The organism is Kitasatospora sp. NPDC050543 (assembly GCF_044457565.1).
Lineage (GTDB): Bacteria > Actinomycetota > Actinomycetes > Streptomycetales > Streptomycetaceae > Kitasatospora.
The window spans coordinates 1-54,535 of sequence record NZ_JBITGZ010000017.1 but is presented as its reverse complement, the minus strand read 5'-3'; the positions used below and the strand labels follow the sequence as shown (position 1 = coordinate 54,535).

General features: G+C 73.4%; 51 protein-coding genes and 2 pseudogenes (1 of these 53 cut by a window edge). 29 read left to right on the top strand and 24 right to left on the bottom strand.

The window, feature by feature from the left end; translation table 11 throughout:
- Positions 1-310: the 3' portion of an RNA-binding S4 domain-containing protein gene (locus ACIBH3_RS21445; RefSeq protein ID WP_396313619.1), read on the top strand. The gene continues 65 nt to the left of window position 1, outside the view; the window shows 310 of its 375 coding nt (coding positions 66-375); its start codon lies off the left edge, out of view; the stop codon is at positions 308-310.
- 110 nt (positions 311-420) lie between these two features.
- On the opposite strand, the gene ACIBH3_RS21440 is transcribed toward ACIBH3_RS21445, so the two are convergent.
- A complete protein-coding gene (locus ACIBH3_RS21440) occupies positions 421-1,335 on the bottom strand; it encodes an ABC transporter substrate-binding protein (protein WP_396313618.1) in 915 nt (304 codons plus the stop codon).
- A 460-nt stretch (positions 1,336-1,795) separates the two neighbouring features.
- On the opposite strand from ACIBH3_RS21440, the gene ACIBH3_RS21435 reads away from it, so the two are divergent.
- Positions 1,796-2,905, top strand: coding sequence for a sugar ABC transporter substrate-binding protein (locus ACIBH3_RS21435; protein ID WP_396313617.1), 1,110 nt, complete (start codon positions 1,796-1,798; stop codon positions 2,903-2,905).
- Between the two features lie 89 nt (positions 2,906-2,994).
- Here ACIBH3_RS21435 and ACIBH3_RS21430 read toward each other — a convergent pair.
- Positions 2,995-3,225 (bottom strand): annotated as a pseudogene (locus ACIBH3_RS21430) (MFS transporter); the annotation flags it as partial.
- Between the two features lie 390 nt (positions 3,226-3,615).
- On the opposite strand from ACIBH3_RS21430, the gene ACIBH3_RS21425 reads away from it, so the two are divergent.
- From ACIBH3_RS21425 to ACIBH3_RS21405, 5 genes are all read left to right on the top strand, one after another.
- On the top strand, positions 3,616-5,136 hold the full coding sequence (locus ACIBH3_RS21425; protein WP_396313616.1) for a M1 family metallopeptidase: 1,521 nt from the start codon (positions 3,616-3,618) through the stop codon (positions 5,134-5,136).
- 363 nt (positions 5,137-5,499) lie between these two features.
- The gene (locus tag ACIBH3_RS21420; RefSeq protein ID WP_396313615.1) at positions 5,500-5,868 is read left to right on the top strand and encodes a PadR family transcriptional regulator; all 369 of its coding nucleotides are present in this window, start codon (positions 5,500-5,502) and stop codon (positions 5,866-5,868) included.
- Positions 5,865-6,461 (top strand): HAAS signaling domain-containing protein, encoded by a 597-nt coding sequence (locus ACIBH3_RS21415; RefSeq protein ID WP_396313614.1) that lies wholly within the window; start codon positions 5,865-5,867, stop codon positions 6,459-6,461. The genes ACIBH3_RS21420 and ACIBH3_RS21415 overlap by 4 nt, the downstream gene beginning before the upstream one ends.
- A 197-nt stretch (positions 6,462-6,658) precedes the next feature.
- A complete protein-coding gene (locus ACIBH3_RS21410; protein WP_396313613.1) occupies positions 6,659-7,060 on the top strand; it encodes a hypothetical protein in 402 nt (133 codons plus the stop codon).
- A complete protein-coding gene (locus tag ACIBH3_RS21405; protein WP_396313612.1) occupies positions 7,057-7,263 on the top strand; it encodes a hypothetical protein in 207 nt (68 codons plus the stop codon). Before ACIBH3_RS21410 ends, ACIBH3_RS21405 begins: the two co-directional genes overlap by 4 nt.
- A gap of 88 nt (positions 7,264-7,351) precedes the next feature.
- On the opposite strand, the gene ACIBH3_RS21400 is transcribed toward ACIBH3_RS21405, so the two are convergent.
- Complete coding sequence (locus ACIBH3_RS21400) at positions 7,352-8,875, bottom strand: sigma-70 family RNA polymerase sigma factor (protein ID WP_396313611.1); 1,524 nt, start codon at positions 8,873-8,875, stop codon at positions 7,352-7,354.
- Positions 8,876-9,242: 367 nt separating this feature from the next.
- Positions 9,243-10,220 (bottom strand): CAP domain-containing protein, encoded by a 978-nt coding sequence (locus tag ACIBH3_RS21395; RefSeq protein ID WP_396313610.1) that lies wholly within the window; start codon positions 10,218-10,220, stop codon positions 9,243-9,245.
- 191 nt (positions 10,221-10,411) lie between these two features.
- On the opposite strand from ACIBH3_RS21395, the gene ACIBH3_RS21390 reads away from it, so the two are divergent.
- The 5 genes from ACIBH3_RS21390 to ACIBH3_RS21370 all read left to right on the top strand — a co-directional run bounded on the left by ACIBH3_RS21390 (position 10,412) and on the right by ACIBH3_RS21370 (position 14,661).
- The gene (locus tag ACIBH3_RS21390; protein ID WP_396313609.1) at positions 10,412-11,962 is read left to right on the top strand and encodes an ATP-dependent DNA ligase; all 1,551 of its coding nucleotides are present in this window, start codon (positions 10,412-10,414) and stop codon (positions 11,960-11,962) included.
- 290 nt (positions 11,963-12,252) lie between these two features.
- Complete coding sequence (locus ACIBH3_RS21385; protein ID WP_396313608.1) at positions 12,253-12,477, top strand: ferredoxin; 225 nt, start codon at positions 12,253-12,255, stop codon at positions 12,475-12,477.
- A gap of 25 nt (positions 12,478-12,502) precedes the next feature.
- On the top strand, positions 12,503-13,705 hold the full coding sequence (locus ACIBH3_RS21380) for a cytochrome P450 (RefSeq protein ID WP_396313703.1): 1,203 nt from the start codon (positions 12,503-12,505) through the stop codon (positions 13,703-13,705).
- A gap of 212 nt (positions 13,706-13,917) precedes the next feature.
- Entirely contained in the window at positions 13,918-14,079 is a 162-nt protein-coding gene (locus tag ACIBH3_RS21375; protein WP_396313607.1) for a hypothetical protein, read from the top strand.
- Between the two features lie 303 nt (positions 14,080-14,382).
- The gene (locus tag ACIBH3_RS21370) at positions 14,383-14,661 is read left to right on the top strand and encodes a hypothetical protein (protein WP_396313606.1); all 279 of its coding nucleotides are present in this window, start codon (positions 14,383-14,385) and stop codon (positions 14,659-14,661) included.
- A 63-nt stretch (positions 14,662-14,724) separates the two neighbouring features.
- Here the strand turns inward: ACIBH3_RS21370 and ACIBH3_RS21365 are convergent, their stop codons facing one another.
- The 3 genes and pseudogenes from ACIBH3_RS21365 to ACIBH3_RS21355 all read right to left on the bottom strand — a co-directional run.
- On the bottom strand, positions 14,725-15,636 hold the full coding sequence (locus tag ACIBH3_RS21365; RefSeq protein ID WP_396313605.1) for a hypothetical protein: 912 nt from the start codon (positions 15,634-15,636) through the stop codon (positions 14,725-14,727).
- 150 nt (positions 15,637-15,786) lie between these two features.
- Positions 15,787-15,939 carry a hypothetical protein gene (locus ACIBH3_RS21360; RefSeq protein WP_396313709.1) on the bottom strand — a complete coding sequence of 51 codons (153 nt, stop codon included), beginning with the start codon at positions 15,937-15,939 and terminating at the stop codon, positions 15,787-15,789.
- Between the two features lie 271 nt (positions 15,940-16,210).
- A pseudogene (locus ACIBH3_RS21355) lies at positions 16,211-17,104 on the bottom strand (RNA polymerase sigma-70 factor); the annotation flags it as partial.
- Positions 17,105-17,339: 235 nt separating this feature from the next.
- Between ACIBH3_RS21355 and ACIBH3_RS21350 the strand changes: the two are divergent.
- Both ACIBH3_RS21350 and ACIBH3_RS21345 read left to right on the top strand, forming a co-directional pair.
- Positions 17,340-17,465 (top strand): hypothetical protein, encoded by a 126-nt coding sequence (locus tag ACIBH3_RS21350; RefSeq protein WP_396313604.1) that lies wholly within the window; start codon positions 17,340-17,342, stop codon positions 17,463-17,465.
- A gap of 107 nt (positions 17,466-17,572) precedes the next feature.
- The gene (locus ACIBH3_RS21345) at positions 17,573-18,346 is read left to right on the top strand and encodes an MBL fold metallo-hydrolase (protein ID WP_396313603.1); all 774 of its coding nucleotides are present in this window, start codon (positions 17,573-17,575) and stop codon (positions 18,344-18,346) included.
- Positions 18,347-18,389: 43 nt separating this feature from the next.
- Here ACIBH3_RS21345 and ACIBH3_RS21340 read toward each other — a convergent pair whose 3' ends face one another.
- Positions 18,390-19,232, bottom strand: a complete 843-nt coding sequence (locus tag ACIBH3_RS21340; RefSeq protein WP_396313602.1) for an alpha/beta fold hydrolase — start codon at positions 19,230-19,232, stop codon at positions 18,390-18,392.
- 620 nt (positions 19,233-19,852) lie between these two features.
- Here ACIBH3_RS21340 and ACIBH3_RS21335 point away from each other — a divergent pair.
- Complete coding sequence (locus ACIBH3_RS21335) at positions 19,853-21,505, top strand: serine/threonine-protein kinase (RefSeq protein WP_396313601.1); 1,653 nt, start codon at positions 19,853-19,855, stop codon at positions 21,503-21,505.
- Between the two features lie 89 nt (positions 21,506-21,594).
- Here the strand turns inward: ACIBH3_RS21335 and ACIBH3_RS21330 are convergent, their stop codons facing one another.
- From ACIBH3_RS21330 to ACIBH3_RS21320, 3 genes are all read right to left on the bottom strand, one after another.
- The gene (locus ACIBH3_RS21330) at positions 21,595-21,879 is read right to left on the bottom strand and encodes a DUF427 domain-containing protein (RefSeq protein WP_396313600.1); all 285 of its coding nucleotides are present in this window, start codon (positions 21,877-21,879) and stop codon (positions 21,595-21,597) included.
- A gap of 113 nt (positions 21,880-21,992) precedes the next feature.
- Positions 21,993-22,229 carry a DUF6296 family protein gene (locus tag ACIBH3_RS21325; RefSeq protein WP_396313599.1) on the bottom strand — a complete coding sequence of 79 codons (237 nt, stop codon included), beginning with the start codon at positions 22,227-22,229 and terminating at the stop codon, positions 21,993-21,995.
- A 118-nt stretch (positions 22,230-22,347) separates the two neighbouring features.
- A complete protein-coding gene (locus tag ACIBH3_RS21320) occupies positions 22,348-22,581 on the bottom strand; it encodes a DUF2277 domain-containing protein (protein WP_396313598.1) in 234 nt (77 codons plus the stop codon).
- 236 nt (positions 22,582-22,817) lie between these two features.
- Between ACIBH3_RS21320 and ACIBH3_RS21315 the strand changes: the two genes are divergently transcribed.
- The gene (locus ACIBH3_RS21315) at positions 22,818-24,032 is read left to right on the top strand and encodes an MFS transporter (protein ID WP_396313597.1); all 1,215 of its coding nucleotides are present in this window, start codon (positions 22,818-22,820) and stop codon (positions 24,030-24,032) included.
- Between the two features lie 39 nt (positions 24,033-24,071).
- Here ACIBH3_RS21315 and ACIBH3_RS21310 read toward each other — a convergent pair whose 3' ends face one another.
- The gene (locus ACIBH3_RS21310) at positions 24,072-24,608 is read right to left on the bottom strand and encodes a gamma carbonic anhydrase family protein (RefSeq protein ID WP_396313596.1); all 537 of its coding nucleotides are present in this window, start codon (positions 24,606-24,608) and stop codon (positions 24,072-24,074) included.
- Between the two features lie 308 nt (positions 24,609-24,916).
- Entirely contained in the window at positions 24,917-25,585 is a 669-nt protein-coding gene (locus ACIBH3_RS21305; RefSeq protein WP_396313595.1) for a TetR/AcrR family transcriptional regulator, read from the bottom strand.
- 188 nt (positions 25,586-25,773) lie between these two features.
- Between ACIBH3_RS21305 and ACIBH3_RS21300 the strand changes: the two genes are divergently transcribed.
- The gene (locus ACIBH3_RS21300; protein ID WP_396313594.1) at positions 25,774-26,169 is read left to right on the top strand and encodes a cupin domain-containing protein; all 396 of its coding nucleotides are present in this window, start codon (positions 25,774-25,776) and stop codon (positions 26,167-26,169) included.
- A 63-nt stretch (positions 26,170-26,232) separates the two neighbouring features.
- Here ACIBH3_RS21300 and ACIBH3_RS21295 read toward each other — a convergent pair whose 3' ends face one another.
- Positions 26,233-27,582 carry a serine hydrolase domain-containing protein gene (locus ACIBH3_RS21295; RefSeq protein ID WP_396313593.1) on the bottom strand — a complete coding sequence of 450 codons (1,350 nt, stop codon included), beginning with the start codon at positions 27,580-27,582 and terminating at the stop codon, positions 26,233-26,235.
- 292 nt (positions 27,583-27,874) lie between these two features.
- Complete coding sequence (locus ACIBH3_RS21290; protein WP_396313592.1) at positions 27,875-28,441, bottom strand: DJ-1/PfpI family protein; 567 nt, start codon at positions 28,439-28,441, stop codon at positions 27,875-27,877.
- Between the two features lie 325 nt (positions 28,442-28,766).
- Between ACIBH3_RS21290 and ACIBH3_RS21285 the strand changes: the two genes are divergently transcribed.
- The 3 genes from ACIBH3_RS21285 to ACIBH3_RS21275 all read left to right on the top strand — a co-directional run bounded on the left by ACIBH3_RS21285 (position 28,767) and on the right by ACIBH3_RS21275 (position 30,091).
- Positions 28,767-28,931, top strand: a complete 165-nt coding sequence (locus ACIBH3_RS21285) for a hypothetical protein (RefSeq protein WP_396313591.1) — start codon at positions 28,767-28,769, stop codon at positions 28,929-28,931.
- A gap of 31 nt (positions 28,932-28,962) precedes the next feature.
- Positions 28,963-29,271 carry a DUF6087 family protein gene (locus tag ACIBH3_RS21280; RefSeq protein ID WP_396313590.1) on the top strand — a complete coding sequence of 103 codons (309 nt, stop codon included), beginning with the start codon at positions 28,963-28,965 and terminating at the stop codon, positions 29,269-29,271.
- Positions 29,272-29,524: 253 nt separating this feature from the next.
- Positions 29,525-30,091 (top strand): RBBP9/YdeN family alpha/beta hydrolase, encoded by a 567-nt coding sequence (locus ACIBH3_RS21275; protein WP_396313589.1) that lies wholly within the window; start codon positions 29,525-29,527, stop codon positions 30,089-30,091.
- A gap of 130 nt (positions 30,092-30,221) precedes the next feature.
- On the opposite strand, the gene ACIBH3_RS21270 is transcribed toward ACIBH3_RS21275, so the two are convergent.
- Complete coding sequence (locus ACIBH3_RS21270) at positions 30,222-31,598, bottom strand: M14 family metallopeptidase (RefSeq protein ID WP_396313588.1); 1,377 nt, start codon at positions 31,596-31,598, stop codon at positions 30,222-30,224.
- 315 nt (positions 31,599-31,913) lie between these two features.
- Between ACIBH3_RS21270 and ACIBH3_RS21265 the strand changes: the two genes are divergently transcribed.
- Entirely contained in the window at positions 31,914-33,260 is a 1,347-nt protein-coding gene (locus tag ACIBH3_RS21265) for a glycerophosphodiester phosphodiesterase (protein WP_396313587.1), read from the top strand.
- 106 nt (positions 33,261-33,366) lie between these two features.
- Here ACIBH3_RS21265 and ACIBH3_RS21260 read toward each other — a convergent pair whose 3' ends face one another.
- Positions 33,367-34,461 carry a hypothetical protein gene (locus ACIBH3_RS21260; RefSeq protein ID WP_396313586.1) on the bottom strand — a complete coding sequence of 365 codons (1,095 nt, stop codon included), beginning with the start codon at positions 34,459-34,461 and terminating at the stop codon, positions 33,367-33,369.
- Positions 34,462-34,621: 160 nt separating this feature from the next.
- Between ACIBH3_RS21260 and ACIBH3_RS21255 the strand changes: the two genes are divergently transcribed.
- Entirely contained in the window at positions 34,622-35,107 is a 486-nt protein-coding gene (locus ACIBH3_RS21255; protein WP_396313585.1) for a DoxX family protein, read from the top strand.
- A 134-nt stretch (positions 35,108-35,241) separates the two neighbouring features.
- Here ACIBH3_RS21255 and ACIBH3_RS21250 read toward each other — a convergent pair whose 3' ends face one another.
- From ACIBH3_RS21250 to ACIBH3_RS21240, 3 genes are all read right to left on the bottom strand, one after another.
- The gene (locus ACIBH3_RS21250; RefSeq protein ID WP_396313584.1) at positions 35,242-35,538 is read right to left on the bottom strand and encodes an MTH1187 family thiamine-binding protein; all 297 of its coding nucleotides are present in this window, start codon (positions 35,536-35,538) and stop codon (positions 35,242-35,244) included.
- A gap of 94 nt (positions 35,539-35,632) precedes the next feature.
- A complete protein-coding gene (locus tag ACIBH3_RS21245; RefSeq protein WP_396313583.1) occupies positions 35,633-37,171 on the bottom strand; it encodes a SulP family inorganic anion transporter in 1,539 nt (512 codons plus the stop codon).
- Positions 37,168-37,350: a hypothetical protein gene (locus tag ACIBH3_RS21240; RefSeq protein ID WP_396313582.1), complete on the bottom strand. Its 183-nt coding sequence runs from the start codon at positions 37,348-37,350 to the stop codon at positions 37,168-37,170. Before ACIBH3_RS21240 ends, ACIBH3_RS21245 begins: the two co-directional genes overlap by 4 nt.
- A 751-nt stretch (positions 37,351-38,101) precedes the next feature.
- Here ACIBH3_RS21240 and gcl point away from each other — a divergent pair.
- The gene (gcl, locus tag ACIBH3_RS21235) at positions 38,102-39,883 is read left to right on the top strand and encodes a glyoxylate carboligase (protein WP_396313581.1); all 1,782 of its coding nucleotides are present in this window, start codon (positions 38,102-38,104) and stop codon (positions 39,881-39,883) included.
- Between the two features lie 140 nt (positions 39,884-40,023).
- On the opposite strand, the gene ACIBH3_RS21230 is transcribed toward gcl, so the two are convergent.
- Entirely contained in the window at positions 40,024-40,938 is a 915-nt protein-coding gene (locus tag ACIBH3_RS21230) for a hypothetical protein (RefSeq protein ID WP_396313580.1), read from the bottom strand.
- Positions 40,939-41,042: 104 nt separating this feature from the next.
- Positions 41,043-42,935: a serine/threonine-protein kinase gene (locus ACIBH3_RS21225; RefSeq protein ID WP_396313579.1), complete on the bottom strand. Its 1,893-nt coding sequence runs from the start codon at positions 42,933-42,935 to the stop codon at positions 41,043-41,045.
- A gap of 260 nt (positions 42,936-43,195) precedes the next feature.
- On the opposite strand from ACIBH3_RS21225, the gene ACIBH3_RS21220 reads away from it, so the two are divergent.
- Positions 43,196-43,684: a glutathione peroxidase gene (locus ACIBH3_RS21220; RefSeq protein WP_396313702.1), complete on the top strand. Its 489-nt coding sequence runs from the start codon at positions 43,196-43,198 to the stop codon at positions 43,682-43,684.
- A gap of 156 nt (positions 43,685-43,840) precedes the next feature.
- Here ACIBH3_RS21220 and ACIBH3_RS21215 read toward each other — a convergent pair whose 3' ends face one another.
- A complete protein-coding gene (locus tag ACIBH3_RS21215) occupies positions 43,841-44,773 on the bottom strand; it encodes a LysR family transcriptional regulator (protein ID WP_396313578.1) in 933 nt (310 codons plus the stop codon).
- 83 nt (positions 44,774-44,856) lie between these two features.
- On the opposite strand from ACIBH3_RS21215, the gene ACIBH3_RS21210 reads away from it, so the two are divergent.
- From ACIBH3_RS21210 to ACIBH3_RS21190, 5 genes are all read left to right on the top strand, one after another.
- On the top strand, positions 44,857-45,561 hold the full coding sequence (locus tag ACIBH3_RS21210; RefSeq protein ID WP_396313577.1) for a succinate dehydrogenase cytochrome b subunit: 705 nt from the start codon (positions 44,857-44,859) through the stop codon (positions 45,559-45,561).
- Between the two features lie 128 nt (positions 45,562-45,689).
- The gene (locus ACIBH3_RS21205; RefSeq protein ID WP_396313701.1) at positions 45,690-47,600 is read left to right on the top strand and encodes a fumarate reductase/succinate dehydrogenase flavoprotein subunit; all 1,911 of its coding nucleotides are present in this window, start codon (positions 45,690-45,692) and stop codon (positions 47,598-47,600) included.
- A complete protein-coding gene (locus ACIBH3_RS21200) occupies positions 47,597-48,331 on the top strand; it encodes a succinate dehydrogenase/fumarate reductase iron-sulfur subunit (protein ID WP_396313576.1) in 735 nt (244 codons plus the stop codon). Before ACIBH3_RS21205 ends, ACIBH3_RS21200 begins: the two co-directional genes overlap by 4 nt.
- 276 nt (positions 48,332-48,607) lie before the next feature.
- Positions 48,608-50,770 carry a restriction endonuclease gene (locus tag ACIBH3_RS21195; protein ID WP_396313575.1) on the top strand — a complete coding sequence of 721 codons (2,163 nt, stop codon included), beginning with the start codon at positions 48,608-48,610 and terminating at the stop codon, positions 50,768-50,770.
- Between the two features lie 270 nt (positions 50,771-51,040).
- Complete coding sequence (locus ACIBH3_RS21190; RefSeq protein ID WP_396313574.1) at positions 51,041-53,470, top strand: germacradienol/geosmin synthase; 2,430 nt, start codon at positions 51,041-51,043, stop codon at positions 53,468-53,470.
- Between the two features lie 118 nt (positions 53,471-53,588).
- On the opposite strand, the gene ACIBH3_RS21185 is transcribed toward ACIBH3_RS21190, so the two are convergent.
- Complete coding sequence (locus tag ACIBH3_RS21185) at positions 53,589-54,236, bottom strand: HNH endonuclease family protein (RefSeq protein WP_396313573.1); 648 nt, start codon at positions 54,234-54,236, stop codon at positions 53,589-53,591.
- Positions 54,237-54,535 lie beyond the last annotated feature (299 nt).

The window sequence follows — 54,535 nt, the reverse complement described above, 5'->3', positions numbered from 1 at the left end:
CCGCGCGCTGGCCGCCGCCGCCTGCCGCGCCGGCCATGTGCGGGTCAACGGCGAACGCGTCAAGCCCGCCCAGGCGCTGCGGCCCGGTGACGAGGTCCGGGTACGCCTGAGCGAGCGCGAGCGGATCGTGGTGGTCACCCGCCTGGTGCGCAAGCGGGTCGGCGCGCCGGCCGCGGCCGAGTGCTTCCTCGACCACAGTCCGCCGCCACCGCCGCGCGAGGAGATCGTCACGGTCGCCGAGCGGGACCGCGGCGCCGGGCGCCCCACCAAGCGCGAGCGCCGCGATACCGAACGCCTGCGCGCCCGCTGAGCGCCTGCGCCCCACCGGATCCGGCCCGGCGGGGCGCAGGCACGGGCAGCGAAGGACGCCCCCCGAAACGCCGGGTCACCGGCCTCCCGGGGCGCGGAGCCGATCCGCGGTCACAGGCCGCTGTTGATCACCGCACTCTGGATCGCCCCGGCCTGGAGGTTCCACTTGGCGAGGATCTTCCCGTACTCGCCGTTGCGGATCAGCACGTCCAGGGCCTTGGCCAGCGCGTCGCGCAGACCCCCGTTGCCCTTGTCCACCGTGATCCCGTACGGCCCCACCTGGTGCTGGCTGCCGGCCACCGCGAACCTGCCCGCCCACTGCTGCGAGTGGAGGTTGTACTCGGCCACCGGGTAGTCGACGAGGTCGGCGACGGCGGTACCGGCCGCCATCTCCGCGAGCGCCTGGGCGTCGGTGTCGCGCAGGTGGATCGTCAGCGGCTTCGCCGCCCGCCCGCAGGCGACGGTCTGGCGCTGGGCCATCTCCGCCTGGATGGTGCCCCGCTGCATCGCGATGGTGTGCCCGCAGAGCCCGTCGAGCGTGGTGATGCCCAGCGGGTTGCCGGCCTGCACCAGGAGCGAGGTGCCGGTGACGTAGTAGTCGACGAAGTCCACACCGGGGTTGACCTGCTGGCCGTTGTCGTCGACGCCGCGCTGGCGCTGCTGGGTGTCGATGACGGCGGCCATCACCAGGTCGATCTGCTTGGCCTGGAGGGCCGGGATCAGCTTCTCGAAGGGCATGTCGACGAACTCGACCCGCAGGCCGAGCAGGTTCCCGAGCGCGGCGGCGAGTTCCGGGTCCAGCCCGGCCGGCTCCGCGTTCTGGCCGCGGAAGTCCACCGGCGCGTAGTTGAGGTCCGAGCCGATCTTGAGGACACCGGCGTTCTTGAACGCCTTGGGCACGCGGGCGCGCAGGTCGGCGGGGCTGCCGGGGGTGGCGGTGACGGTGCCGCTGCCGCAGCCGGTGAGGAGCAGGGCACCCGCGCCGATGGCTGCGACAGTGCGGGCAAGGGTGAGGTTGACGTGCATGGTGAGGTCAGGCTTCCTGAGGGAGGGAAGAGGAAGACGGGAGAACCTCGCCACCGGAGTTGCTGGGGTACGCAAAGGACGGACCTCGTCCCGTTGCCCTGACGGCCGCCGCGGGATGGGGGCAAGGCCGATCGGCTGAGAGGTCCGTCGCCCGGCGACGGAAACCGAATCCTTTCATCCCCCTCCGACAGCCCCGCCCCCGGCCCCGGCCGTCGGCATTCGGCGGGGCCTCCCTGCGTCACAACCCGCTTACCGTTGAAGGCTGTTGGGCTCAAAGCATTGAACACTTGTCGATAGCTCCCCCACCCGTAGCACCAATGACGCCACACGGATTCAATTCCATAACGACTTGGGCACCATTTCCGCTCCACCGCTTTATTTCTTGACGTCAAGTCGATGGGCCAGATTGACTCCCTCCCGGCCGTAACGCCGCGGCCGAGGTCAGGAGGCACCACCCACCATGAACGTCGTGACGCGTCGCACCACCACGGGCACGGCCGCAGTGCCGCTGGCACTCGCACTGACGCTGTCCCTGGGCCTGACGGCCTGCGGCCAGGACGACAGCGGCAAGGCCGCCGCCAGCGGCAACCAGACGATCGGGCTGCTGCTGCCCGAGAACGCGTCGTCGACCCGGTACGAGGCCTTCGACAAGCCGATGATCGAGAGCTCGGTGGCCGGCCTGTGCACCAAGTGCACCGTGGACTACGCCAACGCGGACGGCGACGAGGCCAAGCAGAAGCGGCAGTTCGACGCGCTGCTCGCCAAGGGCGTCAAGGTGATCGTGCTCGACCCGGTCAACTCCAAGATCACCGCACCGTGGATCGAGGACGCCAGCCGCCAGGGCACCAAGGTGATCGCGTACGACCGGCTGGCCGCCGGCAACGTCGCCGCCTACGTGTCCTTCGACAACGAGCGCACCGGTCAGCTACAGGGCCAGGCCCTGCTCGACGCGCTCGGCCCCAAGGCCGCCGGCGCCCAGATCGTCATGATCAACGGCTCGGAGACGGACCCCAACGCGGTCTCCTTCAAGGCCGGCGCGCACAACACGCTGGACGGCAAGGTCAAGTCGATCGGCTACGAGAAGTGGGGCGAGTGGAAGCCCGCCATCGCCGCGCAGCAGACCAACGAGGCGATCCGCAACCTCGGCAAGGACAACATCCAGGCGGTCTACGCCGCCAACGACGGCATGGCCGCCTCCGTGATCGACACCCTCAAGGCCGCCGGTCTGAAGAACATCCCCGTCGGCGGCCAGGACGCCTCCATCGACGCCGTGCGGCGGGTGCTCTCCGGCGAGCAGGCGTACACCATCTACAAGCCGTACAAGCCGGAGGCGGACGCCGCCGCCAATATCGCGGTCTACGTGCTGAAGGGACTCGACGTCACCTCGGTCGCCAGCGCGGTGACCAACAGCAACGGTATGCGGATCCCGTCCATCCTGCTCACCCCGATCGTGGTGACCAAGGCGAAGGTCGCCGTCACCGTGATCGGCGGCGGCCTCTACAAGGCGGCCGAGATCTGCAACGAGCAGTACGCCGAGGCCTGCAACACGGCCGGGATCACCGTCAAGTAGCCCCGGCCGGGATCACAGCCGAGCAGCCCCCGCCATGCCGTACGCCGCCCGGCTCGCACGAGCCGGGCGGCGTCAGCCCGAGATGGTGGCGAGCAGACCCGGAACACCGGGTCGCGGGACAGCCGCATCGGCCGCATCGGCTCGGCCGCCCGCGTCTCCACCGGGCAGAACAGCCCGAGCGCCAGCACGCCGGTGGCGAACAGCCCGATGATCACCGGTGAGGTCCAGGCGTACTCGTTGCCGCCCCAGCCGGTCGCCAGGATCAGCGCGCTCGCCCCAACCCCGACCAGCGCGATGCCGAGGTAGTCGACCACCGGCCGGGAGACCGGCCCACCGCCGCGTGCGCACTGCTCCGGTGCGGTGAGGCGGCGGACGTACGGTGTGGGCGTACGACGTGGGCGTACGACGTGGCGCCGGACTGCGGGCATGGGGACGGCCGCCGGACCTGGCCAGGTTCTCCGACGGCCGTGGCCCCGACCGTCAGGGGTCGAGGCACTTCCGAGGCTATGGCGGCCGCACGCAGGGCGCGAGCCGATTGGCCCGTTCGGCTGACCCGCCCCCGCGCCGAACCGCCCGCCCCGCCCGGCCGAGCGGCTTCCCCGGGCCGCTCCCGGCGCGCACGGCCGTACCCGTCACACCGTCACCATCCACTACGTTCAGGCCGGTTACGCCCACCGCCCCTCCCGGCCCGTTCGAAAGCACTGGTGGTCATGTCGCGCATCCCCCGTCTCGTTCCCGCGGCGGCCCTCGTCCTGGCGACCCTCTGGTGCTCCGCGAGCCCCGCCGGAGCGCTCCCGCCGCCGGGTGTTCCCGCCGGCCCGGGCGACCCGGTGTACCCCACCCTCGGCAACGGCGGGTACGACGCCCTGCGCTACGACCTCGACTTCGCGTACCAGGGCGACAGCCGCACCGTGCGGGCGACCACCCGGATGACCGCGCGCAGCCTGCGACGGCTCGGCGGCTTCGAGCTCGACGCCCTCGGACTGGACGTCCGGGAGGTGCGGGTCGACGGGAAGCCGGCCGCCTTCCGCACCCACGACGAGAAGCTGCTGGTCACCCCGCGCCGGGCGATCGCGCGCGGCGCCGTGATGACGGTGACGGTGCGCTACACCGTCGACCCGCGGGCCGCGCGGACGCACAGCGCCTGGGTGCCCACCGCGGACGGCTTCGCCATCGCCGGCCAGCCCGACGGCGCGCACACCGTCTTCCCCTGCAACGACCACCCGAGCGACACGGCGCGGTTCACCATCCACGTCACCGCGCCGGACGCCGTCCTCGGGGTCGCCAACGGCTCGCTGGGCGCCACCGAGCGGCGCGGCGGGCAGACCACCCGCCGCTACGACTCCCGCGAGCCGATGGCCACCGAACTCGTCCAGGTCTCGGTCGGCAGCTACACCGTGCAGGAACGCCGGGGGCCCGGCGGGCTGCCGCTGCGCGATGTCGTCCCCACCACGCGGGCCGCCGCCCTGGCGCCCGCGCTGGCGCTCATCCCCGGGCAGCTGGAGTGGATCGAGCAGCGGCTCGGCGACTTCCCCTTCGAGATGTACGGGCTGATGCCGGCCGACACCGACGACCCGGCGGCCTTCGACTTCACCGGCCTGGAGACCCAGACCCTGACCCTCTACAAGCCGAGCTTCCTGCTCCAGCCCGAGCCCATGATCGGCTCGCACATGATGCACGAGCTGGTCCACTCCTGGTTCGGCGACAGCGTCACCCCGAGCAGCTGGGCGGACCTCTGGCTCAACGAGGGCCACGCCGACCTGTACGGGCTGATCTACCGCTACGAGCGCGGCTGGCCGGACTCGCTCGGGTACACCTCGCTGGAGGCCCGGATGAAGGACACCTACGCCAGGGGCGACCAGTGGCGCCACGACTGCGGCCCGGTGGCCGCCCCGAACGCCGACAACCTCTTCGACAGCCAGCGCTACCTGGGCGGCGTACTCACCCTGTACGCGCTGCGCGAGAAGGTCGGCGAGGCCGTCTTCGACCGGATCGAGCACGAGTACCTGCGCCGCCACCGGGGCGGCAGCGCCGGCTCCCAGGAATACGTCAGGACGGCCTCGGAGGTCTCCGGACAGGACCTCGGCCCGTTCCTCACCGACTGGCTCTACGGCGACCGGACCCCGCCCATGCCCAACCACCCGGACTGGACCGTCACCCCGCCCACCGCGTCCCCGGCGACCTCCGCCCGCGGCAGCGGCGCCACCGGCGAGGCCAGCGCCACCCTCTGATCCCGCGCCGGCGCCCGGCTCCGATCCCGACTCCGACCACCCTCCGCCCCACGGGCGCCCGCCGGATGCACCGGCGCGCCGCCCCTGCGCCGGTGCCCCCACCACCGCAGCACCGCCATCGTGGTCCGCACGGCCCGCACGCCGCCCGGCACGATCCCGCCCGGTGTGCGGGCCGTCCACCCCGCGCCCGGCGCCCACCACGGCGGTCAGACCACCCCGGCCGGGCGGCGGAACCCACGCCCGGCAGGAGGTCCGCCGGAGCGTCTCCGCCCGTCCTCCCCCGCCCGTCCTCCCCCGCCACGACGACACGACTCCGGCCCCGGCCCTGGGCGAGGTCAGCGCCGGCGTGGTAGCTTGCTTTGCATGGTAGATGGCAATGCAAGCATCCCGGGGGCGGACGGCCGAGTGGCGAGTCAGCTCCGGAAGGGGGTGCTGGAGTACTGCGTCCTGGCGCTGCTGCGGGACGGCCCCCGGTACGGGGTGGAGCTGCTGGCGGAGCTCGCGCGGGTGGAGGTCATGGCAACCAGCCAGGGCACGATCTACCCCCTGCTGTCCCGTCTGCGGCGGACCGGACTCGCCGACACCCACCTGCAGGAATCCGAGAGCGGGCCGCCGCGCAGGTACTACACGCTGACCGCCGCCGGCCGGAGCGCGCTGGAGGAGTTCACCGCGAGCTGGCCCTCCTTCCGCGACGCCGTCGACCACTTCCTCACCCCTGGAGAGACGACATGAACGACACCCTTGACCACCCCCTCGTGCGGGCCTTCCTGTCCTCCGTCGAGGAACGGGCCGCAGCGCTTCCCGACCTCCGCCGCCAGGAGCTGCTGGCGGATCTGCGCGAGCACGTCGAAGTGGCGCTGGCGGACTCCGGCAGCTTCGACGAGAGCGATGTGCGTCGGGTCCTGGACCAGCTGGGAAGCCCCGGAGAGATCACGGCAGCCGCCCTGGCCGAGGAACCCGGCGACCACCCCGTACCGGACAGCAGCGGGCACACCTCGATCACCCTCGGCCTGATCGTCGTGGCGCTGCCGGCCGCGCTCATCCCCGTGATCGGCCCGCTCCTCACCCTGCCGGCCACCATCGCGGCGCTCGTACGGCTGTGGAAGTCCCCCCAGTGGGTACGACGGGAGAAGCAGCAGGCGACGCTGCTGGTGCTCTCCCCGACCGTCACCGTCCCGGTCTTCGCCGTCGTCCTCTCCCTGGCACTCGGCCAGCTGGCGCCGACCACCGTGATGGCCGCCCTCCTGGCGGCGATGACCATCCCGGTGGCTGCGGCCGTACGGCTCGGCCGGTCAGCCGCACGACTGCGCCGACAGGTCGGGTAACGCCTGCCGCCCAGCCGCCTGAGCCACCGGGAGCACCGGGCGCGGTCCGCGACATGACCCTGGCCAACTGCTCCGAGGCGTGGCGGAAGGAGCGTGTCCGGGCGGCCGACGGCCGGCGCGCGGTGTGGAATGGGCCGGGAGAGCGGCCGACCCCGCGTGGGCGCCGGCCTGCCCCCGCCGACGGAGGGAATGGAACCGTGCACGTGGGTCTGCTCAGGGTCACCGGTGCGGCCACCGCCGTGTACGGGCTGGCCGTCACGCTGCGGCCCGGCCTGCTCGCCGGACCGTCCGGGCTGGTCGACGCGGATGGGCGGACCGCACCTGCCACGGCGGTGTCGCTGCGCCCGGTCGGCTGGCGGGACGCCGCGTCCGGACTGGCCATGGCCCTGGCACCGGACGGCCCGGCGTTGCGGACGGCCGCCGTGCTCCGGGTTGCCGCGGACCTCGGCGATGCGGCGCTGCTGGGGCGCACGCTGCCCGGGCGCGATCGCCGGGTGATGGCCGTGGCCGTCTCGGTCGGCTGGGGGGCGCTGTCGCTGGCGGGTCTGCTGCTCCCGGGGCGTGACCTCCGGCGTCCGCCCTCGTTGGTAGGGGCATGAAGAAGCGCAGCCTGCTCGCCGTCGCGTCCCTTGCCATCGGTGTCGTCGCCTCCCTCACCGCCCCCGCCGCGCACGCGGATTGGCCGGACGGCGGTCTCGGCGAGGCCGGGCCGCTGAAGGCCGACGGCGCCGTCAGCACCGCGATGGACAACGCCCAGCACGTGGTGGAGGGCGACGGCCCGGCGTCGACTCCGGCGCGCTGAGGCCTATGGGGCGGCGCGCCCGCCGGCCGGGTGGCCGCCTCCTCCCGTCGGCCGGTCGCCGGGTGCTGTCCCTCGGCTCGGACGCTGGTCAGCGCGGGACGCCCAGGTCCAGGGTCCAGGCGAGGCCGTTCTGCCCCTGCGGGGCGACGCCCACGCCGGCGTCCCGGTAGGCGCAGTCGAGCATGTTGGTCTGGTGGATGCCGTTGTCCATCCACTGCTTGAGGACGACCGCCGGGGAGCTCGGCCCCCGGTCGAGGTTCTCGCCCCACGCGCTCCAGCGGTAGCCCGCCGCGGTGATCCGGCCGTCGGGGCGGACTCCGTCCGGGTTGGTGTGGTCGTAGAAGTTGCGCGCCACCATGTCCTCGGACTGCTTCTGCGCGGCGGTGTGCAGCCGCGGGTCGATCCGCAGCGGCGCACAACCGACCTTCGCCCGTTCGGCGTTGATCAGGTCCATCAGCTGGCGTTCCGGTGTGGGGGTCTCCCGGGTCGGGGTCGCCGACGGCGTGGGGGTCGGCGTCGGGGTGGGTGTGGCGGTGGGCGACGCGGGCGCCTCCGGTGTGGGCGTGGCCGACGGCGTCGCGGTGGCCGGTTCGGTGGAGGGCGCGGCGACCGGGGTGGCCGCCACCAGCTCCGGGGCCGAGACCGGAGCCGTGCTGGGGCCGGCCGGTTCGGCGTGCGGGGCCTCGGAGTCGGGCCACAGCATCGCCAGCGTCGCTACGGCCAGCACCGCCGCCGCGCCTGCGGCCACCGCGACGCGCGGCCGTAGCAGCGAGTGCGGGGCGCCGGGCGTGCTGCCCGCCGCGTGGGCGGCCGACTGCGCGCCGGTCGGCAGCGGCGAGGCGAGCCGGGGCGGGAGCGGCAGCATCGCGAGGCCGGCCAGCAGCCCCTCGGCGGGGAAGAGGTCCCGCCCGTACCCGTCGCACCTGGCGCAGCCCCGGATGTGGCGCGCTATTCGCTTGCGCCACACCGGTTCCGGGCGTCCGTCCCAGCCCGCGGTGAGCTCCGAGAGCTCGGCACAGCTGGGGTACGCGGCCAGCGCCCGGACCACCACCCGGCCCGCCTCCAGCTGCTTCTTCATCCGCTGGACGCGCACGGCGGCATGCGGGAGCGTCAGCCCGAGGGCTTCGGCGAGTTCGGGCCTGGTGAGTTCACCGCTCGCCTCCAGCCACCAGAGTGCGAGCAGGGAGCGGTCGCTCTCGTCGAGCCAGCGGGTGGCCTCCGCGACCTCGCGGCGCTGCCCGGACAGGCCCAGGCTCAGGATGGTGAGGTCGACGAAGTCGGCGCGGGGGTCGGCGACCTCCCACGTCTCGTCCAGACCTCCGACGACGGGGCTCTGCTGCTGTCCGGCGTAGCGGCGGCGGACCTGGTTGAGAGTGATCGCGACCAGCCAGGACCGGAACGCCCCGGGGTCGCGCAGACCGTCCAGGCCCTCGATGACACGGATCATCGTCTCCTGGGCCACGTCGTCGACGTCGTGGTGACCGTCGAGCGCCCGACCGGCGACGTTGTAGACGAGCGGCAGCCAGTCGGCCACCAGTGTTTCCCTGGCCTGCCGGTCGCCCGCCTGAGCTGCGACCACCAGTGTCGTCCCACTCCTGCTGTGCACGTGCATCAACCTTCTCGTCTGCCCGGACCAGTCTTCCCCTGCTTCTTGGAGACCGTCGGGAACGGCCCAGATAACAACAACTCACACACTTTCGTCGAACCGGACTTCGCGGGGGTCCGGTTCGGCGGTGCGGTGCGGGGATGGTTCGCAGTGGGACGGTTCGGGCAGCGGACGGTTCCGGCGGCAGGTTGGTTCGGGGTACGTGGTGGTTGAGGCAGTGGGGTGGTTGAGGCAGCGGGGCGGCCAAGGCGGTGGGTTGTTCAAGGCAGCGAGACGGTTCGGCGAGCACAGCGGTTCGGTGAGCGCGGTTCGGTGAGCGGGATGGCCTGGCAGCGGGGGAAGAGCCGGGCAGCGGGAGGGGCGGGGCGACGGATCAGGACGGGGAGGCGAAGTTCTGCGTCCACCACGAGCCGCCGGTACCGAGCTTCACCCCGACGCCGAGCTGGGTGAAGGAGCAGTTGAGGATGTTGGCACGGTGGCCGGGGCTGTGCATCCAGGCGTCCATCACCGCCGCGGGGTCCTTCTGGCCCATGGCGATGTTCTCGCCCCAGCTGCTCCACCGGTACCCGGCCGCGGTGATCCGGCTGTCCGCGTGGGCGCCCTCCGGGCTCGCGTGCTCGAAGTAGTGCCGGGCGGCCATGTCGTCGCTGTGGCCCTGGGCGGCGGTCTGGAGCTTGGCGTCGACCGTGACCGCGGGGCAACCGTTCTGTGAGCGCTGCTCGTTGACCAGATCGGCGACCTGCTGGGCGTACTGCGCGGCGGTGCCGGTGGCCATGCCCCCGGGCTGCGAGGGCACGGCGGCACTGGAGCGGGGGGCCGCGGGCGTACCGGACGGCCGGGTGCTGGTGGGGGCGGAACCGGCCGACGGGGTGGACGTCGCATCCCGCGTGCCGGGCGTGCCCGCGGCGGGCGACTCGCTCGCGGCCGACGGCGAGCCCGACGCGCCGGGCGGTGTGGCCGACGGGGTCGGCTCGGCGGTGGCCGAGGACGAGGCGGAGTCGGACGGGGAGGCGGAGGCGGACGCCGGCGCGGCGGAGAGGTTCGACGACGGCGAGCCGGTGGCCGGGGCGGGCTGGTCCAGGGCGCCCATCGGCCCGTACTCGGCGCGGAGCGCGACGGGCTGCGTCGCTCCGGCGTCGTCACCCCCGGACACCGAGGCCGCGTACCAGCCGGTGGCCGCACCAACGACCGCCGTCCCGGCCATGGCGACCACCAGCACCGGGTTGACCCGGCGCCGCCTGCGCCGCCGGCGGCCCGTGCTGGAGATGCTGCCGCCGGCGCGACGGTGGGCCGCACGGCCGGTCGGTGGCGCGGTCACCGGGAGCACGGTCGTCTCGGCATCGCTGTGCATGAGGAAACCCTTCCTGTTCACGGGCCGCTGTTGTCCGGCCGCCACACAGGAGATCCGGGGCGGGCGTGGGGATAACAGAAATCCTCGGAACGAGTGCGAAGGAGTGCTGCGGAACCGGCCGAACGGGATGCCCGCGGCAGTCCGAGGGCTCATCCTGGACGGAGCCCACCGTCACCGGACAGGAGGCCACCGTGTTGCTCCAGCAGCTCGCCCTGACCTCACGCGCCGTGGCCGTCGAGCCCGGCCGCAAGGCCAAGACCACGCTGCTGGCGGAGTGTCTGCGCGCCCTGGGGCCGGAGGAGGTACCGGCCGCCGTGGCGCTGCTGTCCGGGGAGTCGCAGCGGCTGCGGATCGGGGTGGGGCCGGCCGCGCTGCGCGCGTTGCCCGCGCCGGCACCGCAGCCCGCGCTGGGTGTGCGGGAAACCGAGGAGGTGCTGGTGCGGGTCGCCGCCGTGCACGGCGCCGGCTCACAGGCCGAACGCCGCCGGCTGCTGGACGGGCTGTTCGGCCGGGCGACCGCGCCGGAGCAGGAGTTCCTGCGGGCGGTGCTGGTCGGCGAGCTGCGCCAGGGCGCGCTGGACGCGGTGATGGCCGAGGCCGTCGCACAGGCCGCCGAGGTGCCGGTGGCGGCCGTCCGGCGGGCACTGATGTTCCGTGGCTCGGCCCGTGTGGTGGCCGAGGCGGCACTGAGCGGCGGCGCGCCGGCGCTGAGCGCCTTCGGCCTGGAGGTGGGCCGCCCGGTCCGGCCGATGCTGGCCGCCTCGGCGCCGGACGTGGCCACCGCGTTGGAGCGGATCGGCGCCGGCACACCGGCGGCGCTGGAGTGGAAGCTGGACGGCATCCGGGTCCAGGTCCACCGGGACGGCGACCGGGTCGGGGTGTTCACCCGCAGCCTGGACGACATCACCGCACGGGTACCCGAGGTGGTCGAGGCCGCCCGCTCGCTGCCGCTGCGATCGGCCGTACTGGACGGGGAGGCGATCGCGCTGGGCCCGGACGGGCGCCCACGGCCGTTCCAGGTGACCGCCGCACGTACCGCCTCCCGCCAGGCCCCGGAGCGGCTGCGGGCCGAGGTACCGCTGCGGGCCTTCTTCTTCGACCTGCTGCACCGGGACGGCGAGGATCTGGTCGACCTGCCGGCCTCCCGGCGCTGGACGGCGCTGGAGCGGGCCGTACCGGCCGGCCTGCGGGTGCCCCGGACCGAGACCTGCGACCTGGCCGCGGCCCAGGAGTTCTTCCGGGCGACGCTGGCGCACGGGCACGAGGGTGTGATGGTCAAGGACCCGGCTGCCCGCTACGCCGCCGGGCGACGCGGGGCCGGCTGGATCAAGGTCAAGCCCCGGCACACCCTCGATCTGGTGGTACTCGCGGCGGAGTGGGGCAGCGGGCGCCGACGCGGCTACCTCAGCAATCTGCACCTGGGGGCGAGGGGCGGCGGCGGGAGCGGACTGGGGCCCTGGGTGATGCTCGGCAAGACCTTCAAGGGGCTGACGGACGAGCTGCTGGCCTGGCAGACCGACCAGTTGCTGGCCCGCGAGGTCGAGCGGGACGCGTACACGGTTCGAGTACGGCCGGAACTCGTCGTCGAGATCGCCTTCGACGGCCTCCAGCGCAGCCCGCGCTACCCCGCCGGGCTGACCCTGCGCTTCGCCCGGGTGCTGCGCTACCGGGAGGACAAGGGGCCCGGAGAGGCCGACACCGTCGCCACCGTACGGGAGTTGGCGGCGGCGGAGGGCCTGTGAGCAGCGCACCCGGGTGAGCGGGGCGCGCGACGGCGGGGCGCGACCAGCGCGGGCTCGGCACAGCCGGCGCAAGGCCCTGCGCCGGCCCACCCGCAGGTCCGCACGAGCCTGCACCAGCCCGCACGGGCCTTCACGGGACTTCGCGAGCCTTCACGGGCCTGCCGTACGGCTCGAATCGGCCAATCTGGCAGGGACCGGCGCATCACCCTTCGTATGCGACACAGCCCCGGGTTAGGTTGAGTCCACGGCGGGCCGATCGACCCGCCGTCGCGCCACGGAGGAGTTCCGGCATGCAGGTGACCATCGATCAGGACCGCTGTTGCAGCTCGGGCCAGTGCGTCCTGACCGCGCCCGAGGTCTTCGACCAGAGCGACGAGGACGGCCTGGTGAGGCTGCGTCAGGTCAGCCCCTCCCCCACCCGGTTCGCCGACGTCCGGCTCGCCGCCGCGCTCTGCCCCGGCGGCGCCATCTCCGTCGTGGAGCCCCCGCGCGGCACCGGCGCCGCCGCCGACTGAGCGCCGCACCCCGGAAGGAGACCTCATCTTGACGACCGTACCCACCGCCCCCGCCCTCCTCCTCCCCGCAAGCCACGGCGGCTGCCCGTTCGACCCGCCCCCGCCGTACCAGGCCGCACGCCGGGAGCACACCATCACCCGGGCGCTACTCCTGGACGGCTCGCAGTGCTGGCTGGTGACCGGACATCACGAGGTCCGGGCCATCCTCGCCGACCAGCGCTTCAGCGCCGACGCGAGCAACCCGGGCTTCCCCTTCCTCACGCCCGGACGACGCGAGGTGGCCACCGCCAACCCCAGCTTCATCCGGATGGACGACCCCGAGCACGCCCGGCTGCGGCGGATGGTCACCAAGGACTTCCTGGTGAAGCGGGTGGAGGCGCTGCGCCCCGACATCCAGCGGATCGTGGACGAGACCATCGACCGGATGACCGGACGACCCGGGCCCGCGGACCTGGTGACGGAGTTCGCCCTGCCCGTCCCGTCCCTCGTCATCTGCCTGCTGCTCGGCGTGCCGTACGAGGACCACGAGCTGTTCCAGGCCCAGAGCCGCATCCTGCTCGACAACCGGGTCACCGAGGCCGAGGTCGCGGCCGCGCAGGAGAGCCTGATCAGCTACCTGACCGAGCTCGCCGAACACAAGCGCCGGCACCCCGAGGAGGACATCCTCAGCCGGCTCGCCGCCCGGGACGACCTGACCCTGCGGGAGGGGGCGGTGATGGGTCTGCTACTGCTGGTCGCCGGGCACGAGACCACCGCCAACATGACGGCGCTCTCCACTGCGGCCCTGCTGCGCCGGCCGGAGCAGGCGGCGCTGCTGCGGGCCGATCCCCAGCTGGCGCGGGGCGCGGTGGAGGAGCTGCTGCGCTACCTGACCATCGTCCACTCGGGCCTGCCCCGGGTGGCCACCGAGGACGTCGAGATCGCGGGCACCCCGCTCCGGGCCGGGGACGGGGTGATCTGCATGCTCTCCACCGCCAACCGGGACGAGGACGTGTTCGGCCCGGCCGAGGAACTGGACCTGCGGCGCGACGCCCGGCGGCATCTGGCCTTCGGCTTCGGCGTCCACCAGTGCCTCGGCCAGCCCTTGGCGCGCGCCGAGCTGCAGATCGCCCTGGAGACCCTGTTCCGCCGACTGCCCGGGCTGCGCCTGGCCGTGCCGGAGGAGGAGCTGGTGTACCGAGCCGACACGATCGTCTACGGGATGGAGTCGCTGCCGGTCGCCTGGTGACTCCGGTGACTTCATCGAGGCGGGTGACTTCGTCGAGCCGGTGACTCCGGTGGCCGCGTCGGGCGGGACCGGCCCCCGCCCGACCGGCTTCCCGTCTGCGATGGCCGTGGCGGCGGGCCGGAGGCACGCTGGAGGGGAGACGCGACGGCGCCGGCCCGGCGACGCGCCCGGAACGGTGGCGCGCCGAGGCCGGCCGAGGAGACGGAGCCACGATGTCGGACATCAGCGCACGGTCGCAGGTGAGCGGCGAGCAGGACGAGGACGTCCGGGCGGCCGACCCTGAGGAGGGCATCACCTCGATGCAGAACCTGCACGCGCAGGACACCTCGCAGGCCGAGGGCGACACCTTCGAGGACGCGGAGACCCCGGTCTGACCCGGACCGGGCCCCACCGACCCGTCGGGCGGCGAACGCGGCGAACGGCGGCGGCAGACGGCGGCGGCGAACTGCCGGCGCCGCGGTCGCTGCTGCCCGCGTCGGGCCGCACCCGGGCACCTCACCACCCGACGTCGTACTCCGGCACCGCCTCTTCGTCCGGTGGTGTCTCCTGGGGCAGGCTTGCTCCCGGGGAGTCCAACTCCCCGGGCGGCCCCCGGCTCCCCTCGCGCTTCCCCCTACCCTCCGGACGCCCGACCGGGCGCTCCACAGCTCCACGGCCGGAACGGACGGTGACGCTTCGTGAACACCTGGGCGACCTGGACCACGCAGGGAATCATCAGCGGCCCCGGCGGTGTGACCACCGTCGAGGTCGGCCCCATCTCCGGGGATCTCACCGTGCACACCACCTGGGTGGAGGGTGAGGCCCGGCTGACCGTGCAGTACAGCGGCGCGCTCGACTGGTACACGGTCGTCGGCAGTCCGGTGCCCGCGGCCGACGAGGCGACGGCGCGCTCCGTGCACCAGGCGATGGTGCAGGCCGTCAAGAGCGGGTACGGGGCGACCGCGCCACGGGAGTGAGGCCGGGGCGAGCCGCGAGCGAGCCCCACTCCTGAACGCGGGCGCCCCTGGTGGGCGCGGGCGTCACTGCGCTCCGGGCGGCCCAGGGGTGCCCGGGGCGGGCGCGGGCGGCGCGGGGGCCGCCGCCGTCCAGTACCCGGGGTCGAGCGGCACCCGGCGACGCAGGTCGCCACGGACCTCCCGGCCCAGCTTGGCGGTGTCCCGCCGGTTGACGGTGGCGCCGATGCCCGCGCCCACCAGCAGCGGCGTCAGGGAGGGCAGGCGGCGGAGCGTACTGCGGGTCAGCCGCTTGCGGACCTGCTGGCGGACCTCGGCACCGAGCGCCATCGCCGCCAGCCCGGCGGGCTTGACCAGCAGCGTCGCGTCGACGCCCCGGCGGTTGGCCCAGGCGGTGACGTAGGCGGACGCCCGCTGCGTGGTGCTGCCCAGGGCCGGAATGCCGTACACCTCGTGCAGCTCGGCGATCAGCTTGATCTCCACGGCCGCCACCGCGAGCGTCTCGGCGGCGATCTCCACCGGCATCGCGGGCGGCACCGGAAGCATCGCCGCCGCGCCGACCCCGGCGCCGAGCGTCCCGGAGGCCCGGCACGCACCGAGGACCAGCAGGTCGGCCAGTTGCTCCGGGTCGGCCGCCGCCGGGTGCTGGGCCCGCATGGTGGCCAGGTTACGGACCGGGATCCGGGGCGCGGCCTGGATCAACCGCTCGCTGAGGGCACGCCCGCCGAGCCCCGCCCCCTTCGCCGCCAGCCGGCCGCCCTGTGCGAGCAGCCCGGCCAGCGTGCCGACCAGGACGGCGCCGCGCCGACGGCCCGTCTCCTCCACCCGGGCCCGCTCCTGGGCCCGGTCCTTGGCCACGGGGAGCGTGTCCGCCGTGTCCGACTCCAGTCCCTCGACCAGCTCGGCCAGTTCGTCGGCGACGAGCTCGGGTGTCGCCTGCGCGTCCGCGGCCCGGCGGGGTCTTCTGAAGAATGCCATGGACTGCGCCTACCCGGGCAGCCGGGACGGCACGCCTGGATCGCCTCCGACGGGGCCCGACGGGGGACGGCGCCACCCGGTCGGCACACCGGGGGCGTGGCGGGCGGCCATCGGCCGGCGGGCCGCCGATCAGCCGGCCGGCGACCCGCTTCATGCGCCTCGGCGGGCGCCTCCCGCCGGAGCGGCGTGGCGGGGGCCGGGACGGCCCTGCCGGCCGCGCACGGCGGCCGGGCCGCGTCCGGTGCCGATCAGGAGCGCGGCGAGCAGCGGCGGGGTCGTCAGCAGCATCAGGGTCAGGACCATCGAGGTACCTCCGTGGATTCGGGCCTGGCTGCGAGTGTCGCCAGGAACCGCGCCGGGAAACCTTGATCCACACGGCCGGCCGAACAAGATCACCCAGGGGCGGGACCAGCCCGCCGCCGCCCGGCCGCAGGCCGTGGCGTCGCCGGGCCGGCGCCGAAGCCTCGCCGTACCGTCGCCGGGCGGCCCGGGACGCGACCCGGGCCGCGCGATCCGCCCGGCGAGCGGCAGAGGCCTCCGCCACGTAGGGGCTGCGCTGGGTCGACCCTCCTGATCGCAGGGTGAGCGCGCTCTGGGCCCCGACGCGTGACAGCTTCTCCGGGTTGCGGACGTAGTAGACGCCGGTGATGCGGGCGTCCTCGACCCGGATCGCCATGACGCCGTCGATCTCGCCGTCCAGGCGTACGACGAGTGGCGGGTTGCCGTTGACCACGGTGGGCTCGAAGGTGACCGTGACTGCGGCCTTGGCGGAGCCGCCGAGGTAGAAGCGGGCCACCTTCTCGGCGCCGATGACCGGCCGCAGCGCGGCCCGCTTGACGCCGCCGCCGTCGCCCATCAGGACCACCTCCGGGGCGAGCACGTCGAGGAGGGCCTGTAGGTCAGTGGTTTCGAGCGCGCGCTGGAACGCCTCCAGGGCCGCCCGGGTCGTGCTCGGGGAGACCGTCCGGCGGGGGCGGCGGGCGTCGACGTGCCGGCGTGCGCGGTGGGCGATCTGGCGGACTGCGGCGGGGCTCTTGTCGACGGCGGCCGCGATCTCGTCGTACCCGACATCGAAGACCTCGCGCAGCACGAAGACGGCGCGCTCGGTCGGCGACAGCGTTTCGAGGACGAGCATCATCGCCATCGACACACTCTCGGCGAGCTCGACGTCCTCGGCCACGTCCGGTGCGGTGAGCAGCGGCTCGGGCAGCCACTGGCCGACGTACGCCTCCTTGCGGCGCTTCATCGTGCGCAGCCGGTTGAGCGCCTGCCGGGTCGTGATCCGGACCAGGTAGGCGCGCTGCTCGCGCACCTGCCCCAGGTCGACCTTGACCCACCGCAGCCAGGTCTCCTGGAGGACGTCCTCGGCGTCGGCCGCCGATCCGAGCATCTCGTACGCGACGGTGAAGAGCAGGTTGCGGTGGGCGATGAACGTCTCGGTCGCCGGGTCGGTGGCGTGGTCGTTCATGTCTCGGTCCCTCTCCTTCGCGGCCGGCCCTGGTTGCCGACGGCTTTCAAACCTCGCCGCCCCGCGTCGGATGATTGGCCGCCATCACGCAGGCGTATCCGCCACCGATCACGACCACATCGGTGCTCTCGGCCATTGGTCTCCTCCGCTTCAAGGGGCTTCGGCCTTAAGAACCTGTTTTCAAGCCCCCTGGAACAGCGGGCTCGGTAGCCTGGTACCAGATGAGCCGTGGGCCATGTTGTTCCTGAACAACTTGAGAACGATCAAGCATCTGGCCCACCGCCCGACTTCGCCGGCTGTCCCGTCTCAAGTGATCTGGTCCGAGGCCATGACCGCGATCTGCGGCGACCAGATCATCTGAGACGAGCAGCGATCCGAGATCTCGAGCGATCTGGTCTGCGGTGTGTGGATTCCGCCCACCGCCTCAATCCACCTGGTCCGGGCGAGGCGGCTGGCACACTGCTCGGCATGAGCGACTGGTACGAGCAGTTAGAGCTGGGCAGTGACCTCGTTCGGATCTCGGAACCCCTCGTCAGCCCGCTGCTGTCAGCGAAACTGTGGTGGCTGCGCGGAACCGACCGCGACCTCGTCGTCGACGCCGGGCTTGGCGTCGTCGCCCTGCGCGGGGAGATCCCACGCATGTTCGAGCGCGACCCGCTGGTAGTCCTCACCCACGCGCACCTGGACCACGTCGGCGGGGCCCACGAGTTTCGTGAGCGGGCCGCTCACCCGGCCGACGCCGCGATCCTGGCCGCGGGTGTCCCGGCCAGTCTGTACGGCGCCGAGCTCTACGAGAAGCTCGGCATCAATGCCGAAGGAGAGCCCGTCCCGGACCTGCTGATCAAGGACCTGCCGTATCCCGAGTACGACCCGCGGACGTATCGCGTCGAAGCGGTGACACTGAGTCGCCAGCTAGATGACGGGGACCAGATCGACCTGGGCGACCGCACACTGACTGTCCTTCACCTTCCCGGCCACTCCCCGGGAAGCATCGCCCTGCTGGAGGAGCGTACCGGGGTGCTGTTCTCCGGCGATGTGGTGTACGACGGCTACCTGATCGACGACCTCCCGGACTCCGATGTGCCCGCCTACCGGCGCAGCATGGAAAGCCTCGCGCAGCTGGACGTGTCCGTCGTCCATCCGGGCCACGGACGCAGCTTCGACCAGACGCGGCTTCGCGAGCTGGCCCATGCCTATCTACACAAAGCGGGCGCCGAACAGGCAGGTGGTGCCTGCGGCTGACAACTCTCAGCAGCCAAGCCGGAGTCTCAGCTGACGTTGCCCCTCAAGGTGCAATTCGATGCGGTTGTCTCATTTGAAGTTGTCGGCCAGTCGGTTCGAGCGCCCGAGTGCCGAGGAACGCACGCACCGTTGTGGCGAACCCGGCGGGATCGGTCTCGTGAACGGTGTGTCCGGTCGCGAGTTCGACGAGCTGGGTGTTGGGGCGGCGGGCTGCCATCGCCTTGGCGTGGTGTTCGGTGAGCGTGTCGCTTCGGGTGCCGTGGATGAGCAGGGCGGGGCAGTCGGTGGCGAGCCAATCGTCCCAGTGGTTGCCGTTGACCTGGCCAACTGAGGTGACCATGTCCTGTGGGCGGAAGGCCAGGCCCCAGCCGTCGGGGTATTCGCGGATGGCGTCGGTCAGATAGCGGGCGGAATCCCCGAGTTGTTCGACCAAGGCCGTACGGGTGAGTGCCCGGTGCGGCCACGCCAGGCAGAAGGACAGGTCGTCGTCGATCTCGGCGCCGATGTCCTCGATGACGAGCGCGCTGACCAGGCGTGGGTGGCGCGCGGCGAGCTGGTAGGCGTTGACGCCGCCGAGGGAGTGGCCGAGCACCACCGCCTGGCTCAGGCCGAGGTGAGCGATGAGCGCGGCAGCGTCGTGGATATAGCTTTCCCGGGAGAAATCCGATTCCCTGTCGGAGAAGCCGTGTCCGCGCTGATCGGGGGCCACGACTCGCCAGTCGGGACCCAGTGCCCGCGCCAGCTTGGCGAAGTTGCGGCCCTCGTTGAAGTGGCCGTGCAGCGCGAGCAGGGGGCGCCCCGGGCCGCCGTAGTCGAGGTAGGACAGGCGGCGCCCGTCCATGGTCATGGCAGCTCGCACCGGTTCGGGCTGGGATGTCGACATCATGAAGGTCAGCCTGCCACCCGGACGATGCCACATGGTGCCCGTGGTCCGCAGAGCCGACGCTCTCAGACGTGTTCCGCTGCCAACCTGGGGCGGTGCAGGGGGCCTGACCTTCGTTGTCCCACTTCCTGTTGCCGCTCACCGCCGCGGGCGACAACGAGAAGTGAGACAGCGGCAACGCCACGCGAGGACGGGACACGTGCCCCGGAAGCTCACCTGTCTCATGCGTCCCAGGGGTTCCGTTCGCCGAACGGTCACCGTGAACCTTCGGCGAACGCTTCCGCAAACTTCTCGTTTCGGACACCCATGGGTTGACCTGCGACTTTGGGGTTCAGAAACAGGTAGTCAAGACACCGCTCGATCGATCGCCGTGACACCCTGTGAGGCAGATCACTCCGCCGGCTCGGCAGTCGGAGCCGATGCTCCGGGGAGCCGCCACCGGGGGGCGGACAACCCCCGGGGTCTGCGTCCGCGGGCGGGCGGTGCCGGGCACCCGCGGCGGCCGGGGTCAGAGATCAGGAGTCCGGGGCCGTGTATCGGTAGAGTCTGGACGCGCCGGCGGCCAGTCCGGAGTTCTGTCGCCCCGGGGCCACCCCGGGGTCCACGGTGGGGGATGCACCGCAATGCGAACCGAACACCCGTCGCTTCCCGGGTACGAGCTCGTCGAGGTACTCGGACAGGGCGGCTTCGCGACCGTGTACCGGGCCCGGCAGTTGGCGGTGGGCCGCGAGGTCGCGGTCAAGGTCGACAGCCGGCTGCTGTCCGGCGCGCGCGACCGGCAGCGGTTCATGCGGGAGGTGACGGCCGCCGGGCAGCTGTCCGGACACCCGCACGTGGTGGCGCTGCACGACGCCGGGGTCCTGCCCGACGGCCGTCCGTTCATGGTGCTGGAGCTGTGCCCGAACGGCTCGCTCGCCGACCGGCTGCGCAGCGGCGGGCCGCTGCCCGTCGTGGAGGCGCGCAACGTCGGGGTCAGGATCGCCGACGCCCTGGCCGCCGCCCACGCCGCCGGGGTGCTGCACCGGGACGTCAAGCCCGGCAACATCATGGTCAACCGGTACGGCAACGTCGCGCTGGCGGACTTCGGTCTGGCCGCCATGCCGCGGCCCGGCCACGAACTCTCCGCCACCCGCGAGGCGCTGACGCCCGCCTACGCCCCGCCGGAGGCGTTCCGGCTGGCCGACCCCACGGCGGCCGGGGACGTCTACTCCCTGGCCGCCTCCGTGTACGCGCTGCTCTCCGGCCGGCCACCGCACTACCCCGAGCAGGGGGACATCAGCCTCGCCGAGCTGATCGTGCGCCACGGCGCGCCCATCCCCGACCTGCCGGGCGTGCCGCCGGCGCTGACGGCCGTACTGCGGCACGCCATGGCCGCCGACCCGGCCGAGCGCCTGCCGGACGCCGCCTCGCTGCGGGACGCGCTGGAGGCTGTCGAGCTGCACACCGTCCTGCTGGCCGGCCCGGTGCCGGGTGCGGCCGGTGCGCTCCCGGCGCAGGGCAGGGCGGCCACGGTGCCCGTACAGCGCACGGGGGCCAAGGAAGCCGCGGGTTCGGCCACCACGGAGGCCGGGCCGGCCCGCGTACGCACGAGGGGCCGGCGGCGGGCGCTGCTGGTGGCTCCCTTGGTCGCCCTGGCGGTGGCCGGCCTCGGCCTGGGCGGGTACCTGGCACTGGACGGCGGCGCACCGGACAGCAACGCGGGTGGCCGACCGGCCGGCGGCGCCGCGCCGACGTCCGCGTCGGCCGGCGGGTCGGCGGCGGCGGCGGGGGCGGCGGGGGCCTCCGCCTCGGGCGCGCCGGCCGGCTCCGCTCCGACGACGGCCGGGCAGAGCCCGCTCGCGGGCGCCGGGTTCCCGGTGCAGGTGGTCACCGACTGCGCGGCCGGCCGTGTGGTGGCGGCCGGCGCGGCCTGCCCCGCGGCCGCCGAGTGCTGGGGCGGGATGGTCACGATCGCCGGCTCGGTCCGGATGAACGCGGCGGACTGCACCGTCAAGCACTACTGGGAGACCTTCGCCATCGCACCGCTGCCCGCTGACGGCATGACCGACAACCAGCAGGAGCTGGAGAAGCACCCGCTGGTCCGCAAGCTCTGCTCGCCGGACACGCTGGCCGCCTCCCTGATCGGCGCGGCGCGCTCGATCCCGGTGGACCGCTGGACGATCGACGTGCTGCCGCCGTCGGAGACGCAGTTCGCCCAGGGCCTGCGGGTGTTCCGCTGTGTGGCCACCACGACCGGCGAGGAGATGACCGGCACCAGCTTCCGGCCGAGGAACTGAGGCCGGAAGCCGGTGGTGCGGAAGCCCGTGGTCCGGGAGCCGGTGGGTGCGGAAGCCCGGGAGGTTCCGGGAAGCGACGGCCGGCGGCGTCAGTCGCCGATCTCCACGCCGCGCCAGAACGCGACGTGGCCTCGGATGTGCGCCGCCTCGGGCGCGGGGTCCGGGTAGAACCAGGCGGCGTCCGGGTTGGTCAGGCCGTTCACCTGGAGTGTGTAGTAGCCGGCGGTGCCCTTCCAGGGGCACTCGGTCGTGGTGCCGGACGGGAGCAGATGCTCCACGCGGACCGATTCGATCGGGAAGTAGTGGTTGCCCTCGACGATCGTGGTGGCGTCACTCTCGGCGACGACCGTGCCCTGCCAGCGCGCTGTTGTCATGGCGTGAGTGTGCCGTACGGGGGCCCGCCCCGGCGACGGATCACCGGGGCGGGTTCGGGTACGGGCCTGGGCGCGCGGTCGACCGGCCGCGCGGCGGGCAGGACGCCGCCCGGTCAGGGCAGCGGTTCGGCGTGCACCGGGTAGTGCGGTGACTGGTGACCGCCGCTGGCCAGGATCCGGACCTCACCGGCGTCGCTGATCTCGGCCCGGACGATCCCGGAGGCGTCCTCGTACACCGGATGCCCGCCTGGGCCGATGGCGCTGGTCCAGCTCACGATGACCACGTCCTGCGGCGCCTGAGTGCCCGGGGTTCCCGGGAACGTGAGCGCGTAGCGCTTCTCGGAACTCATCAGCCACCTCCTTCGCTCCCAGACAAGGACACCACGGGTCGACGCACCCCGCTCGCCCCGCGCGCCCCGCTCGGCCCCGGGCGGTCCGGTCCGGCGAGGTCCCTGCCGGCGGTCCCTGCTAGGCGGCGGGCTGCCTGGCGCGGTGGGCACCGCGTACCTCCAGCTCGGCGAGCAGGGTGGCGGTCGCCTCGGCCACCGCCTCCACCGCCCGGTCGAAGGCCTCCCGGTTGTGGGCGGCCGGCGCCCGGAACCCCGAGACCTTGCGGACGTACTGCAGCGCGGCCGCGTGGATGTCCTCGTCCCCGACGTCGGGGGTGACGGGCGGCCTCAATGTCTTGATACTCCGGCACATGGCCCCAGTCTCCCCCCGCGCCCGGCCCGGTGGCCAGCACCCCCGGGGGCCGGCCGGGCGCGCCTCGGTATTAGGATTCCGGGAGAACAAATCCGCCGCGCGCCGTCGCGCACCCGCCGCGCAGCCGGCGTGGATGCTCCGGTGGAGCCCTCCCGCGAACCAGCCACCACCGGCCCGACGACCGTGCCGGCCCCGCGCCCGCGCGCCCTGCCCGGGCACCACCTCGGAGTCCTCCCATGCCCCTGGCGCTTCTCGCGCTGGCCGTCACCGCCTTCGCCATCGGCACCACCGAGTTCGCCGCGATGGGGCTGCTCCCCCAGGTGGCGGGGGACCTGCACGTGTCCATCCCGCAGGCGGGCTGGCTGATCTCCGCGTACGCGGTCGGCGTGGTGATCGGCGCACCGCTGCTCACCGTCGCGGCGGCCCGGATGCCCCGCAAGGCCGTGCTGGTCGCGCTGGCCGCCCTGTTCACGGCCGGCAACCTGCTCTGCGCCCTCGCGCCGGACTTCTGGCTGCTCGCGGTCGCCAGGCTGATCACCGGGCTGCCACACGGGGCGTTCTTCGGCGCGGGCGCGGTGGCGGCCGCCGAGCTGGCGCCGCCGCACCTGCGGGCCCGGGCGGTGGCCGTGATGTTCTCCGGGCTCACCCTGGCGAACGTGGTCGGCGTACCCGCCGCCACCCTGCTCGGCCAGCACCTGGGCTGGCGCGCCACCATGCTGGTCGTGGTGGCCATCGGTGCGCTCGGCACAGCCGCCATCGCCCGGCTGGTGCCGCCACTGCCCTCCCCCGCCGCGGCCGGCCTGCGGCACGAGCTGTCGGCCTTCCGCAGCGGGCAGCTGTGGCTGGCACTGGCCACCGTGGTGTTCGGCTGCGGCGGCTTCTTCGCCTGCTACAGCTACATCACCCCGCTGCTCACCGAGGTCTCCGGTTACGCACCCGGGTCGGTGACGCTGGTGCTCGCGCTCTTCGGCATCGGGATGACCATCGGCAACGTGGTCGGCGGGTACGCGGCGGACCGTGCGCTGCGGCCCACCGTGTGCGCGTCGTTCCTGCTGCTGGCACTGGCCCTGGCCGGGTTCGCCTGGACGGCCCGGGCCGGGTGGTCGGCGGCGCTGACCGTGGTGCTGATCGGCATGTTCGGCTTCGCCATCGTGCCGGCCGTACAGACGCTGGTGCTGCAGAAGGCCCGCCGCGCGCCGACCCTGGCCTCGGCGACCGTCCAGGGGGCCTTCAACCTCGCCAACGCGCAGGGCGCGTACTTCGGTGGGCTGGCCCTGGACGCCGGCCTGGGCTGGACGGCGCCGACGCTGGTGGGCTCGGTGCTGGCCGGGATCGGCGCGCTGATCGCGGTGCTGGCCTGGGCCGCCGACCGGCGGCCGCCGCCACCCGGCGGCCCGGACCTGCCCGCCGCCACCGGGGCCGCGGCCGCGCACGCCCGACCGCCTGCCTGACTGGCCGGGCCGCGGGTTCGGCCCTTGCGGGTCGCCTGCTCAGCGGGGCGGCAGCGGTACGAGGTCGCGGTGGGCGCCGGCGAGCAGCCGGTAGCCCTCGCCGTTGGCCTTGACCCCGGACCGCTCCTCCCCGGTGAGCTCGCGCCTGACCTTCGCCGGCACGCCGGCCACCAGCGAACCGGCCGGCACCACCATGCCCTGCGGCACCACGGCGCCGGCCGCGACCAGCGACCCGGCACCGATCCGGGCACCGTTGAGCACCGTCGCCCCCATGCCGACCAGCACGTCGTCCTCGACGGTGCAGCCGTGCAGCACGGCGTTGTGGCCCACCGAGATCCGCTCACCCAGCACCAGCGGGAAGCCGAGGTCGGCATGCAGCGTGCAGTTGTCCTGGATGTTGCTGCCCGCACCGACCGTGATCGCCTCGGCGTCGCCCCGCAGCACCGCGCCGTACCAGATGCTCGCCCCGGCGGCCACCCGCACCGAGCCCAGCACCACCGCGTTGGGCGCGACGAAGGCCGTCGGGTCGACCTCGGGCACCCGGCCCGCGACTGCGGCGATCAGCGGCTCTGCCATCTCTCGTCCTCCTACCGTCGGCCGGCGCACGGAGGCGGCGCCGGTGCGGCCATGGTCGCACCGGCCGCCGGTCCCCCGAGCGCCGGGGCGGCGACGCGGGCCGGCGGACCGATCGCCCATGAGAACGTCCCGGACAGGCCTCGCGCTCCGGACCACGGAAGTGGTCCGGAAGCCGCTGCCCTGCCCCGGGTGTCACGAGGCGCCTGCCTCCTCAACGGAGATTACGGCACCGGTGTTTGACGTAGCGTCAGTGGACGGGATCCGCAGGGCACCGGGGCGTTCGCCGCCGAGGGTGGGGGCCCGAGCCGTCAACGGGTGGCGAGGAGGCCGTCCACGAGGGCCCGGAGGCCGTCCAGGTAGGTGTTCTCGGCGGTCAGCGCGGCCCAGCGGTCCGAGACCTGCGCCAGGCGGGGCAGCTCGTCCGCGTCGAGCTCGGAGAACACCTGCTCCCGGTACGTCGCACGGTCGCCGTCCGCGCGCCGCCGGATCGCCGCCGCCCGGACCAGCATCTCGCCGGCGGTGTAATACCAGATCGCGCGGTACCCGTGCACCGCCCGCTCCGGGGTCAGGCCGCACTCGGTCAGGCCGTCGACGATCTGCTCGACGAACCACAGCGCGGCCGTGGACATCAGGTCGTCGGCGGTCAGCACCTCCACGATCCAGGGGCAGCCGGCGAGCGCCCCGTGGATCGCAGCGGCGGACACGACGATCCGCTCACGCGGGTCGGCGGGCAGTTCGGGCCGGCGCAGCGTCTGCGTGGCGTAGTCGTCCAGCAGCAGGACCAGCAGCTCTTCCTTGTTGCGCACGTGGTGATAGAGCGCCATCGGCGTGCTGCCGATCTCGCCGGCGAGGCGTCGCATGGTCAGCCGGTCCACGCCTTCCTCCGTCACGATCCGGCGGGCCGTTGCGACGACCTGCTCAAGGGAGATACGGGAAGGTCGGCCCGGGGCTCTGCGTGGTGCGGACGGCTGCGGCATGCGCCCATCATCCCCCAGGGGTCGACAGCGGCGATCCCCTGGCGCTAGTTTTCTTACATGTACAGAAATCTGGGGCGCGCGGTGCGGCCACCGATGCCGCATCCCTCGCCGGCGGCTACGCGCCGGGTCGTCACCATCACCTCGTACTCCCCCACATCGGCAGAGAACCGACCGGAAGGAACACCGCCATGACACCCACCACCGTCGACCTGTTCGCCTCCGCCCTGCACTTCCACCCCGACGGCGACGTCCGAGCCGCCGAACGGCAGATGACCAGCAGCGCATCGGGCGCCTGGCAGATCGGGGCCTTCCATGTGGAGACCGACGCCGACGTCCACGCCGACCACTGGGAGATGCATCCGCAGGCCGAGGAGGCGGTGTGCTGCCTGACCGGCGGCGTGCGCCTGTACCTGCGCCCCACGGACGCCGGCGGCGCCGAGGAGATGGTGCGGCTGCCGGCGGGCACCGCGGTGATCGTCCCCCGGGGCCGCTGGCACCGCCTGGAGCTGGACGGCCCCAGCGACCTGATGTCGGTCACCCTTCGCCACGGCACCCGCCTCGAACGGCGCGCCGACACCCGCTGACCAGCTGGTGACCCGGCAGCACCGCTGCCGGGTCACCAGCGGCCGCGCCGTCACACCCCCGAGTCACCTGGGCAGTTGGCCGGGTGCGAGCAGGCTGTGGTGGGCGGGCGCGCTGTCGGCGGTGGCGCCACAGGCGGCGGTGTCGACCAGGGTGCCCATGGTGCGGTCCGCGGCATCCGGGTCGGAGAGGTCGTACGGGTTGTAGGAGAGCGCGAGCTGGCGGTGCGCCGCCGCGTCGCCGGCCACCACCGTGCCGTAGCCGGGGATGCCGCCGGTGTGGCCCCAGAGCTCGCCACAGGAGGTCCGGTACCGGATCAGGCCGAGCCCGTAGGCGTAGCCCGGTCCGGCCTCGACGGTCCGCTTCATCTCGGCGAGCTCGGCCGGGCGCAGCAGCCGGCCACCGAGCAGGGCCGCGTTGAAGCGGGTGAGGTCGGCGGTGGTGGAGATCCCGGCGCCGGCCGACCCGCCCATCGAGGGGTTGAGCAGGGTGGCGTCGGCCGGGCCGTCCGGCAGCTTGAAGTAGCCGTGGGCGTGCGGCCCGGGGACGAAGGGCGAGTTGACGGGCATGGAGGTGGACTTCAGGCCCAGCGGGCGGATGATCCTGCGCTCGACCTCCTCGGCCCAGCTGCGGCCCGTGGTCCGCTGGATCAGCATGCCGGCGAGGATGTAGTTGGTGTTGGAGTAGTGCCAGCCCTGGCCGGGCGCGAAGTACGGGGCATGGCCGGTGGCGAGCGTCACCAGCTGCTGCGGCCGGTACGCCGTCCAACGGCCGGACTTCAGCCAGTCGCGCACGGCGCTCTCGTCGTCCAGGGCGAAGCTCGGGTCCTCGGTGTAGTTGAAGAGGCCGCTGGTGTGGTTCAGCAGCTGGCGGACGGTGATCGCACCACCGTTGGGGACGACGCCGGGCAGGTGGCGCTCGATCGGGTCGTCCAGCGCGAGCCTGTGCTCGGCGACGAGCTGGAGCACCACGGTCGCGACGAAGGTCTTGGTGACGCTGCCGATCCGGAACCGGCCGTCGGCGCTCGCCGGGGCGCCGGAGGCCAGGTCGGCGGCGCCGGCCGCGTCCCGCCACAGCACTCGGCCGTCCTGGCGGACCTGGGCCAGCGCCGCGGAGGAACCGCCCTGCTCGACGATGGCGCGCAGCGCCTGGTTCAGTGCGGCGGAGTCGGCGCCGGCGGACGCGTCGACGGCGGAGTCGGCATCTACGGGGTCGGCGCCGGCGGGGTCGGTGCCGGTGCCCGTGGAGGCCTGGGCGGCCACCCGGTACTCGCGCGGTGGCGCCACGGCGGCGCCGGCCTCCGGTACGACCGCACCGAACAGGCCCAGGCCTGCCAGCACGGTGACCGCAGCACGCCCGACAGGCCGACGCAGCCTGGATCGTGTCCTGACTCCGGCAGCGGTGTCCCTGGTCATCGCATCCCTCCCGTCCCGGCCGGAGCGCCTCCGGCTGCTGCCACCCTGTCAGCGCGGAGCCGGTGCGGGCGTCCCCCTCAGGTCCGGGGTGTGTCCGCCGAAGGTGCCGGTCGGACCTCCCCCGGAGGGTGGGCAACACCCCTGAGACTCGGCAGGGTTCTGGCCGGATCGCACCCGCGGCCGTCCGGAATCCACCACCCGGTGGGATGGCCGGGGCTGCTGAGGCTGATGAGGCTGCTGGGATCCGGTCGGAGCAGGGCCGGGTACGGTCACCGGCCCCGCGGATGCCCGATCAGGCCAGCGGAGCCTTGTCCCGCAGCAGTTCGACGAAGGCGCGGATCCACGCCGAGTGGTCGGGCCAGGCGCGGGCCGAGACGACCATGCCGTCCACCACCGCCTCACCGTCCACGTACTCGGCGCCGGCGGCCGCGACATCGGGCTCCAGCGCGGGGTAGGCGGCGGTGCGCCGGCCGGCCAGGACGCCCGCCGCCGCGCTGATCTGCGGGCCGTGGCAGATCTGCGCGACCGGCTTGTCGGCTTCGAAGAAGTGCTTGACGATCCGCTGCAGTTCGGCGTTGTTGCGCAGGTACTCGGGCGCGCGCCCGCCGGGGATCACCAGGGCCACGTAGGCGGCCGGGTCGACCTCGTCGAAGGCGAGGTCCGCCGGCCACGTGTACCCGGGCTTCTCGGTGTAGGTGTCGAAACCCTCCACGAAGTCGTGGACGACGAACTGCAACCGCTTACGGGACGGCGCCGCGATGTCGACCTGGTACCCCTCCTCCCGCAACCGCTGGTACGGGTAGAACACCTCCAACGACTCCGCCGCGTCACCGGTGACAAGCAGGATCTTCGATGCCATCGCCCAGCATCCCTTCGTGATCAGGTGTCAACTTCGGGCCGGATGCGGGCCCGATGGGCCGGCCCCGCGGCCGGCACCAACCTCCCGCACCTCGGCAGCGGATGGCAACAGGGCGCACCGTCCCGCTCACGGTGCGTCGGGATGGCGAAGGCCGGTGCACGGAGTCCTGGGCCGCCTGCCCGCCGCGGGTCGCTACGATCTGCGCGCGGTCGCCCGGGTGTCGGACGTCCTGACGACCTGACGCGGCCTCGGGTCCCGGCGGAGGCCGTCGCTCGTTCGGGTGAGAGCCGGGCCGGGCGGCGGTGGGAGCGGACAGACTGGGCCTATGACTGACCACACTCCGGGATGGCTCCCGCCGGAGGAGTACGTCCGGACGATCGCCAACGCGACGACGTACGGCTGCCTCTACCTCACCGACCGCGACGGCAGGCCCCTGGGCCTGCGCTCGCACATCGACCCGGACCTGTGGCAGTGGCCCGACTGGGCCTGACCCGATCGTGGAGAGAAGGGGAATCCTCGTCGTGCCCGAACCTGACGATGAATCGCTGGCCGACTGGTACGCCGCCCGGCAGCGGCGGCGCCGCCCGGCCGGGACCCGGGACGCACTCACCCTCGCGCCGGGCCCTCGCCGCGCGGCGCACCTGTTCCAGGACACCCCGCGCCTGGTGATGGAGTGGGACGGCCACTGCTGGCAGCCCGTGGCCGTGGCCGCCAGCTATGCCGACGCGTACCCGCTGATCGTCCGCCGCGACGGTGAGCCGATCGCCCCGCAGGAGGACACCCCCGTACCGCTGCTGCGGAAGGGCCCCGGCCGCCACCGCAAGCCCTGACCGCACACAGCGGCGCCCCCTCCCGACGACCTCGGCGGACGGCCGCGTGGATGGCGTCGACTTCGGCCGGATCCGGGCCGATGGGACCAGCCGTGTGGCCGGGCCCGAGCTCCCGGACCCCGACGGCGGATGGCAACAGGGCGCACCCGCCCGTTCACAGTGCGTCGGCGAGCGGGCGCGCCGCTGAGTGGGTGGGCGCGCCCCGTAGGATCCGACCAGCGCCAGGCTCCACCCGGAAGGATCACCGCCCCAGATGACCGAGCAGCAACCCTCGTACCTCCTCGTGCCCGGCTACCAGAACTCGGGGCCCGAGCACTGGCAGAGCCACTGGGAGCGGGAGGATCCGGCCTTCCGGCGGCTGGAGCAGGCGGACTGGGACCGTCCTGACCAGGAGGACTGGGTCGCCAGGCTGGACGAGGCGGTCCGTGCGCACCGGGGGCCACTGGTGCTGGTCGCCCACAGTCTGGGCTGTGCCACCGTCGCGCGGTGGGCCGCCAGGACCCCGGCCGGGGCGGCAGGCCAGGTGGTGGGCGCGCTGCTGGTCGCCCCCGCCGACATCGACCACGCCGAGGTGCCGGAGCTGATCGCGTTCCGGCCGGTGGCGCTGGAGCCGCTGCCGTTCCCCAGCACCGTGGTGGCCAGCAGCAACGACCCCTGGGTGACGCTCGACCGGGCCCGGCTGTTCGCCGGGAGCTGGGGCTCGCGCTTCGTCGAGCTCGGCGCGTACGGGCACCTCAACAGCTACTCCGGGCTGGGCTCCTGGCCACGGGGGCGGGAGCTGCTCGCGGAGCTGCTCCCGGAGCCGACGCCGGCCGGCTGAGCCTGCCGGCGCGGGAGTGCCGGGACGCCAGGGACGCGGGGACGCCAGGGACGTCTGGGCTGTCTGGGCTGTCTGGGCCGTCGAGGGCGCGTTGTGGCGGGCGCCTGGCGCACCAGGCGCCCGCCGGGGGTCAGGCCGTGATGCCGCAGTACTGCTGCTGCTTGCCGATCGCGCGGTACATGCAGTCGGCGTTCTCCACCAGCCGCAGGACGGCCTCACGGTTGCGGCTGGTCTCCCGGCCGATCACCTCGTCCGGTGGGTAGAAGCCGCTGCTCCCGTTGGGGCCGGGGTACATCTCGAAGGTGTACGCGAAGGTGCGGAAGGTGCCCCACAGCCAGTCGTCGATCGACCCGTCGGTGATGTACAGGTCGCTGGACTGCTCCGGGGTGTAGTTGTTGGTGCTCGCCATGGTGCGGCCGAAGGTGGCGAAGGTGTTGTAGTCGTCGGCCGTCATGCCGGTGGTGGTGGTCGCGTCGGTCCAGCCGAACGGCCAGAGCACCAGCTGGCTGTAGGTGTGGAAGTCGATCGCCGCGGTGATCTGCTGCTTGCCGCCGACCACCCGGCCGCGGACGAAGTCCGCGACCACCCTCGCCTCTTTGGCGGACTCCGGCGCGCCGCCCCGGTAGGTCTCGCTGTAGGTGGAGCCGGAGGAGCCGCCGCAGCAGCCCCACTTGTAGTCCCAGTTGCGGTTGAGGTCGGTACCGACGTAGCTGCTGCCGGAGTTGGGCTGGCGGTCCTTGCGCCAGCTGCGGTAGCGGCCGGTGGCGATGTCGTACTCGCCGCCGTCCGGGTTGAGGTCGGGGATCACCCAGATCTCGCGGCTGTTGACGGCGTTCGCGATGCGGCTGTCGGTGGCGTACTTGTCGCCGAACTCGTGCAGCAGGTAGAGCGCCATCTCGACGGTGAGGTGCTCGCGGGCGTGCTGGTGGGCGGTGAAGAGCACTTCGGGTTCGGCCTCGTCGGTGCCGACGTTGTCACTGATCTTGATCGCGACGATGTTCCGGCCCTCGTACGAGGTGCCGATCACCCGCTTGCTCATGATGGCGGGGTGGGCGGCGACCACCGCATCGATGTCGGCGGCGGCCTCCGCGTAGTTGTGGTAGCCGGAGTCGGCCGGCGGGAAGTCGCGCAGCCCGTCGCCCGCGGCGGCGGCCTCGCGGTCGGTCGACTGTTCGGACGGCTGAGCCGGCGGTTGCTCGGACGGCTGAGCGGGCAGGCGGTCGGCCTGCCAGCCCAGGGCCCGCAGCCGGGCGGCCTCGGCGGCGGTCGCGGTGACGACCACCGAGTCCTCGCGCACCGCGTCGATCGAGACGCCGGTGGCGGCGATCGCGGTGCGCTCGGCGACGGTGCGGGGGCCGTCGACCAGGTACTGGGCGGCCGCCTCGGCGGCGGCCACGGCCTCGGGCACCGGGCGGGCGCCGGCCTGGGTGGTGAGCGGGGATGCGAGTGCGAGGGCCAGCAACGCGGCGGTGATCGCGGCCGGCTTCCCTCGGCGGGGCAGTCGCATGACTGTCCTCCTGTGGGGGGTCCGTAGGGGACGGAGGGGAGGAACTGCGGCGCGCGCCAGTCCGATGGTGACGCCATGTCATGCTTTCGTCAAGATGTCAACTCGGCCGAATCCGCGAGGACTTGCGGACCGGCGTGCGACGCGACCACTCCCGGGGCCGGCCACCGCGCCCTGGACGGGCGGGCGAGCCGAGCGAGCCGTGACTTTCCGCGCAGTTCGCCGCCCCGACACCCGCAGGCCCGGGAGGCCCCGTAGGGTGCGATCGGGCTTGACTGACCTCGAACAGGCCACCCCACGGGATTGACTGGAGCGAAGATGACGAATGGTCCGGAGCGCACCGCTGGTACGGCCCGGGCGGCCGGCGAGGAGGGCGGCGACCTGCCCTCGGCCTCGCGCCGCTCGTTCCTGCGCGCCGCCGGCGCGATCGGCCTCGGCACCGCCGCGGCGGTCGGCTTCTCGGCGACCGAGGCGGCCGCCGGGACCGCCGGGACCGCCGCCGCACCCGCCGCCGAGAACCCCCGGAACGCCCCGACCGCGGAGGACGCCGCCGCGGCCGAGGCCCCCGAAGCCGCCGACAGCGCCGGGGCCGCCGCGCGCGGCACCCGCCCGCCGGTACGCACCGGCACCGGCCTGGACCGGCTGCCCCACCCCCTGGTGATCGCCCACCGCGGCGCCAGCGGCTACCGCCCCGAGCACACCCTCGGCTCCTACGAACTCGCCCTGGAACTCGGCGCGGACGTGATCGAGCAGGACCTCGTCCCGACCAGGGACGGGCAGCTGGTCGTCCGGCACGAGAACAACATCGCCGAGACCACGGACGTCGCCGACCACCCCGAGTTCGCCTCCCGCCGCACCACCAGGACCATCGACGGCCAGAGCCTGACCGGCTGGTTCACCGAGGACTTCACCCTCGCCGAACTGCGCACCCTGCGCGCCAAGGAGCGGCTGCCGCAGCAGCGCCAGCGCAACACCCTGTACGACGGGCGGTGGCCGATCCCGACCTTCCGGGAGGTGGCCGAGTTCGCCGAGCGCCGCTCCCGCTCGCTCGGCCGGCCCGTCTGGCTGTACGTCGAGACCAAGCACCCGAGCTACTTCCGCTCCATCGGGCTGCCGCTGGAGGAGCGCCTGGCCGCCGAACTGCGCCGCGCCGGGCTGGAGGGCAAGCGGGGCCGGGCCATCCTGCAGTCCTTCGAGCCGAGCAGCCTCCAGCGGCTCGCCAAGCTGGTGGGGAACCCCCGCGTGCAGCTGCTCGGCGCGGCCGACACCCAGCCGTACGACTTCGTCCTCGCCGGGGACAAGCGCACGGTGGCCGACCTGGTGACCCCGGCCGGGCTGCAGTGGATCGCCTCCTTCGCCCACGGGATCGGCCCCACCACCCAGTTGATCGCCCCCGTGGACGCGGCCGGCAAGGTGCAGCCGAGCACCTCGCTGGTGCCGGACGCGCACCGGGCCAACCTGGTGCTGCACCCGTACACCGTGCGGAACGAGAACGGGTTCCTGCCCGCGGACTTCCGGCGCGGCACCGATCCGGCCGCGTACGGCGACGCCATCGGCTGGGCCCGGTACCTGTACGAGCAGGGTGTGGACGGCTTCTTCACCGACCAGAGCGACACCACCGTGCTGGCCCGCTCCGACTTCTGGGCGGCCCACGGCGTGAACTGAAGCCGCACCGACCCGGGCGGGACGCGGGGGCGAGGGCGCGGCACCCGGGGCGGGACGGGCGGCGCAACGCCACGCCCGCCCCGAACCCGGCGTGCTTGACGGGTGGTCAGCCCTTGTTGCGCCGCTTCTTGCGCAGGGCCAGCACGGACACCACGATCACCACCAGCAACAGTGCGCCCGGCGCACGCCCGCGCGAGGCCGCCGAGTCCTGCTCCGACTCGGCGGTCCCGGGCGTCGCGCTCGCGCTCGCACCGGCTGCCGTGCCCGCAGCCGCCCCCGCGCCGACGCCCGAACCGGTCGAGCCGGACGCGGCGGGCGTCGGCGCGGCCGACGGCCTCACCGTGTCCGGGAGTTGGTCGTCCTCCAGTGGCGCGCGCCAGACCACGCTGTCCTTGCCCTCGCTGCCGTACAGCAGCGACCGCCCGTCCGGCGCGAACGTCACCGACTCGCCCTGGCGCTGGAACGGCGGGCTCAGGGACGTCATCAGCGTCGGGGCGTCGTCCCGCCAGCGGTAGAGGCTCGCGGAGAAGTAGCCGCGCAGAACCAGCCGGGTGCCGTCCGGCGAGAACGCCCCGTCCGTCACCCAGGGCACCTCGGCGATCCGGCGGAAGGTGTTCACGCCGGACTCGGAGAGTGTCTCGGGGCCGCGGTAGAGGCCACCGCCGCCCTGCCGCTTGCTGGCGATGTAGGCCCGCCCGGTGACCGGATGCACCATCAGGGCCTCGGCGTCGCGCGGCCCGTCCTCGTAGCGCACCCGGTAGCGGACCACGTCGACGCTCTGGTCCCGCAGGTCCTTGGGCTCGGCAAAGCGGTAGATCCACACCTCCGGCCAGGTCCCGTCCAGGTTGTCCCCGGTGTCGGCGACGTAGAGCTGCCCGCCGGGCCCCGTCGAGATCGCCTCCACGTCACGCGGCTTGACCCCGCGCAGGGTGACGGTCGCCACCGTCCGGCCCTTGGCATCCACCGCGTAGACGTACGGGCCGTCATCGCTGTCGTTGTGCGTCCAGTACACGCCCGGGTGCACCGTGCTGGCGGCCAGGCCGCTGGACTCGGTGATCCGCGGGTCGGCGATGGTGAACTCCCGCTGCGGAGCGTCCGCCGCCGCAGCCGGCACCGCCGTACCCAGGACGACCGCGCAGGCGGCCGCCAGTACCGGCACCGCCGCCCGCCCAGGCCTGCTCCGCCACCGATCCTTCGACACCGACCCACTCACCCGCCGATCATCGCACGCCGCACCCGACGGCTACCCGGCGGTACCGATCAGTCGAGTACGACGTAGGTGACGACGCATTGTCAGGAGGGATGAGCCGAGGCTAACCTTGCCGCCTCCCAGGATCCCCCGTTCCGTACAGGAGGCAATCATGGCGTCAGTTCCCGACGCGGTCTCGGAGACCGCCCGGCCGCTCGTGCTCAGCCTGTTCCGCGTGATCATCGGGTTCCTGTTCGCCTGCCACGGCGCCGCCTCGCTCTTCGGCGTCTTCGGCGGGGCCTACGGCGGCGGAACCGTGCCCCTCGGCCAGTGGCCCGGCTGGTGGGCCGCACTGATCCAACTCGTGGGCGGTGTCCTGGTCCTGCTGGGACTGGGCACCAGAAGTGCGGCGCTGATCTGCTCCGGCTCGATGGCGTACGCCTACTTCTCCGTACACCAGGAGAACGCGCTGCTGCCGCTCAAGAACGGAGGGGAGCCCTCGGTCCTGTTCTGCTGGGCCTTCCTCCTCATCGCTGCCTTCGGCCCCGGGCGCTACGCCCTGGGCCGGGCCCTGACGACCAGCGCCACCCGCACCACCACCACCGCCCCCGCGGCGGCCTCGCCCGATCCGGCCAGGGCCGGCCGCCCCGGCATCTGAGCACCCGGCCCCGCCGGCCCCGGCAGGACCACGGCCACCGACCTCCAGGATCAGCGCGATGGCAGCGGATCCGCGTCGTGCGCACGACGCGGATCCGCTGCCGCATCACAGCAGTTGCCCGCCCCCGACGCGGCTCAGCCATCGGCCAGGTGGCGCTCCAGCGAGGACACCTTCGAGGTCAGCCCGTCGGAGACACCCGCCCGGTCGTCGATCTTGATCACGGTGCTCACCCGGCCGCTGTACGCCTTCACCGCCTCGATCGCCTCCCGGATGACCGGCATCACCTCGTCCCACTCCCCCTCGATGCTGGTGAACATCGCGTCCGTGCGGTTGGGCAGACCGCTGGCCCGGACCACCCGGACGGCGGCGGCCACGGCCTCCCCGACCTCCTCACCGACGCCCAGCGGGGTGACCGAAAACGCTGCGAGCACGGCTCTCTCCTCCTCGTCGCGACCCCGCTCCGAGGCCGCGACCAGGCTATCCGGCACCGGTTCTGACGATCGCTCAGGCGGGCCGCCGGCCCTGTCACACCGCGGTGGGCAGCGGCGGCTCCACCGCCAGCGGCGCCGAGCTGCGCGCCCGGTGCTGCGCGGCCCACCCGGCGAGCGCCACCGTACAGGCGTGATCCAGATGCCGCAGGGCCGTCCAGTCCAGCTCCACCGGCCGGTCCCCCGGCAGCCGCTCCAGGGTGTCCAGCAGCCTCGGCAGCCGCAGGAAGGTCGCATTACCGCTCAGGCGCACCCGCAGCGGCTCCTCGACGCCGTCCGCGGCGCCCTCGACCGCGATGTGCAGCTGCGAGGTCTGCCAGGCCGACTTCACCACCGCGAGGCCGACGCCGAGCAGCACCCCGCGGAACAGGTCGGTGGCGATGATCGCGACCGCCGTGACCGCCAACACCAAGGCCTCGTCCCGGTGTTCGCGCCAGAGTGCGCCGAGGCGCCGGACCGGTACGAGTTTCGCCCCGGCGTGCACCAGGACGGCGGCGAGCGCCGCCAACGGGATCAGCCCGAGCGCGGCCGGCAGCAGCGCCGCGAACAGCAGCAGCCACAGCCCGTGCAGCGTGCGGGACGCCTTGCTGCGCGCCCCCGCCTGGACGTTGGCGGCGCTGCGCACGATCACCGCCGTCATCGGCAGCGCGCCCAGCAGGCCGCACAGGGCGTTGCCGATGCCCTGGGAGGTCAGCTCGCGGTCGTAGTCGGTCCGCGGGCCCTGGTGCATCCGGTCGACGGCGGCGGCGCTGAACAGCGTCTCCGCGGAGGCGATCAGGGTGAAGGCGAGGACGGTGCCGGCCCCGGCCGCGCCGGCCAGCGCGGCGAAGGCGGCGGCGTCCGGCGGCTGGACCACACCCAGCAGACCCTCCACCCGTACCCGCGCCACCGGCAGGTCGGCCAGCACCGTGACCACCGCGGCCAGGCCCACGGCGGCCAGCGGCGCCGGCACCACCCGCGCCCTGGACGGCAGGTACCGCCACAGCACCAGCACGGCCAGCGTGCCGACGCCGAGCGCCACGGCGGCCGGGGCGGCCCGGCCCAGCAGCACATCGGTGAGCAGCGCGGGCAGCCCGGCGATCTTCTCCGGGCCGGTGCCGGGCGCGGCGCGGTCCGCGACGGCGTAGAGCTGGCCGAGCACGAGGGTGAGCCCGATCCCGGCGAGCATGCCGTGCACCACGGAGGCCGACATCGCGCGGAACCAGCGACCGAGCCGCAGCAGGCCCATTGCGAGCTGGAGCAGCCCGGTGGCCAGCACCAGGGCGCCGAGCGAGCCGAGCCCGTGCTCCCGGACGGCTTCGAGTACCAGTACGGTCAGGCCGGCGGCCGGACCACTGACCTGGAGGCTGCTGCCCGGGAGGGCACCGACCACCAGGCCGCCGACGATCCCGGTGACCAGGCCGAGCTCGGCGGGGACGCCCGAGGCGACGGCCACGCCGACGCAGAGCGGGAGCGCGACCAGGAAGACGACGAGGGAGGCGGGCAGGTCGAACCGCCACGGGACGGAGCGGACCAGGCCGGCGCGGGCGGCGCCGGCCTTCGGGCCTCCGCGGGGGCCGGGGAGCGGGCTCGTCACGACGTCACCGCCCCTGCGGAGCGGGGGACGGCGAGGTCCTGCGGGTGGACGGGCGGGTTCGGGACGGGGAGCGGGTTCGGGACGGGGTTCCGGGAGGGGAGCGGGCGCGCCGCCGGGCGGGGCCGGTCGGGTGGAGCCGTCCGGCCGGGGGCACCGGCGCGGCGGAGCAGGGTGCGCATGGGCGTCTTCCTTCCGCGCGCCCGGGGCGTGCGGACGCGCTGCTGGCTGGGCAGGGCCGTCCACGCGGCCGGAGCAGGGGCTGCGGGAGGGCGGGGCGGCTGAGGCGTCCGCGCGTTTGCGAGGAGGGGCGTCGACGAGGAGGCCGACAGGTCGGCTCCGGGCAGGGCTGCGGAGTCCGATGGAGGAGGACTGCGAGGACGGGCGGGAAGGGCTCGGGACCAGGCCTGCACCAGGCCCGCAACGACTGGTCGACATCGCCAGTTGAAGATGACAACCATGGTGGCCCGGCGTGAGCCCGACGGTACCCAGCAGCCCAGGTAAGGCCAACCTCATCCACGATTGCTCCATATGGAACGCACCTCATCGACACGGACATGACGGGATCCGACCCCACAGGCCGCACGCATGTTCCGTGGACGAACAGAGTTGCGACCATCCCCGCGCTTGCATCAACCGACGACTCGACACCCCCGGACGAGCCGGCGACCTGTAGGAAGCCGCCCTGGCCGCGCGCCCGACCACATGACAGCGTGACCGGAAGGCCGCGGCACGACCGATGGCCTGCGGGCGAGCGCCCACCGGCAGCCATGGGCGCCCCACAGGGGCCTCCAACAATCTGTTGAAGCCCCCCTTGACGACCCCTCGACCCCCGCCTTACTTTGTTTCCGCATGCCAAAACAGTTCTTCCGTATCGTGGAATCCAGGAGATGAGCCCTCCGACCCACAGCGGGCCGACGCAGGAGAAACCCGATGCCTCGTATGACAGCCGCCCGCGCGGCAGTTGAGATCCTCAAGCGCGAAGGCGTTGAGGTCGCGTTCGGCGTGCCGGGCGCTGCCATCAACCCCTTCTACGCGGCCCTCAAGGCCTCCGGCGAGATCCGTCACACGCTCGCCCGCCACGTCGAGGGCGCCTCGCACATGGCCGAGGGCTACACCCGCGCCAAGGCCGGGAACATCGGTGTCTGCATCGGTACCTCGGGCCCGGCCGGCACCGACATGATCACCGGGCTCTACTCGGCGATCGCCGACTCGATCCCGATCCTCTGCATCACCGGCCAGGCCCCGACCGCCGTGCTGCACAAGGAGGACTTCCAGGCCGTCGACATCGCCTCGATCGCCAAGCCGGTGACCAAGGCCGCGACGACCGTCCTGGAGGCCGCACAGGTCCCCGGTGTCTTCCAGCAGGCCTTCCACCTGATGCGCTCCGGCCGTCCGGGCCCGGTCCTGATCGACCTGCCGATCGACGTCCAGCTGACCGAGATCGAGTTCGACCCGGAGACCTACGCGCCGCTGCCGGTCTATAAGCCCTCCGCCACCCGCGCCCAGATCGAGAAGGCCATCCGGTTCCTGCTGGACTCCGAGCGTCCGCTGATCGTCGCCGGTGGCGGCATCATCAACGCCGACGCCGCCGAGCTGCTGGTGGAGTTCGCCGAGCTCACCGACACCCCCGTCATCCCGACCCTGATGGGCTGGGGCATCATCGCGGACGACCACGAGCTCAACGCCGGCATGGTCGGCCTGCAGACCTCGCACCGCTACGGCAACGCCAACCTGCTGGAGTCGGACTTCGTCCTCGGCATCGGCAACCGCTGGGCCAACCGCCACACCGGCGCGCTGGACGTCTACCGCAAGGGCCGCAAGTTCGTCCACGTCGACATCGAGCCGACCCAGCTCGGCAAGATCTTCGCCCCGGACTTCGGCATCGCCTCCGACGCCAAGGCCGCGCTGGAACTGTTCGTCGAGGTGGCGAAGGAGCTCAAGGCCGCGGGCAGGCTGCCCGACCGCAGCGAGTGGGCCGCCTCCACCCAGGAGCGCAAGGCCACCCTGCAGCGCCGCACCCACTTCGACAACGTGCCGCTGAAGCCGCAGCGCGTCTACGAGGAGATGAACAAGGCCTTCGGCCCGGAGACCCGCTACGTCACCACCATCGGCCTCTCCCAGATCGCCGGCGCGCAGATGCTGCACGTCTACAAGCCGCGGCACTGGATCAACTGCGGCCAGGCCGGCCCGCTCGGCTGGACCATCCCGGCCGCGCTCGGTGTCGCCACCGCCGACCCCGAGACCCCGGTCGTCGCGCTCTCCGGCGACTACGACTTCCAGTTCATGCTGGAGGAGCTGGCCGTCGGCGCCCAGCACCGGATCCCGTACGTCCACGTGCTGGTCAACAACGCCTACCTGGGCCTGATCCGCCAGGCGCAGCGCAACCTGGACATCAACTTCCAGGTCAACCTGGAGTTCGAGAACATCAACTCCCCCGAGCTGGGCGTCTACGGCGTGGACCACGTCAAGGTCGTCGAGGGTCTGGGCTGCAGGGCGATCCGGGTCACCGAGCCGGACCAGCTGCTGCCCGCCTTCGAGGAGGCCAAGAAGCTCGCGGCCGAGTTCCGCGTCCCGGTGGTCGTCGAGGCCATCCTGGAGCGCGTCACCAACATCTCGATGGGTGGCGCCGGCATCGACGCCGTCAACGAGTGGGAGGAGCTCGCGACCGAGCCCGGCCACGCACCCACCGCCATCAAGACCCTGAGGGTCTGACAGCCCGGGAGAAGCCCGATGCTCCCACTGCACGGCGGCGGCCGTGCAGCGGGCAGCTGAGAGCCGGAGGGCCCGGTGACGCCACAGCGGCGTCACCGGGCCCTCCGGCGTGCGGCCCCGCGCGAGCGGGTGCGGGGGTGTCAGGAGCAGGTGTAGGTGAAGGCGGCCGGCCCCGAGTGGCGCTGCGGGGAGAGGATCTCGATGGTGGCGGCGGCCTGGAGGGAGCCCTTGCCGTCGAAGGTCCAGCGCAGCACCACGTCCGTACGGCGGTCACCGGCCCGGACACTCTGGCTGAGCTCGCCGGAGGATGTGCCGTCGCTGCGCAGCCAGTGGTAGCGGACGGTCCCGGCCTCGCCGTTGGTCTCGACGGTGGCGGTGATCACGGCGGTGCCGTCGCAGCCCGGGCCGGCCGGGTCGGTGGTGGCGGTGACGCCGGTGACGGCCAGGGCCGGGGTGGTCCAGCGCCAGAGGAGGAGGCCCAGCAGGGCGAGCAGCACGGCGGCAGGGACCAGCCAGCGGGCCGTCCGGCGGGGGCGCGGCGGGTCCGCCGGGGCCGCGGCGCCGTGCCAGACCGCCGCGGCCAGCGGCGGCATGCCGGGGCCGAAGCGCCGCAACTCGCCGTCGGCCAGTGGCGGTTCGTCCTGCGGGCCGTCCTGGCCGTTCCGGGGGGCGTCCTGCGGTTCGTCCTGGGGGCCGTCCTGCGAGGTGTCGGTGCGGGTGGCCTCCGCCGGCACGGTCTGGTCAGGTTCGGCGGACGGGGCGTCGGGGGCGGGCGCGTCGGCTGCGGCCGCGACTGCGGCTGCGGGCTTGGCCCAGACGGCGGGGTCGAGGAAGGTCGCGCAGGCCTCGTCGTCCAGCCGGACGGTCTCCTCCTCGGCCGGCTCCGCCGCGCTCAACCGGACGGTCTCCTCCGCGTCGTCCGGGCCCGTCGCGCGCATCCGGACGGTCGACTCGGCCGCTGAGGCCGACGGGGCCTCCGGATCCGGGGTGGCCGTGGCGGCCCCGGTCGCCGGGGTGGGCTGCGGAGCGGGCGTGGCGGGTGGCGGCGTGGACATGCGATCTCCCGGGAACGGAGCTGAGCGGGCGGGGCGGCGAGGGGGGCGGGGCGACCGGCCGGGACCACGGGCCGGGATGACGGCCGGGATCACGGCAGGGCGGCTCAGCGCGGCGGGTCGCAGGTCGGGGCGAACAGCTCGCGGTACGTCGTCTGCGGCTTGAGGGCGGCCGGGCTGGTGCCGACCTGTACGCCCCAGTCCGGATAGGTGTCCCCGGAGCCGAAGGTGTGCGGCAGCGTGACCGTCGCACGGCCGTCGTGCAGCGCGACGGTGTCCGTGGCGACGGTGATCCGCGCGGTCCGCGTGCCCATGTTGTGCGACCAGGTGAAGGTCAGCGAGGCGGGCCCGGTGCCCTCCGTCACAACGGTGACCGAGGCCGTCAGCCCGTACCGGCCGTAGCAGGTCAGCGAGTCGATGTTCACGGACGCCACCCGCACGCTCGCGGGCGCGACCGTCGCGGACGGCGAGGTGGTCGCGCCGGCGGTGGGGCTGCTGGTCACGGGCGGCGTGGCCGGGGTGGACGGGGTCGGCGGGACGCCGAGGGTGGCGGTCGGCGCGGGCGGGACGGAGGCACCGGTGGCGAAGGGGGACGGCTTGCCCGTACCGCCGGTCGGTGCGCCGGTGCCCGGCTTGGTGGGCGACGGCTGAGCCGTCCCCGTCGCCGTCCCCGTCGCGCCGGCGCTCGGCGAGGCACTGGGCGAGGCCGAGCCGGTGCTCGCCGAGGGCTCGACGGTGCCCGGCCCGTCGGAGGGGCTGCCCGGGGCGGGCGTCGTCGGGCGCAGCACGGTGGTCGCCTCCGGTGCGGCACCGAGGACCGTCCGCGCGCCGCCCTCGCTCGCCCCGGCGATCGCCACGCCGGCGAGTGCGGCCACGGCCAGGCTGCTCGCCGCGACGCCGGCCACGATCTGCGCCCGCCGCCCCGCCCGCAGCCGCCCGGGCCGGCGCAGCCGGATCAGCCGCCCGGTCGTCCCGGACGGGCCAAGGCTGGTGTGCGCCAGCGCGGTGGTGCCCGAGGCCGGGCCCGCGGCGGCGCCGGGCAGCAGGAAGGCCAGCAGCGCGACCAGTGACACCAGGTCGGCCCGGCCGCGCTCCTCCCAGTCCTCGCCGTACCCGGCCGTGGCGACCGCCTCCAGTTCGGAGACGAACGCGGCCGCGCTGCCCGGGCGGACGGTCGGGGTCTTGGCCAGGCCGGCCCGGATCAGCGGCCGTACCTCCGCCGGGGCCAGCTCGTCGGGGATCGGCGCCTCGGTGTGCTGCACGGCGAGCTCGGCGATCGTCGCGCCGTCGTACGGGCGGGCACCGGTCAGGCACTCGAAGAAGGTGACCGTTGCCGCGTAGACGTCGGCCGCCGGGGAGGCGGGCTTGCCGGCCCACTGCTCGGGTGCCAGGTAGGCGGGGGTGCCGGAGATGTCGCGGTCGTCGCCGCTGCGGACGGCGATGCCGAAGTCCACCAGCTTGGAGGTGCCGTCGGAGGCGACCAGCACGTTGCCCGGCTTGTAGTCGCGGTGCACGATGCCCGCCTCGTGCGCGGCGGCCAGCCCGAGCAGCGAGCCCTTGAGCACCACCAGGGCCGCGCAGGGCGTGGTCGCTCCCTCCTCGCGGAGCAGGGTGCGCAGCGCGACGCCGTCCACGACCTCCATCACGATGGCGCAGCCCCGGCTGCTCTCCACGTACTCGTAGAGGCGGGTGACGTGGGGTGAGCGCAGGCCGCCCAGCACCTCGGCCTCGGCGCGCAGCCCGGTGCCGCCCTCGGCGCGGTTCAGGTACTTGATCGCGACGGCGGTGCCGGTCTCGTCGTGCTGTGCGAGTACGACCCGTCCGCTGGCGCCCCGGCCGAGCTCCCGGCCGTGGGTGTAGCCCGGCAGCGACCAGGCGCCCGCGCCATCGGCATCGGCGCCACCCGCACCACCCGCACCACGCGCGCCGCCCGTGGCGCCCGTGGCGTCGCCCTCGGCGTCACCGTTCGCGGCTCTGCCGGCTCCGGCTTCGGCGTCCATCGCGACCGCCCCTCCTTCGTTCCCCGCCGCACGGTGGTGCGGCCTCTGCAATCGACGTGTCCGCAGGCCGGCGGGTTCCCGTCCGGAGGCACCGAAAGGTCACGGTTCGGGCGATTCGCACACCATCTCAGCTGTTCTCGACGGCAACGACATCCGATCATCCGCCGCAGGCCGGAACACCCGGGGCCGCCCGGCGGTTGTGTGCGGTGGAACCTATCGTGGCCGTCACCCGGCCGTCCACCGTCCCGAAGGGCACCCTCTTGAGCCTGTACGACATCCCGCTGCGCACCCTGTCCGGCGAGTCCGCCTCGCTTGCCGACCACAAGGGCAAGGCGCTGCTGATCGTCAACGTCGCGTCCAAGTGCGGGCTGACCCCGCAGTACGCCGGGCTGGAGCGCCTCCAGGAGCGCTACGCCGAGCGCGGGTTCACGGTGCTGGGCTTCCCCTCCAACCAGTTCGCCGGGCAGGAGCCGGGCAGCGCGGAGGAGATCCAGACCTTCTGCTCGACCACCTACGGCGTCTCCTTCCCGCTGTTCGAGAAGACGGACGTGAACGGCGAGGACCGCCACCCGCTGTACGCGGAGCTGACCAAGGCCGTCGACGCCGAGGGCCAGGCCGGTGACATCGGCTGGAACTTCGAGAAGTTCGTGGTCTCGCCGGACGGCGCGGTCACCGCCCGGATCCGCGCGCGTACCGAGCCGGAGGCCACCGAGGTCATCGAGGCGATCGAGGCCGTGCTGCCGGCCTGACGCCCGCACGCGCACCGGACGGCCCGGGGCGGCGCTCCCAGGAGTGCCCGCCCCGGGCCGTCCGCCTTGTCCGCACCGACCGACCCGCCCCACCGGCCCCAGCCCCACCGGTCGATCGGGTACTGCCCGGGCCCGCCCTGTCCCGCTCAGTCCCGCTCAGTCCTCCCGCGCCAGCAGCAGCCGGGTGCCCGGCGGCAGGGCGCCGCCTCGGGCGGCGGCCCGCAGGTGCGTGAGGAGGGTGGCGCGCAGCTCGGCGGCGGCCCGGGTCGGCGGCAGCTCGGCGCCGTGCGCGACGGAGATCGTGCGCCCGAGCCCCGGCCCCGCGAAGGGGGTGACGGCCAGCCCGGAGCGGGCCGCGACCATGCCCGGGACCACGGCGGGACCAAGGCCCGCCCGGACGAACCCGAGCACCGCGTCCATCTCGCCGCCCTCGACGGCGAAGGTCGGCTCGAAGCCGGCCGCACGGCAGGCGGCGATGGTCGCCTCGCGGACGTCGTAGCCCTCGCGGAACATCACCAGCGGCCGCTCGCGCAGCTCCGCCACCCGCACCCGCCGCCGCGGGTGGGGCGCGGCCGAGACCAGCACCAGTTCCTCGTGCAGCAGCTCGGTGACGGCCAGTGCCGGGGCGTCGCCGCCCGCCTGCGGTGTGATGATCAACGCCAGGTCCAGCTCGCCGTCGGCCAGCGCCTTGACCAGGTCCCGCGAGCCCCCCTCCCGGACCAGCAGGGTGACCTCCGGGTAGTGGTCGCGGAAGACCCGCAGCACGTCCGGCACCAGGCTGGTGCACAGGCTCGGCGGCGCCCCGAGCCGGACCCGGCCACGCCGCAGCCGGACCGTCTCCTGGACGGCGAGCCGGGCGCTCTCGGTGTCCGCGAGGATCCGCCTGGCCAGCGGCAGCAGCGCCTCACCGGCGTCGGTCAGGGCGATGTTGCCGCGCGCGCGGTGGAACAGCTCGGCCCCCAGCTCCTTCTCCAGCGCGCGGATCTGCTGGGAGAGCGAGGGCTGGGCGACGTGCACGAGGTCGGCGGCCCGGGTGAAGTGCCGGGTCTCGGCCACCGCGACGAAGTACCGGAGTTGCTGGAGCTGCACACCACCCAGGATAGGCCGTCGCTATCGTGGTGAGCCGCAGCATGTCTTGGACGTACCGTCGGCCGGTTCCTACCGTGGTGGACATGGCATCTGCGACTGGGACGGGCCGACGTCCGTCCACCCTGGCGGCGCTCTGGCGCTCGACCGTCGGCAAGAAGGCGGCGATGGCCGTCAGCGGCCTGGTCATGCTGCTCTACCTGGTCTTCCACATGCTCGGGAACCTCAAGGTCTTCTTCGGCCCGGACGACCTCAACGGGTACGCGGCCTGGCTGCGCACCCTCGGCCAGCCGTTCCTGGGGCACGAGTGGTTCCTGTGGATCGCCCGCGTCGGGCTGCTGGCCGCCGTCCTGGTGCACGGCGTCGCCGCGTACCAGCTGAGCCGGCGCGACCTCGCGGCCCGCCCGAGCAAGTACGTCCACCAGCGGCGGCGGGCCAGTTACGCCACCCGGACGATGCGCTGGGGCGGGGTCATCCTGGCCCTGTTCATCGTCTGGCACATCCTCGACCTCACCACCCTCACGGTGAACCCGAGGGCCGAGGAGGGCCACCCGTACCAGAACGTCGTGGCCTCGTTCTCGCACTGGTACAGCGGCGTGATCTACATCCTCGCGATGCTGGCCCTCGGGCTGCACATCCGCCACGGGTTCTGGAGCGCCGCCCAGACCCTGGGCGCCAACAACGCCCACCGCGACCGGGCGCTCAAGGCCGTCGCCAACGGGCTCGCGCTCGTCCTGACCGCCGGCTTCCTGTCCGTACCCGTCGCCGTCATGACCGGAGTGGTGAGTTGAGCAGCGACAACGACCGCAGCGCCGACAACGGCGGCAGCGCCCCGGGCAACGACAGCCGCGGCGGCCACGGCGCCGACCAGGGCACCGGCCCGGGCAGCGACTACAGCGCGTACCGCGTCGGCGAGCCGATCGCCGACACCCGCGCCCCGGGCGGCCCGATCGAACAGCGGTGGGACCAGCGGCGGTTCGAGGCCAGGCTGGTCAACCCGGCCAACCGGCGCAAGCACACCGTGATCGTCGTCGGCACCGGCCTGGCCGGCGGCGCGGCCGGCGCCACGCTGGCCGAACAGGGCTACCACGTCGAGCAGTTCTGCTTCCAGGACTCCCCGCGCCGGGCCCACTCGATCGCCGCCCAGGGCGGCATCAACGCCGCCAAGAACTACCGCAACGACGGCGACTCGGTACGCCGGCTGTTCTACGACACCGTCAAGGGCGGGGACTTCCGGTCCCGCGAGTCCAATGTGCACCGGCTGGCCCAGGTCTCGGTGGAGATCATCGACCAGTGCGTGGCGCAGGGTGTGCCCTTCGCCCGCGAGTACGGCGGTCTGCTCGACACCCGCTCGTTCGGCGGTGTCCAGGTCTCCCGCACCTTCTACGCGCGCGGCCAGACCGGCCAGCAGCTGCTGCTCGGCGCCTACCAGGCGCTGTCGCGCCAGATCGCGGCGGGCGGGGTGCGGATGCACCCGCGCACCGAGATGCTCGACCTTCTCGTCATCGACGGCCGGGCGCGCGGCATCGTCGCCCGGGACCTGGTGACGGGTGAGATCACCACCCACCTCGCCGACGCGGTGGTGCTCGCCACCGGCGGGTACGGGAACGTGTTCTACCTCTCGACGAACGCCAAGAACTCCAACGCCACCGCCATCTGGCGGGCGCACCGCCGCGGCGCGTACTTCGCAAACCCCTGCTTCACCCAGATCCACCCGACCTGCATCCCGCGCAGCGGCGACCACCAGTCGAAGCTCACCCTGATGAGCGAGTCGCTGCGCAACGACGGCCGGATCTGGGTGCCGCGGACGGCCGGGGACACCCGGGCGCCCGCCGAGATCCCCGAGCACGAGCGGGACTACTACCTGGAGCGGATCTACCCCTCCTTCGGCAACCTGGTGCCGCGCGACATCGCCTCCCGGGCGGCGAAGAACGTCTGCGACGAGGGCCGCGGCGTGGGCCCCGGCGGCCAGGGCGTCTACCTGGACTTCGCGGACGCCATCGTGCGGCTGGGCCGGGCGGCGGTGGAGGCCAGGTACGGGAACCTGTTCGAGATGTACGAGCGGATCACCGCCGAGGACCCGTACCGGGTGCCGATGCGGATCTACCCCGCGATCCACTACACCATGGGCGGGCTCTGGGTCGACTACGACCTGCAGACCAGCCTGCCCGGCCTGTTCGCCATCGGCGAGGCCAACTTCTCCGACCACGGCGCCAACCGGCTCGGCGCCAGCGCGCTGATGCAGGGCCTGGCCGACGGCTACTTCGTCCTGCCGGCCACGCTCAACGACTACCTCGCCCGGCAGCCGGCCGATCCCGTCCCCGAGGACCACCCGGAGATCGAGTCGGTGGTCGCCGAGGTCACGGACCGGCTCAACCTGATCCTGGCCGTCGACGGCGACCGCACGCCCGACTCCTTCCACCGCGAGCTGGGCGAACTCCTCTGGGACGAGTGCGGCATGGCCCGGAGCGACGAGGGGCTGCGCCGGGCGCTGGCCCGGATCCCGCGGCTGCGCGAGGAGTTCTGGCGCCGGATCAAGGTGCCGGGCAGCGGCGCCGAGCTCAACCAGGCCCTGGAGAAGGCCAACCGGATCGTCGACTACCTGGAACTCGCCGAGCTGATGTGCCTCGACGCCCTGCACCGCACCGAGTCCTGCGGCGGCCACTTCCGCGAGGAGAGCCGCACCTCGGAGGGCGAGGCGGCCCGCCGCGACGAGGAGTTCTCGTACGCCGCGGCCTGGGAGTTCACCGCCACCGGCGGCGCCCCGGTGCTGCACCGGGAGCAGCTGGAGTTCGAGTACGTCCACCCCACCCAGCGGAGCTACACATGAACCTCACCCTGCGGATCTGGCGCCAGGCCGGGCCGGACACGCCCGGCTCGATGACCACCTACCAGGTCGGCGGCATCAGCCCCGACATGTCCTTCCTGGAGATGCTCGACACCCTGAACGAGGAGCTGATCCTGCGCGGCGAGACACCCGTCGCCTTCGACCACGACTGCCGGGAGGGGATCTGCGGCGCCTGCGGCATGGTCATCAACGGCCAGGCGCACGGCCCCGAGCGGACCACCACCTGTCAGCTGCACATGCGGCACTTCCGGGACGGCGACACCATCGACGTCGAGCCGTGGCGCGCCGCCGCCTTCCCGGTGGTCAAGGACCTGGTGGTGGACCGCTCGGCCTTCGACCGCATCATCGGATCCGGCGGCTACATCACCGCCGCCACCGGCAGCGCCCCCGAGGCGCACGCCACCCCCGTACCGAAGGAGGCCGCCGACACCGCCTTCGAGCATGCCGAGTGCATCGGCTGCGGTGCCTGCGTCGCCGCCTGCCCCAACGGCTCGGCGATGCTCTTCACCGCCGCCAAGGTGGTCCACCTGAACATCCTCCCGCAGGGCGCGCCGGAACGGGCCTCGCGCGTGCAGTCGATGGTCACCGCGATGGACGCCGAAGGCTTCGGCGGCTGCACCAACACCGGCGAGTGCGCCACCGCCTGCCCCAAGGGCATCCCGTTGCCCAGCATCGCCGCGATGAACCGGGAGTTCCTGCGCGGCGGACGCTGAGCCCGAAGCGTCCACCGACCGGGGTGCACGACCGGGGACACACCGGGGTACACCCCATCGGCCGGCGTACCCCCGACCGGCCCCGCCGGCCGCTGACCACCCCTCAGGGTGCGGCGAAGCCGCAGCTCAGCGCCGACCCGGCCGGCCCCGCGCCGGGCGCCCGGCCCACGCGGTACCACCACCCGCCCACCGGGTAGGAGGCGCTTGGGAGATCCGGCCGTCCACGTTCTATTGTGGCGGCGCGGCCGGTGGCGGTCGGGGAACGAAGGGGTGGACGTGGCGGGGCGGCGGAACGGCGGGGTGCTGGCGGTCTGGGCCGAGGCGCAGCGGCAGGAGCAGCGGCGGGCGGAGGCGCAGTGGCGGGCGCAGGCGGCCCAGGAACGGCGGCAGGAGCGCGAGACCCGGGAGGCGCAGCGGGCGGCGGCGCGCGGTGAGCGGGAGGCGCTGAAGGCGTACCAGCAGTCCCGGGAGGCGGAGGCGGCCCGCCGGACCGCCGAACTGGACGGGCGGGTCGCGGAGTTGCAGGGGCTCCTGCGGGCGGGCCTGAGCCGTCCCGCGTTCAGCCCCGGGGCACTGTTGGCACCGAGTGAGGCGCCGGCGTTCGAGCCGGGGCGGCTCGGCGTACCGGTGCCGATGCCGGAGCAGGCGTACTACCAGGTGGCTCCGCCGGACCCGGCGCAGGCCCGGAACCCGGCGGTGCGCCGGCAGTACGAGGAGTACGTGGCGCAGGCGCGGGCGCGGTTCGAGCAGGACTGGTACCGGGCGCAGGCCGCGGAGGCGCAGCGCCAACGCCAGCTCGCCGAGTACCACGAGCAGTACCTGGCCTGGGTGGCCGAGTACCGCCGCCGGGACGAGGAACGCACCGCCGGGACACAGGAGTTGCTGAACCGGCTGCGGCAGGGTGAGGCCGAGGCGGTGCAGGAGTACTTCACCGCGGTGCTGTACTCGTCGGCAGGCTGGCCGGAGGGATTCCCGCACAATCTGGTGGCGGCCTGGGAGGGGTCGACGCGCCAGCTGGTGGTGAACTGGGAGCTGCCGGCCGCCGAGGTGATCCCGGCGAGCAGCCGGGTGCGGTACGTGAAGTCGGACGACCGGGAGGCGGAGGTGGCGCGGCCGGCCACCGAGCGCAAGCAGCTGTACCGGGAGGTGCTGGCGCAGAGCGGGCTGCGGGTGGTGGCCGAGCTGTTCCGGGCCGACCGGGACGGGCTGCTGGCCTCGGTGGTGCTGAACGGCTTCGTGCGCGGCATCGATCCGGCGACGGGCCGGGAGGCGGAGCGGTTCCTGCTGACGGTGACGGTCTCGCGGGCGGAGTTCGGCGCGCTGGCGCTGGACCGGGTGGCGGCGGTGGAGTGCCTGCAGGGCCTCGGCGGGAAGCTGTCGGCGCGGCCCGAACGGCTGGACGAGGTGCGCCCGGACCGGCTGCCGGAGACGGTCGGCGGGAGTGTCGCCGGGCAGGGCGGGGAGGATGACCCGGACCTGTTCGAGATGGACCCGATCGAGTTCGAGGAGCTGATCGCCGAGCTGTTCCGGCTGCGCGGCTACCGGGTGATGACGACGGCCCGCAGCGGCGACGCCGGGGTGGACGTGGTCGCCGAGGACCTGGATCCGGTGACCGGCGGACGGATCGTCATCCAGGCCAAGCGCTACCGCTCGACGGTCTCCCCCACCGCGGTGCGGGACCTGGACAGCACCGTGCGCCACCACGGCGCGATCAAGGGCATCCTGGTGACCACGGCCGGTTTCGGGCCCGGCTCGTACGACTACATCCGCAACAAGCCGCTGAGCCTGGTGACGGGCCCCGAGCTGGTGGAGCTGCTGGCGGAGCAGGGGCTGCGCGGGCGGCTCGGGCCGGGCACGGGGGCGTCCGCGCCGGCCCCGCAGCCGGCGGCGTCCGCCGCTTCGCCGGGCGAGGAGGACGGGGCCGGGGCGGCCCGGGTGGAGATCGGCTGGCGCAGCCGGACGGCCGGCGGCGATCCGGTGGAGCTGGACGTCTCGGCGTTCCTGTGCGGCTCGGGCAAGGTGCTGAGCGACGAGCACTTCGTGTTCTTCAACAATCCGCAGGACCCGGAGGGCGCGGTACGGCTGCACCCGACGCACTCGGTGGCGGGTGAGCCACTGCGGGGCGCGGTGCTGTCGCTGGACCTGGCCCGGGTGGCGGCCGGGGTGGACGAGGTGGTCCTGGCGGTGTCGACGGAGGAGGAGCAGCCGCCGGCGCTTCCGCTGGGGTACGTGCACGGGCTGGTGCTGAAGGCGTCGCTGGGCGCGGTGGCGTCCGGGCCGGACCGGTGGGAGGCGGGCACCGGCGGGATGTCGGAGAGTGCCATGGTGATCGGTTCGCTCCGGCGTTCGGGTGGTGCCTGGCGGTTCGAGGCGTCGGGGCAGCCGGTGGCGGGCGGGCTGGCCGGGCTGGCGGTGCGCTGGGGGGTCGCGGTCGCCTGACCAGCCACGGGCCGGCGAGCGGGCACGACGGCACTCCAGTCGGTGATCTTTGCCGATGATCTGACTGTTCTGGCGCCCGGATTGCCGTTCACGCCCCCGGGTAGAGCTGCGCCGACCGGATGACACCCGACGGGGGAGGGCCGCCAGGATGCGTCGAATCCGTCGTACCCGCTGCCGCCGCACCCGTCCCAGGGGCCGTCCGGGGACACCGGGCCCGCTCGTCGTGGGCGGGCCCGGTCACCTCGATGCGTCGCGAAGGACCGGAAGCCCGTGACACAGCCCTTTGAACTGCCCGAGTTCTACCTGCCACACCCTGCCCGGCTCAACCCGCACGTCGAGCAGGCCCGCGCGCACTCCAAGCGGTGGGCCCGCGAGATGGGGATGCTGGAGGGCTCGGGCATCTGGGAGGAGCACGACCTCGACTCCCACGACTACGCGCTGCTGTGCGCCTACACCCACCCCGACGCCTCCGCCGCCGAACTCGCCCTGGTCACCGACTGGTACGTGTGGGTCTTCTTCTTCGACGACCACTTCCTGGAGATCTTCAAGCGCACCCAGGACCGCGAGGGCGGCAAGGCCTACCTGGACCGCATGCCGGCCTTCATGCCGATGGACCTGGCCGCCGGCACCCCCGCGCCGACCAACCCGGTCGAGGCCGGCCTGGCCGACCTCTGGGCCCGCACCGTGCCGAGCATGTCGGCCGACTGGCGCCGGCGCTTCGCCAGGAGCACCGAGCACCTGCTCAACGAGTCGCTCTGGGAACTCTCCAACATCAACGCGGGCCGGATTCCCAACCCCGTCGAGTACATCGAGATGCGCCGCAAGGTCGGCGGCGCGCCCTGGTCGGCCGGGCTGGTGGAACACGCCGTCGGGGCCGAGGTGCCCGCGGTGGTGGCGCACTCCAGGCCGCTGCGGGTCCTGAAGGACACCTTCTCCGACGGCGTGCACCTGCGCAACGACCTCTTCTCCTACCAGCGGGAGACCGAGGACGAGGGCGAGCTCAGCAACGGCGTCCTGGTACTGGAGAAGTTCCTCGGCTGCACCACCCAGCAGGCCGCCGACGCCGTCAACGAGCTGCTCACCTCGCGCCTCCAGCAGTTCGAGAGCACCGCGCTGACCGAACTCCCGCCACTGTTCGTCGAACAGGGTCTCGACCCGCAGGCCTGCCTCCAGGTCATGGCGTACGTCAAGGGTTTGCAGGACTGGCAGTCCGGCGGCCATGAGTGGCACATGCGCTCCAGCCGCTACATGAACGGCAGTGGCAGCGCGGCGGGCGGCAGTGCGGCGGACGGGGAGACCCGTACCCCGGGGGCGGCCGCCGCCTGGTCGCCGTTCCTCCCGGCGGGCATCGGCACCTCGGCCGCCGACCTCGCCCTGACCACGAGGCCGGCCACTGGGCCGGCCGCCGGACTGCCCGGCGCGGGCCGCGCCCGCAGCTTCGGCAACGTCCCGCACCGGCGCACCGGCCCGTCCCGACTGCCCGACTTCTACATGCCGTTCACCACCACGCTCAGCCCGCACCTGGACACGGCGCGCAGGAACATCGTCGAGTGGTCCCGGGAGATGGGGATCCTGGAGGAGCAGCCCGGCCTGCCCGGCTCCGGCGTCTGGGACGAACAGCGGCTCATCGCCTACGACCTGCCGCTCTGCTCCGCCGGCATCCACCCCGACGCGACACCCGAGGAGCTGGACCTGACCTCGGGCTGGCTGACCTGGGGCACCTACGGGGACGACCTCTACCCCGCGCTCTACGGCCGCACCCGCGACCTGCCGGGCGCCAAGGCCGCCAACGACCGGCTCGCGCTCTTCATGCCGGTCGAGTCGCCCGGCGCGACACCCAGGCCGGCCACCGCCCTGGAGCGCGGGCTGGCGGACCTGTGGGCCAGGACCGCCGGGCCGATGGACCAGCAGGCCCGGGGCAGGTTCCGCAAGGCCGTGGTCGACATGACGGACAGCTGGCTGTGGGAGCTGGTCAACCAGGCGCAGAACCGAATCCCCGACCCGGTGGACTACCTGGAGATGCGCCGGCTGACCTTCGGCTCCGACCTCACCATGAGCCTGTGCCGGATCGGCCACGGCCACACCATCCCGGACGAGATCTACGAGAGCGGCCCGATGCGCTCGCTGGAGAACTCGGCCATGGACTACGCCATGCTGATCAACGACGTGTTCTCGTACCAGAAGGAGGTCGAGTACGAGGGTGAGGTGCACAACGCCCTCGTGGTCGTGGAGAACTTCTTCGACTGCGACCACCCGACGGCCCTCGGCATCGTCGACGATCTGATGACCTCGCGGATGCAGCAGTTCGAGCATGTCGCCGCGCACGAACTCCCGGTGCTGTACGACGACTTCCGGCTCGACCCGGAGGCCAGGCGGATCCTGGACGGGTACGTGGTCGAGCTCCAGCAGTGGATGGCGGGCATCCTCATCTGGCACCGGGACTGCCACCGCTACGGCGAGGCGGACCTGCGCCGCAACCTCGGCGGACAGCGCTGGCCGAGCGGCCCCAGCGGGCTCGGCACCTCCTCCGCCCGTGTCCCGCTGCCGGCGGCGCTGCTCGGGCTCGGGCTCGGGCTCGGGCCGGGGATCGGGCCGGGGATCGGGCCGGGGATCGGGCTGGGGATCGGGCTGGGGCTGGGGCTCACGGAGAGCGGGCAGGGCGGGCGGCCCGGGCGGCCGGAGCCGGTTCGGGCCCGGTAACGACGGCGGCGCCGCGCGGGCCCTGGCGGGGGCCCGCGCGGCGCCTCATGGAGTGGGCGTCAGATCGACGTCAGGTCGGCGCCGGGATCGCGTCGGATCGGCGTCGGGTGTCGGATCGTCAACAGGCGTCGAGCAGCCCGGTCAGCGCGCTCTGCTCGGCGCTGTCCACGGTGAGGTCGTAGTAGTACTTCACCTGCACCCAGGCGCGCGCGTAGATGCACCGGTACGAGGCCTGCGGCAGCCAGTTCGCCGGGTCCTGGTCGCCCTTGCTGCGGTTGGAGCTCGCGGAGACGGCGATCAGCTGCGGGCGGGTGAGGTCGTTGGCGAAGGCCTTGCGCTGCTCGGTCGTCCAGGCCCAGGCGCCCGAGCGCCAGGCCTCGGCCAGCGGTACCAGGTGGTCGATGTCGAAGCTGGAGGAGTTGGTGGTGGTGACGTTGTCGTAGGCCGAGGCCCAGCTGCCGCTGACCGAGGCGCAGGCGGAGTTGGTGACGACGTTGCTGCCGTCGCGCTTGAGCACCGTCTCACGGGTGTTACAGGTGCCGGAGATGGTGATCCAGTGCGGGAAGAGCGTCCGGTCGTAGGTGTCGTCGTGCGTCTCGTCCTCCACCGTCAGCGCGGCCAGGTAGGACTTCGCGGTGGCCGTCGACACCGGCGTGGGCAGTGCGGCCTGGGCGCTGCCGGCCCCGGCCACCAGGGTGGTGAGGGTGAGCAGCAGGACGCCGAGGACGGCCAGAACGGCGCGGTGCAGCGAACGTATCTCGGGCATGCGAAGAACTCCAGGGGTGCGGGGGCGGATGCAAGGGCGCAGGGTGAAGCCGCGCCCGGACCGCACGGTCCGGGCAAGCAACCAGCATGCCCTCCAGGTGAGTTACGCGGGTAGACCTGAGAGGTGAACTTTTGACGGTCACTCGACAACTGGGGGTGGTACCGGCCCGTACGTACTGATTCGTCCGACACCTGGCCCGCCGCAGCCCGGATGTGGCTCGCCCCGTCCGGCGGGTGCCGGACGGGGCGAGCGGTGCGCGCTGTGGTGTTGTGGTGTGCCGTGGTCAGCCGGCGGGCTTC

What these genes read in the sequence shown, in the direction of transcription:
- ACIBH3_RS21325 (WP_396313599.1), bottom strand. Translation starts at nt 22,229, where the DNA reads ATGAGTTCCGAGAAGCGCTACGCGCTCACGTTCCCGGGAACCCCGGGC.
- ACIBH3_RS21265 (WP_396313587.1), top strand. Translation starts at nt 31,914, where the DNA reads ATGACGAATGGTCCGGAGCGCACCGCTGGTACGGCCCGGGCGGCCGGC.
- ACIBH3_RS21440 (WP_396313618.1), bottom strand. Translation starts at nt 1,335, where the DNA reads ATGCACGTCAACCTCACCCTTGCCCGCACTGTCGCAGCCATCGGCGCG.
- ACIBH3_RS21240 (WP_396313582.1), bottom strand. Translation starts at nt 37,350, where the DNA reads ATGCGCACCCTGCTCCGCCGCGCCGGTGCCCCCGGCCGGACGGCTCCA.
- ACIBH3_RS21230 (WP_396313580.1), bottom strand. Translation starts at nt 40,938, where the DNA reads ATGTCCACGCCGCCACCCGCCACGCCCGCTCCGCAGCCCACCCCGGCG.
- ACIBH3_RS21300 (WP_396313594.1), top strand. Translation starts at nt 25,774, where the DNA reads ATGACACCCACCACCGTCGACCTGTTCGCCTCCGCCCTGCACTTCCAC.
- ACIBH3_RS21320 (WP_396313598.1), bottom strand. Translation starts at nt 22,581, where the DNA reads ATGTGCCGGAGTATCAAGACATTGAGGCCGCCCGTCACCCCCGACGTC.
- ACIBH3_RS21270 (WP_396313588.1), bottom strand. Translation starts at nt 31,598, where the DNA reads ATGCGACTGCCCCGCCGAGGGAAGCCGGCCGCGATCACCGCCGCGTTG.
- ACIBH3_RS21340 (WP_396313602.1), bottom strand. Translation starts at nt 19,232, where the DNA reads ATGATGTCGACATCCCAGCCCGAACCGGTGCGAGCTGCCATGACCATG.
- ACIBH3_RS21200 (WP_396313576.1), top strand. Translation starts at nt 47,597, where the DNA reads ATGAACCTCACCCTGCGGATCTGGCGCCAGGCCGGGCCGGACACGCCC.
- ACIBH3_RS21315 (WP_396313597.1), top strand. Translation starts at nt 22,818, where the DNA reads ATGCCCCTGGCGCTTCTCGCGCTGGCCGTCACCGCCTTCGCCATCGGC.
- ACIBH3_RS21310 (WP_396313596.1), bottom strand. Translation starts at nt 24,608, where the DNA reads ATGGCAGAGCCGCTGATCGCCGCAGTCGCGGGCCGGGTGCCCGAGGTC.
- ACIBH3_RS21335 (WP_396313601.1), top strand. Translation starts at nt 19,853, where the DNA reads ATGCGAACCGAACACCCGTCGCTTCCCGGGTACGAGCTCGTCGAGGTA.
- ACIBH3_RS21255 (WP_396313585.1), top strand. Translation starts at nt 34,622, where the DNA reads ATGGCGTCAGTTCCCGACGCGGTCTCGGAGACCGCCCGGCCGCTCGTG.
- ACIBH3_RS21210 (WP_396313577.1), top strand. Translation starts at nt 44,857, where the DNA reads ATGGCATCTGCGACTGGGACGGGCCGACGTCCGTCCACCCTGGCGGCG.
- ACIBH3_RS21400 (WP_396313611.1), bottom strand. Translation starts at nt 8,875, where the DNA reads ATGCACGTGCACAGCAGGAGTGGGACGACACTGGTGGTCGCAGCTCAG.
- ACIBH3_RS21290 (WP_396313592.1), bottom strand. Translation starts at nt 28,441, where the DNA reads ATGGCATCGAAGATCCTGCTTGTCACCGGTGACGCGGCGGAGTCGTTG.
- ACIBH3_RS21285 (WP_396313591.1), top strand. Translation starts at nt 28,767, where the DNA reads ATGACTGACCACACTCCGGGATGGCTCCCGCCGGAGGAGTACGTCCGG.
- ACIBH3_RS21350 (WP_396313604.1), top strand. Translation starts at nt 17,340, where the DNA reads ATGTTGTTCCTGAACAACTTGAGAACGATCAAGCATCTGGCCCACCGC.
- ACIBH3_RS21375 (WP_396313607.1), top strand. Translation starts at nt 13,918, where the DNA reads ATGTCGGACATCAGCGCACGGTCGCAGGTGAGCGGCGAGCAGGACGAG.
- ACIBH3_RS21405 (WP_396313612.1), top strand. Translation starts at nt 7,057, where the DNA reads ATGAAGAAGCGCAGCCTGCTCGCCGTCGCGTCCCTTGCCATCGGTGTC.
- ACIBH3_RS21435 (WP_396313617.1), top strand. Translation starts at nt 1,796, where the DNA reads ATGAACGTCGTGACGCGTCGCACCACCACGGGCACGGCCGCAGTGCCG.
- gcl (WP_396313581.1), top strand. Translation starts at nt 38,102, where the DNA reads ATGCCTCGTATGACAGCCGCCCGCGCGGCAGTTGAGATCCTCAAGCGC.
- ACIBH3_RS21330 (WP_396313600.1), bottom strand. Translation starts at nt 21,879, where the DNA reads ATGACAACAGCGCGCTGGCAGGGCACGGTCGTCGCCGAGAGTGACGCC.
- ACIBH3_RS21275 (WP_396313589.1), top strand. Translation starts at nt 29,525, where the DNA reads ATGACCGAGCAGCAACCCTCGTACCTCCTCGTGCCCGGCTACCAGAAC.
- ACIBH3_RS21420 (WP_396313615.1), top strand. Translation starts at nt 5,500, where the DNA reads ATGGTAGATGGCAATGCAAGCATCCCGGGGGCGGACGGCCGAGTGGCG.
- ACIBH3_RS21365 (WP_396313605.1), bottom strand. Translation starts at nt 15,636, where the DNA reads ATGGCATTCTTCAGAAGACCCCGCCGGGCCGCGGACGCGCAGGCGACA.
- ACIBH3_RS21305 (WP_396313595.1), bottom strand. Translation starts at nt 25,585, where the DNA reads ATGCCGCAGCCGTCCGCACCACGCAGAGCCCCGGGCCGACCTTCCCGT.
- ACIBH3_RS21185 (WP_396313573.1), bottom strand. Translation starts at nt 54,236, where the DNA reads ATGCCCGAGATACGTTCGCTGCACCGCGCCGTTCTGGCCGTCCTCGGC.
- ACIBH3_RS21385 (WP_396313608.1), top strand. Translation starts at nt 12,253, where the DNA reads ATGCAGGTGACCATCGATCAGGACCGCTGTTGCAGCTCGGGCCAGTGC.
- ACIBH3_RS21360 (WP_396313709.1), bottom strand. Translation starts at nt 15,939, where the DNA reads ATGGTCCTGACCCTGATGCTGCTGACGACCCCGCCGCTGCTCGCCGCG.
- ACIBH3_RS21425 (WP_396313616.1), top strand. Translation starts at nt 3,616, where the DNA reads ATGTCGCGCATCCCCCGTCTCGTTCCCGCGGCGGCCCTCGTCCTGGCG.
- ACIBH3_RS21415 (WP_396313614.1), top strand. Translation starts at nt 5,865, where the DNA reads ATGAACGACACCCTTGACCACCCCCTCGTGCGGGCCTTCCTGTCCTCC.
- ACIBH3_RS21225 (WP_396313579.1), bottom strand. Translation starts at nt 42,935, where the DNA reads ATGGACGCCGAAGCCGGAGCCGGCAGAGCCGCGAACGGTGACGCCGAG.
- ACIBH3_RS21345 (WP_396313603.1), top strand. Translation starts at nt 17,573, where the DNA reads ATGAGCGACTGGTACGAGCAGTTAGAGCTGGGCAGTGACCTCGTTCGG.
- ACIBH3_RS21295 (WP_396313593.1), bottom strand. Translation starts at nt 27,582, where the DNA reads ATGACCAGGGACACCGCTGCCGGAGTCAGGACACGATCCAGGCTGCGT.
- ACIBH3_RS21395 (WP_396313610.1), bottom strand. Translation starts at nt 10,220, where the DNA reads ATGCACAGCGATGCCGAGACGACCGTGCTCCCGGTGACCGCGCCACCG.